Annotated in this window: 42 protein-coding genes and 1 pseudogene; 41 read left to right on the forward strand and 2 right to left on the reverse strand. The window is 37.7% G+C overall.

What is annotated here, in order from left to right; all coding sequences use genetic code 11:
* Positions 1 to 70: 70 nt before the first annotated feature.
* The 15 genes and pseudogenes from BW929_RS15655 to BW929_RS11820 form a co-directional block, all read left to right on the forward strand.
* Positions 71 to 191, forward strand: a pseudogene (locus BW929_RS15655) (transposase); the annotation flags it as partial.
* A gap of 470 nt (positions 192 to 661) precedes the next feature.
* Positions 662 to 1,723, forward strand: coding sequence for a UDP-3-O-(3-hydroxymyristoyl)glucosamine N-acyltransferase (gene lpxD / locus BW929_RS11755; protein ID WP_076545685.1), 1,062 nt, complete (start codon positions 662 to 664; stop codon positions 1,721 to 1,723).
* A 60-nt stretch (positions 1,724 to 1,783) separates the two neighbouring features.
* A complete protein-coding gene (gene lpxC / locus BW929_RS11760) occupies positions 1,784 to 2,650 on the forward strand; it encodes a UDP-3-O-acyl-N-acetylglucosamine deacetylase (RefSeq protein ID WP_076545686.1) in 867 nt (288 codons plus the stop codon).
* A gap of 1 nt (position 2,651) precedes the next feature.
* Positions 2,652 to 3,101, forward strand: a complete 450-nt coding sequence (fabZ, locus tag BW929_RS11765; protein WP_076545687.1) for a 3-hydroxyacyl-ACP dehydratase FabZ — start codon at positions 2,652 to 2,654, stop codon at positions 3,099 to 3,101.
* Positions 3,102 to 3,122: 21 nt separating this feature from the next.
* Complete coding sequence (gene lpxA / locus BW929_RS11770; RefSeq protein WP_076545688.1) at positions 3,123 to 3,941, forward strand: acyl-ACP--UDP-N-acetylglucosamine O-acyltransferase; 819 nt, start codon at positions 3,123 to 3,125, stop codon at positions 3,939 to 3,941.
* Between the two features lie 9 nt (positions 3,942 to 3,950).
* Entirely contained in the window at positions 3,951 to 4,787 is an 837-nt protein-coding gene (locus BW929_RS11775) for an LpxI family protein (protein WP_076545689.1), read from the forward strand.
* Positions 4,775 to 5,920 (forward strand): lipid-A-disaccharide synthase, encoded by a 1,146-nt coding sequence (lpxB, locus tag BW929_RS11780; RefSeq protein ID WP_076545690.1) that lies wholly within the window; start codon positions 4,775 to 4,777, stop codon positions 5,918 to 5,920. The genes BW929_RS11775 and lpxB overlap by 13 nt, the downstream gene beginning before the upstream one ends.
* Positions 5,913 to 6,485, forward strand: a complete 573-nt coding sequence (gene lptC, locus BW929_RS11785) for an LPS export ABC transporter periplasmic protein LptC (RefSeq protein ID WP_076545691.1) — start codon at positions 5,913 to 5,915, stop codon at positions 6,483 to 6,485. The genes lpxB and lptC overlap by 8 nt, the downstream gene beginning before the upstream one ends.
* 42 nt (positions 6,486 to 6,527) lie before the next feature.
* Positions 6,528 to 7,172 (forward strand): LptA/OstA family protein, encoded by a 645-nt coding sequence (locus BW929_RS11790; RefSeq protein WP_076545692.1) that lies wholly within the window; start codon positions 6,528 to 6,530, stop codon positions 7,170 to 7,172.
* A gap of 4 nt (positions 7,173 to 7,176) precedes the next feature.
* Positions 7,177 to 7,896 carry an LPS export ABC transporter ATP-binding protein gene (gene lptB / locus BW929_RS11795; protein WP_076545693.1) on the forward strand — a complete coding sequence of 240 codons (720 nt, stop codon included), beginning with the start codon at positions 7,177 to 7,179 and terminating at the stop codon, positions 7,894 to 7,896.
* A gap of 15 nt (positions 7,897 to 7,911) precedes the next feature.
* Positions 7,912 to 9,012, forward strand: coding sequence for an LptF/LptG family permease (locus BW929_RS11800; RefSeq protein WP_076545694.1), 1,101 nt, complete (start codon positions 7,912 to 7,914; stop codon positions 9,010 to 9,012).
* A gap of 8 nt (positions 9,013 to 9,020) precedes the next feature.
* Positions 9,021 to 10,334: a DUF3084 domain-containing protein gene (locus tag BW929_RS11805; RefSeq protein WP_076545695.1), complete on the forward strand. Its 1,314-nt coding sequence runs from the start codon at positions 9,021 to 9,023 to the stop codon at positions 10,332 to 10,334.
* Positions 10,327 to 10,740, forward strand: coding sequence for a Holliday junction resolvase RuvX (gene ruvX, locus BW929_RS11810; RefSeq protein ID WP_076545696.1), 414 nt, complete (start codon positions 10,327 to 10,329; stop codon positions 10,738 to 10,740). The genes BW929_RS11805 and ruvX overlap by 8 nt, the downstream gene beginning before the upstream one ends.
* A 368-nt stretch (positions 10,741 to 11,108) precedes the next feature.
* Positions 11,109 to 12,881: an S-layer homology domain-containing protein gene (locus BW929_RS11815; protein WP_327077776.1), complete on the forward strand. Its 1,773-nt coding sequence runs from the start codon at positions 11,109 to 11,111 to the stop codon at positions 12,879 to 12,881.
* A 106-nt stretch (positions 12,882 to 12,987) separates the two neighbouring features.
* Entirely contained in the window at positions 12,988 to 13,722 is a 735-nt protein-coding gene (locus BW929_RS11820) for an outer membrane protein (protein ID WP_076545698.1), read from the forward strand.
* Between the two features lie 186 nt (positions 13,723 to 13,908).
* Here the strand turns inward: BW929_RS11820 and BW929_RS11825 are convergent, their stop codons facing one another.
* Entirely contained in the window at positions 13,909 to 14,601 is a 693-nt protein-coding gene (locus BW929_RS11825; RefSeq protein ID WP_076545699.1) for a cytochrome c biogenesis CcdA family protein, read from the reverse strand.
* Positions 14,602 to 14,764: 163 nt separating this feature from the next.
* Here BW929_RS11825 and BW929_RS11830 point away from each other — a divergent pair, with 163 nt between their 5' ends.
* The 7 genes from BW929_RS11830 to galU all read left to right on the forward strand — a co-directional run bounded on the left by BW929_RS11830 (position 14,765) and on the right by galU (position 24,186).
* A complete protein-coding gene (locus tag BW929_RS11830; protein ID WP_076545700.1) occupies positions 14,765 to 15,757 on the forward strand; it encodes a hypothetical protein in 993 nt (330 codons plus the stop codon).
* A 15-nt stretch (positions 15,758 to 15,772) separates the two neighbouring features.
* Positions 15,773 to 16,705 (forward strand): hypothetical protein, encoded by a 933-nt coding sequence (locus BW929_RS11835; protein WP_076545701.1) that lies wholly within the window; start codon positions 15,773 to 15,775, stop codon positions 16,703 to 16,705.
* Positions 16,706 to 16,783: 78 nt separating this feature from the next.
* A complete protein-coding gene (locus BW929_RS11840) occupies positions 16,784 to 18,559 on the forward strand; it encodes an LPS-assembly protein LptD (RefSeq protein WP_076545702.1) in 1,776 nt (591 codons plus the stop codon).
* A gap of 118 nt (positions 18,560 to 18,677) precedes the next feature.
* Positions 18,678 to 19,379 carry a hypothetical protein gene (locus BW929_RS11845; RefSeq protein ID WP_076545703.1) on the forward strand — a complete coding sequence of 234 codons (702 nt, stop codon included), beginning with the start codon at positions 18,678 to 18,680 and terminating at the stop codon, positions 19,377 to 19,379.
* Between the two features lie 110 nt (positions 19,380 to 19,489).
* Positions 19,490 to 21,235, forward strand: coding sequence for a phospho-sugar mutase (locus BW929_RS11850; RefSeq protein ID WP_084566200.1), 1,746 nt, complete (start codon positions 19,490 to 19,492; stop codon positions 21,233 to 21,235).
* Between the two features lie 117 nt (positions 21,236 to 21,352).
* A complete protein-coding gene (locus tag BW929_RS11855; RefSeq protein WP_076545704.1) occupies positions 21,353 to 23,227 on the forward strand; it encodes a patatin-like phospholipase family protein in 1,875 nt (624 codons plus the stop codon).
* Between the two features lie 89 nt (positions 23,228 to 23,316).
* Positions 23,317 to 24,186: a UTP--glucose-1-phosphate uridylyltransferase GalU gene (gene galU / locus BW929_RS11860; RefSeq protein WP_076545705.1), complete on the forward strand. Its 870-nt coding sequence runs from the start codon at positions 23,317 to 23,319 to the stop codon at positions 24,184 to 24,186.
* Between the two features lie 7 nt (positions 24,187 to 24,193).
* Here the strand turns inward: galU and BW929_RS11865 are convergent, their stop codons facing one another.
* Positions 24,194 to 25,831, reverse strand: coding sequence for a radical SAM protein (locus BW929_RS11865; RefSeq protein WP_076545706.1), 1,638 nt, complete (start codon positions 25,829 to 25,831; stop codon positions 24,194 to 24,196).
* Positions 25,832 to 26,124: 293 nt separating this feature from the next.
* Between BW929_RS11865 and BW929_RS11870 the strand changes: the two genes are divergently transcribed.
* The 19 genes from BW929_RS11870 to BW929_RS11960 all read left to right on the forward strand — a co-directional run bounded on the left by BW929_RS11870 (position 26,125) and on the right by BW929_RS11960 (position 47,779).
* Positions 26,125 to 28,293, forward strand: coding sequence for a phosphodiester glycosidase family protein (locus BW929_RS11870; RefSeq protein ID WP_076545726.1), 2,169 nt, complete (start codon positions 26,125 to 26,127; stop codon positions 28,291 to 28,293).
* A 90-nt stretch (positions 28,294 to 28,383) separates the two neighbouring features.
* Positions 28,384 to 28,911 carry a hypothetical protein gene (locus tag BW929_RS11875; protein WP_076545707.1) on the forward strand — a complete coding sequence of 176 codons (528 nt, stop codon included), beginning with the start codon at positions 28,384 to 28,386 and terminating at the stop codon, positions 28,909 to 28,911.
* 9 nt (positions 28,912 to 28,920) lie between these two features.
* Positions 28,921 to 29,931 (forward strand): bifunctional heptose 7-phosphate kinase/heptose 1-phosphate adenyltransferase, encoded by a 1,011-nt coding sequence (locus tag BW929_RS11880; protein ID WP_076545708.1) that lies wholly within the window; start codon positions 28,921 to 28,923, stop codon positions 29,929 to 29,931.
* Complete coding sequence (gene rfaE2, locus BW929_RS11885; protein WP_076545709.1) at positions 29,921 to 30,406, forward strand: D-glycero-beta-D-manno-heptose 1-phosphate adenylyltransferase; 486 nt, start codon at positions 29,921 to 29,923, stop codon at positions 30,404 to 30,406. The genes BW929_RS11880 and rfaE2 overlap by 11 nt, the downstream gene beginning before the upstream one ends.
* Positions 30,407 to 30,532: 126 nt before the next feature.
* Positions 30,533 to 31,159 (forward strand): RNA polymerase sporulation sigma factor SigH, encoded by a 627-nt coding sequence (gene sigH / locus BW929_RS11890; protein WP_076545710.1) that lies wholly within the window; start codon positions 30,533 to 30,535, stop codon positions 31,157 to 31,159.
* 2 nt (positions 31,160 to 31,161) lie between these two features.
* Positions 31,162 to 31,908: a ComF family protein gene (locus tag BW929_RS11895; protein WP_076545711.1), complete on the forward strand. Its 747-nt coding sequence runs from the start codon at positions 31,162 to 31,164 to the stop codon at positions 31,906 to 31,908.
* A 177-nt stretch (positions 31,909 to 32,085) separates the two neighbouring features.
* Positions 32,086 to 32,670 (forward strand): ribosome hibernation-promoting factor, HPF/YfiA family, encoded by a 585-nt coding sequence (gene hpf / locus BW929_RS11900; protein ID WP_076545712.1) that lies wholly within the window; start codon positions 32,086 to 32,088, stop codon positions 32,668 to 32,670.
* A gap of 281 nt (positions 32,671 to 32,951) precedes the next feature.
* Positions 32,952 to 35,519, forward strand: a complete 2,568-nt coding sequence (secA, locus tag BW929_RS11905) for a preprotein translocase subunit SecA (RefSeq protein WP_076545713.1) — start codon at positions 32,952 to 32,954, stop codon at positions 35,517 to 35,519.
* Between the two features lie 5 nt (positions 35,520 to 35,524).
* Positions 35,525 to 36,623 (forward strand): peptide chain release factor 2 gene (prfB, locus tag BW929_RS11910; protein WP_200805245.1). Its coding sequence is split into 2 segments (ribosomal slippage): positions 35,525 to 35,593 and positions 35,595 to 36,623, totalling 1,098 coding nucleotides; the frame shifts between segments, so codons are not numbered across the junction.
* Positions 36,624 to 36,713: 90 nt separating this feature from the next.
* On the forward strand, positions 36,714 to 38,666 hold the full coding sequence (locus BW929_RS11915; RefSeq protein WP_076545715.1) for a DUF5693 family protein: 1,953 nt from the start codon (positions 36,714 to 36,716) through the stop codon (positions 38,664 to 38,666).
* A complete protein-coding gene (gene csaB / locus BW929_RS11920; RefSeq protein ID WP_076545716.1) occupies positions 38,666 to 39,736 on the forward strand; it encodes a polysaccharide pyruvyl transferase CsaB in 1,071 nt (356 codons plus the stop codon). Before BW929_RS11915 ends, csaB begins: the two co-directional genes overlap by 1 nt.
* Positions 39,724 to 40,464, forward strand: a complete 741-nt coding sequence (locus BW929_RS11925) for a WecB/TagA/CpsF family glycosyltransferase (RefSeq protein WP_076545717.1) — start codon at positions 39,724 to 39,726, stop codon at positions 40,462 to 40,464. Before csaB ends, BW929_RS11925 begins: the two co-directional genes overlap by 13 nt.
* Positions 40,465 to 40,517: 53 nt before the next feature.
* A complete protein-coding gene (locus BW929_RS11930) occupies positions 40,518 to 41,360 on the forward strand; it encodes a YitT family protein (RefSeq protein WP_076545718.1) in 843 nt (280 codons plus the stop codon).
* Positions 41,361 to 41,417: 57 nt separating this feature from the next.
* Positions 41,418 to 42,650, forward strand: a complete 1,233-nt coding sequence (locus BW929_RS11935) for a S41 family peptidase (protein ID WP_076545719.1) — start codon at positions 41,418 to 41,420, stop codon at positions 42,648 to 42,650.
* A gap of 42 nt (positions 42,651 to 42,692) precedes the next feature.
* Positions 42,693 to 43,355 carry an L-serine ammonia-lyase, iron-sulfur-dependent subunit beta gene (gene sdaAB / locus BW929_RS11940; RefSeq protein ID WP_084566201.1) on the forward strand — a complete coding sequence of 221 codons (663 nt, stop codon included), beginning with the start codon at positions 42,693 to 42,695 and terminating at the stop codon, positions 43,353 to 43,355.
* Between the two features lie 10 nt (positions 43,356 to 43,365).
* Positions 43,366 to 44,241, forward strand: coding sequence for an L-serine ammonia-lyase, iron-sulfur-dependent, subunit alpha (sdaAA, locus tag BW929_RS11945; RefSeq protein ID WP_076545721.1), 876 nt, complete (start codon positions 43,366 to 43,368; stop codon positions 44,239 to 44,241).
* Between the two features lie 273 nt (positions 44,242 to 44,514).
* Positions 44,515 to 44,892, forward strand: coding sequence for a RidA family protein (locus tag BW929_RS11950; protein WP_076545722.1), 378 nt, complete (start codon positions 44,515 to 44,517; stop codon positions 44,890 to 44,892).
* Positions 44,893 to 44,958: 66 nt separating this feature from the next.
* The gene (locus BW929_RS11955; protein WP_076545723.1) at positions 44,959 to 46,347 is read left to right on the forward strand and encodes a tryptophanase; all 1,389 of its coding nucleotides are present in this window, start codon (positions 44,959 to 44,961) and stop codon (positions 46,345 to 46,347) included.
* A gap of 115 nt (positions 46,348 to 46,462) precedes the next feature.
* On the forward strand, positions 46,463 to 47,779 hold the full coding sequence (locus BW929_RS11960) for a sodium-dependent transporter (RefSeq protein WP_076545724.1): 1,317 nt from the start codon (positions 46,463 to 46,465) through the stop codon (positions 47,777 to 47,779).
* Positions 47,780 to 48,052 lie beyond the last annotated feature (273 nt).

The raw sequence follows: 48,052 nt of genomic DNA on the forward strand, positions 1-48,052 counted from the left end.
CAGAGAGAATCCTGGCAGTACAGTTAAATTAATTACAAACGACTTTAAACATTCTGCTGTATTAATCAGCAGATACTACAGAGATCGCTGGCAGATAGAGATTTTCTTTAAGTGGATCAAGCAGCATCTGCATGTTAAAGTCTTTTATGGACACAGTGAAAATGCTGTTAAATCACAGATATTTACTGCTTTAATCAGCTTTGTATTGCTAACTCTTTTAAAAAGAGAAGCCAATACAGATAAGAGCTTATTTAAAGTACTAAAGTATTTTAGAGCCTGTAAGTTTGAAAGTCTAAAAGCTTTTATCAGAAAGATAAATCGACCACCATCACGCACTTCTAAAGGTCGAAGAGTGATAGATTACGAAAAAATCTATCAGCTAACCGAAAGGCAGGTGATGGCAGGAGAAACAGAGTTTTTATATTCAACAGAATTAAATCCAGTGATTCTGTAAAAAGAATAAATATATTATGGTAAAATGTGGATGAAGACTATCTATTAGTACTCCATTATCTCTTTTTCTTAAAAATGGATAAGGTTGTGACTGAATATTCTGTAGATAGTATACTTTATCTATAACTTAAATTTGACAATGCTTAAATATTTTTATGCAATGCTAGTGAAATAAATTATTGTTAATCTTAAGGGGGATAATATAAAATTGACAGCAGCCAAGAAAAATAGTTATCAAGTTGAAGAATTAGCAGTGATTACAGATTCAGAAATTAAGGGAAATAAAAAGTTAGAGGTTGATAATGCAAGGGGGATAGAAGAAAGTTTAGCTAATTCTGTTACCTTTGCTGATCAAAAAGAATATTTAATTCAGGCTTTAAAATCAGAGGCTGCGGTAATTGTCAGCAGTTATCAGATTTGCGAAGAGCTTGATTTAGAAATAAAAGCTGAGAAAACATTTTTGCTGACAGATAATCCCAGAAGAGTTTATGCTCAGATTGCTGATCTGCTGACACCAAGACCATATGCCAGTGGAGAAATTTCCGAGAAAGCAGTGATCGATGATTCGGTTAAGCTGTCAGAAAATCTTTCTATTCATCCCGGCGTGGTAATTGCAGAGAATGTAGAGATTGCTGAGAATACTATTCTTGCACCAGGAGTGATTATAGGACCGGATGTCAAAATTGGCAGCAACTGTCTTTTGCATCCAGGAGTGATTATCGAAAGAGGAACAATAATTGAGGATGAAGTTATAATTCAATCCGGTGCTGTAATTGGTTCTGATGGTTTTGGTTTTGCTACAGACGAAAGTGGACACCATAAGATTCCCCAGCAGGGTAATGTGATTATTGAGTCTGAGGTGGAGATTGGTGCTAATGTTACTATTGATAGAGGAGCAAGTGGACCGACAATTATTAGAAAAGGCAGTAAGCTGGATAATCTAATTCAGATTGGTCATAATGTTGAAGTAGGTGAAGAATCTCTGCTGGTAGCTCATACCGGTGTAGCTGGAAGTACAAAGTTGGGGCGGCGGGTAACTCTGGGAGGACAGTCGGGAGTTGTTGGCCATATCAAACTGGCAGATAATACAACTGCAGCTGCCAGAGCAATGGTTACTTCTCCTACCAATAAAGGCGATTTTATTTCTGGTGCCCCGGCCCAATCACACAGAGAAGCTCTTAAGGAACAGGCTTATTTACGTCGCCTGCCTAAATATATAGATAAAATAAAGAAATTGGAAAAGAAACTGGAGGAACTGGAAAATAAATAATCCTTGAATTATAAAGTCAATAAATATATAATAAACTATTGAAAGGCTTTTAATGAAAGGATGACAGTTTTGTATATAGAAAAAGGACAACAAAAGACACTAAATGAAGAGATTGAAATTAAAGGGATTGCCCTGCATTCGGGCAAAGATGCTGAAATTAAATTAAAACCAGCTCCGGTTAATACGGGAATAGTTTTTTTTCGTTCTGATTTAGATTATCAATTAAAATTGAAGGCAGAGCCGGGGGCGGTAGTTAATCTGGTAAGAAATACTACAATTGGTAGTAGAGAAATTAAAGAAGCTAAAGTTAGTACAATTGAACATTTAATGGCGGCAATCTGGGGCAGTGGAATTGACAATTTAAAAATCGAAGTTTCCGGCCCCGAGGTTCCAGTTATTGATGGAAGTGCCTATCCTTATTACCAGCAGATTCTGGCGGCTGGACTGAAAGATCAGCAGGAACAGAGAAAGATTTTTAAAGTTGAGTCTCCGATTTATGCTCGTGAGGAAGAATCTTATATCACCATTCTCCCTTATGAAGGTTTTAAGGTTTCCTATACTCTGGATTATCAGCATCCAGTAATTGGAAGTAGTTATTTTGAATTCGATACTGATAAAATTAGTTTTGGAGAAGAAATCGCCAGAGCCAGAACTTTTGGCTTTGCTGCCGAAGTGGAAAAGCTGCATGAACAGGGGCTGGCGCTGGGCGGAAGTTTGCAAAATGCTGTTTTAATCGAAGAGAAGAAAACAGTAAATCCACTCAGATTTGAAAATGAGTTTGTAAGACATAAAATTCTCGATGTTATTGGAGATATGTTTTTAAATGGCAGAATTATGGGCCATATAATAGCCGTAAAATCAGGTCACAGACTTCATGTCAGGCTGGCGGAGAAGATTAGAGAAAAAATGCTTGAGGAGGAAAATTAATTTGAGTGAGATAAATGAAATTATTGATATTGGTGTAATCAGGTCAATTTTACCCCATCGCTATCCTTTGTTATTAGTAGATAGAATCGAAGAAGTGCATAAAAAGGAATCTATTGTTGGGATTAAAAATGTAACAATTAATGAAGAGTTTTTCCTGGGACACTATCCTGATCACCCAATAATGCCCGGAGTGTTGATAGTCGAGGCGATGGCTCAGGTAGCAGGAATTTTAATTTATTATAGTTTTGAAGATATGGAAGATAAGCTTCCTATTTTTACGAGTATTGATAAGGCTAAGTTTAGAACACCTGTTAAGCCTGGAGATCAATTAAGAATCAAGGTGGAAATAGTGAGATTGCGCAAAAGAGTATCTAAGGTTCGAGGAGAGGCTTATGTGGGCGATAATCTTGCTGCAGAAGCAGAAATGATGTTTACTTTTGAGGAGAAATAGAGATAAAATTCTGGAAGGGGAATGATAGTCTTGGCAGCTGAAAAAAAAGGAAAAGTGCTTCACATGAGCAATATTCATGAGACAGCAATTGTTGCTCCTGGAGCCAAAATTGGGAAAAATGTTGAAATTGGCCCCTATGCTATTATTGGCGAAAATGTCGAAATCGGTGAGGGAACTGTGATTGGACCTCACGTCGTGGTTAAGGGCTGGACACAAATTGGTAAAAATAATGAAATATTCCATGGGGCTTCTATAGGCTTTGAGCCCCAGGATTTAAAATTTGATGGAGAAAAAAGTTATCTTTTTATTGGAGATAACAATACCATTAGAGAAAATGTTACTATTCACCGGGGGACCGCTGATGGCGGCGGGGAGACAAGAATTGGAAATGATAACTTACTAATGGCTTACTGTCATGTAGCACATGACTGTCAGTTGGGCAGCAATATTGTAATGTCTAATGCTACCAATCTGGCCGGCCATGTAGTAATTGAAGACCATGCTGTAATTGCTGGTATGGTTGGAGTGCATCAGTTTGTACGTATCGGAAAGATGAGTATGGTTGGTGCTCACTCTAAAGTAGTAAAGGATGTTCCACCCTACATTTTAGTTGACGGACATCCAGCAGGAGTCAATGGGATTAATGTTATTGGGTTAAGACGCAATGGGGTCAGTCCTGATATGCGAGGAGAGATTAAAAGAGCTTATAAAACTCTTTATCGTTCCAAGCTAAATATTGATGAAGCAATTGAAAAAATGGATCAGGAGCTGGATGCCAGTGAGGAAATTGAGCATTTTCTGCGCTTTTTACGTAATGCAAGCCGCGGAATCTGCCGGTAGGTGTCATCGATGACTAAAAAAGCTCTGATTGCAGGTTGGGGTGATCTGCCGCGGCTCTGGGCTGAGAAGGCTCAGGCTGCCGGAGAAAATTTTATTGTTATAAAAATAGCTGAAGAAATCACAGCTGAATTCTCTGATTTAGACTGTGCAGAATATACGGTTAATTTAACCCGACTGGAGGAAATTTTGCAGCTTTTAGAGAAAGAAAAAATTGAAGAGGCTATCTGGCTGGGCAAGATTAAGAAAACACATCTTTTTGCTGATTTTAATCCAGATCAGAAGCTGAAGCAGCTTTTGGTACAGCTGCCTGATTTAAATGATGACACAATTTTAGGAGCTCTGGCACTGGAATTTATAAATTCGGGAGTCAAGATTCTACCTCAGACTTATCTTTTAGAAGATCAGCTGGCAGAGGCAGGAGTTCTGGCCGGTCAAGTGGAAGCTGATTTAAAAAAAGATCTAATCTTTGCTTTTGAGACTGCTTTTAATCTCGGTCGTTTTGATATCGGCCAGACAGCTTTAATTAAAGATGGAGCTGTAATGGCCCTGGAGGCAATTGAAGGAACAGATGAGGCCATAAAACGGGCGGCAAAATTTGGTGGCCCGGGAGTAGTTATGGCTAAATGCAGTAAAAAAAGTCAGGATCTTCGCTTTGACCTACCAACAGTTGGTTTAAAGACGCTGGATAATTTAATTGCAGCTGAGGCAGCTGCTTTAATTATCGAAGCAGAAAAAACTTTTGTTTTAAATAAAGAGGAATTTTGCCGCAGAGCAGCTGCCAACGGAATTGTAATTGCTGCCGCGGAATATAAAGAAGGGGAGTTAATTCTACCTTGGCAAAAATAATGGTTTCTGCAGGCGAGATATCGGGAGATATGCACGCTGCTGCAGTCCTAAAAAAAGTAAAAGAAGTAAATGATAGTATTCAAATTTTTGGTATGGGCTCAACTGCGCTTAAAGAAATAGGAGCGGAGATTTTAATTGACCCTACTAAAATTAGTACTATTGGCTATATAGAGGCCTTAAAAAATCTAAAAACTCATTTTAAGCATCTCAGACAAATGAAAAAGCTGCTCAGAGAACGAAAACCGGATCTTGTTTTTCTGGTCGATTATTCAGCTTTTAACATGAAGCTAGCTAAAGCCTGCAGTCAGGAAGGGATTAAGGCAGTCAATTATTTCCCGCCATCTGCCTGGGTTTATAATAAGCGGCGAGCCAGCAAGATGGCTTCTTATGGTACTCATATTGCAGCTGTTTTCCCAATGGAGAGAGATGTTTATCGCCAGGCAGGAGCAGAAGTCACTTTTGTCGGTCATCCCCTGGTGGATATTGTAGAAGTGGAAAAATCTGAGGCTGAAATTAAAAAAGATTTAAAAATTGATCATCAAAAACCGATAATTACTCTTTTTCCGGGCAGCCGTCGGGGAGAAATTGAATCTCTGCTGCCGGAAATGCTAAAAGCAGTCCGGAAAATAAAAGCTAAAAAGCCGGAGCTTGAATTTCTGCTTTCTGCTGCAGACGGGATTGAACTGGAGTATTTAAATTCTTTTATTAATAAATTTGATCTTGAGCTAAAGATTATTCAAAAAAACAATTATCAGTTAATGCAGATTTCAGAATTTATAATTTCGGCATCGGGAACCACAACTCTGGAGGCTTCCATATTAAATACACCTCAGATAATCTGTTATCAGGCAGCTCTAACTACTTATCTGCTTGCTAAATATCTTTTTAAAGTTCAATTTGTCGGCCTGCCTAATATTATTGCCGGAGCAGAAGTAGTGCCGGAGCTGCTGCAGAATGATTTTGAGGCAGAAAAAATTGCTGAACTTTCGTTGAACTGGCTGAATAATAAAGAAGAATTAAAAAAAATAAAAAAGGAACTGCAGACGGTACGCCACAAGCTTGGTGGTGGAGGTGCAGTGAAAAAAACAGCAGATTTACTGCTTAGAGAAGGAGGGCTAAAAAATCGTGGATAGAAAGAGTATTTTTTTAGCGCTCTTTATTTTTATTATTATTATTTTTTCTCTTTATTTTAGTCTGGAAAAAAATCCAATTATTCCACCTGAACCGCCTGCCGAAAATCAGGCGCTGCCCGAGGAGGAACTGGAAGAGGTAAATTTTAGTATTTTTAATAACCAGCAGCAGCACGAGCTAAAGTTAGAGAGTGAAAATCTTAAAAATTATAAAGAGAATCAGCGAATGGAGTTAAAACCGGTTGAGGCAGAAGTCTATTCTCTCAATGATGACCAACTGTTATATACTCTCAAAGGGGATTTTGCTATTTATTACAGCAGTAAAAATTATCTTGAGATTCGCGGTAATGTAGTTATCGAGAGTGATCGTTATTATATTGAAGCTGAGGAACTTGATTATTATTTAGATCGCAATTTTTTGGAAGGGCGAGGTTCGGTTGAGATTAAAGGCAGTGAATTTCAATCTACCGCCAGCAGTTTTAGCTCAGATCTTAATTTAAAAGATTTAAAACTCAGAGGAGATAATAAACAGGCTGCAGTTGATTTTTCAGATCTGACAGCGGAGTAGTGGGATTAATTTAATGATTATTTTAATTGAGGAGCAATTATGATGCAGAAAAAAATTTTATTCTTTTTATTAATATTTATACTGGCCCTTACTGCTAATGCAGCTGCAGTCAGGGAATTAAATGGTGATAATCTTAATCTGGAACAGACTGCTCAGGGCCAGATTTTTAAGGCTACCGGTAATGTAGAATTTGTCTACGATGAGCTGCGCATTACAGCTGAGGATGAAGGTATATACCGTCGTTATAATGGAGAAGTTGAATTCAGAAAAAATGTTCAACTTTTTTATCAGGAATTTGAGGCTGAAGCAGTTGAGCTAACTGGAAATCTGTCTGACCAGATTTTTCATTTAACTAAAGAAGCTGAAGTAAGAGGCGAAAATTCTCTGCTGCAGGCAGATCAAATTGATATTTATCGAGCTGAAGATAGAATTGAAGTTCTGGGTAATGCCTATCTGGAATATAATAATTTTTGGGCTGAGGCCGACCAAATAATTTATTATCTTGATCGAGAGTTAATTTCTTTAAAAGGTAATGTTAAAGGTGAGCGGAACGGAGAATCCTTTAATTCTCAGGCAGCAGAAGTTAATCAAAAGACCGATGAGGTAAAACTTACAGGTCAGGCTACTCTGCGCTTTAGTGAAGAAAATTCTGCTGCAGGCAGCGGCAGTGAGACAGCGGGGGAGTAATTAGATGACTATCAAAGCTCAGGGTTTAATTAAAGAATACAATAAAGAAAGAGTAGTCAATGAGGTTGACCTTAAGGTGGATCGCGGCCAGATTGTTGGGCTTTTGGGCCCTAATGGGGCTGGTAAAACAACTACTTTTTATATGATTTTAGGTTTGATTAATCCGGATGGTGGCCAGATATTTTTTGATGAACATAATATTTCTAATCTGCCTGTTTACAAACGTGCCCGGCTCGGGATAGGTTATTTACCCCAGGAGGCTTCCATTTTTCGTAAATTGACAGTGGGTGAGAATTTAAAGGCAATTCTGGAATATCGAGATTTAGATAAAAAAGAGATTGAAAAAAATATTAAAGAGCTGCTGCAGGAGTTTCATATTGAAGGTTTAAGAAATCGTAAGGGATTTCAGCTTTCCGGTGGCGAAAGACGCCGGGTGGAAATAGCCAGAGCCCTGGCGGCAGATCCTGCTTTTATTCTTCTAGATGAGCCTTTTGCAGGAGTAGATCCGATTGCAGTTAATGATATTCAGGAAATAATCCGCTATCTCAAAAAACGAGGTCTTGGTGTTTTAATTACTGATCACAGTGTGCGAGAGACTCTTTCGATTACAGATCGCGCCTATATTATGCACGAAGGCAAAATCTTGCTTTCTGGAACTTCAGAAGAAATAGCCCAAAATGAGCAGGCTCGCAAATTCTATCTTGGCGACAAATTTAAAATTTAGAGAGGTGCATCTTTTTTGAAGACAATTAATAAATACATTTATAAAGAATTGATTGCACCTTTTTTCTTTGGTGTGGCAGCTTTTACAGGTATTTTTATCGGAACTGATTTAATTTTTGATCTGACAGAGTTTTATACTCAGTGGGGAGTGGATGTTTTTACTTTAATCAGACTTTTCTTTTTGAGTCTGCCGGAGATTATAGTTTTAACCTTTCCCATGGCTTCTCTACTGGGAACAATTATGGCTTACAACCGACTTTCGGGTGATAGTGAGATTACAGCCATGAGAGCCGGAGGGGTGAGTATCCTTTCTCTAGTTTTACCGGCCCTCATTATGGGACTGGTAACCAGTGGGGTTACAGTTGCCATTACCGAGTTTCTGGTTCCTAATGCCAATTACCAGGCAGAGCAGATAATGTATCAGGCTCGTCATGGTGAGCAGAGACCGAAAACTCAGTATGATTTATTTTTGACTCCTATGGACAGCAGTACCCGCAGACCGGATTATATACTCTATGCACACAGTTTTAATGGCGAAAGTGGTATGATGGAAGATGTGGTTGTTCAGAGTTTTGAGGATGGCAGTCCGGACAGTGTTCTGGAAGCAGAGCGTGCAGAATGGCTGAGTGATGGCTGGCATTTTTATAATGGCACAGTATATTTTCTGGATCGAAATAATCGGCAGCCGGCGCTGGAGTTCAGTACCTATCGTTCCCGGGAGGAGATTCATTCTCCAACACAGGCTGGAAAACTCGGCAAGAGTATAGACGAGATGAATATTAGGGAATTAAGTGAGCATATTGCACTTAAGGAGGAGCAGGGTAGGACCGCCTACGAAGAGCGGGTAGCTCTGCACCATCGATTTTCAATTCCGCTGGCAAGCTTTATTTTTGCTCTACTGGCAGCGCCACTGGGGATCAAACCACAACGTTCTGCCGGTTCGGCAACTGGTTTTGGAATCAGTATAATAATTATTTTTATTTATTATATTTTAATGACAGTTGGAGATGCTCTTGGTAGTCAGGGGAGTATTCAGCCCTGGTTGGGTGCCTGGCTGCAGAATATAGTGATATTTATTGTTGGTGTTGGACTGCTGATTAAGACGACGAGACAGTAATTAAGGAGGTGGAGATCATTAACGCATTTGTTATAATAGCAGCGGTAGTAATTTTAAGTGGTTTAATAGCCTATATTGGTGATCGAATTGGTATGAAAATGGGTAAAAAGCGGGTATCTTTGTTTGGTCTCCGCCCCAGATATTCTTCGATTATTATAACTATAGTAACAGGTATTTTAATCGCCGTTCTTTCTGTTACTATTTTGCTGGCAGTTTATTCCGAGTTGAGACAGGCTTTATTCAATATTAATGATGTGCTGACAAGACTGGAATACTTGAATGAAGAACTTCAAAATAAAGATCAGGAACTGGCAGCTAAAGATAAGAAGCTTAATAAAAAGGACCAGGAACTTTCCGGTTTGCAGCAGGAAATCGAAACAAAAGAACAGCAGATAACGGAAAAAGAGGCTGAAATTGCGGCTCGCGAAAAAGAAATTGCAAAACGCGATCAGGAGATAGCGGCCGTGGAAAAGGAACTGGACGAATTGAGTCAGAATAGAAATGAACTGCAGAACCGGGTTAACGAATTAAGTTCTCAACGAGACGAGCTGGAAACTCAGGTGTCCGATCTGCAGCAACAAATATCGGAACTGGAAGCTGACTATGATAAATTGCGGGAAGTTGCCAATCAGCTGCAGGCCGGTGTGATTTACTATATGGGAGAAGATATGGTCTACCAGAAAGGTGATGTAGTTTACACTGATACTCTTGAGGGAGGACGCAGTGAGCAGGAGACAATTTCTGCTTTAAATAAATACCTGCAGGCAGCTAATAAGGTGGCACTTCAAAAAGAGATTGAAGTTAATCAGGATACTGGAATGGCACTTCGTCTGCAGACAGAGGATATCTTAAATGCTGCCCGCATTATTTATAATATGGAGCCTGGCAGTAGAGTTATTGTTTCTCTAATTGCAAGAGTAAATGTTCCTAAAAATGACTGGTTATATGCTAATTTCCAGCTTTATGAGGATTTTAAAGTCTTTGAGCAGGGCCAGTTAATTAGCAGCAGAGAAATTAGTGCTGAACAGAGCAGTAAGGAAATTGAAACTGAATTAGAAGCACTGCTGCAGGATATAAATGAAAAAGCAATTAGTCAGGGGCTTTTACCGGATAATTCCGGTCAGGTAGGCAGTATCAACTTTAGTCAGTTTTATGATCTGGTCAACAGAGTTCGTGCTGCAAGTGGCAAAGTTCGGATCAGTATTTATGCTGATGCTGATATCTGGCGTCAGGATCGACTAAATGATAATCTGAAATTTGATCTAGAAGAGCTGAATCCTGAGTCTGAGAATACTGGCAGAAAGGCGGATAATAATGAGTGAATTATTAGCACTGGATCCCGGTCGTGATAAGATAGGAGCAGCAGTTCTCTCTTTTGCTGGAAGTGAGAAAGAAAAAACAATAATAAAAAAAAATGTGTTATTAGATCATCTAAATGAGATTTTTAATCACTATCAGATTAAAGAAATTGTAATTGGTAATGGAACCGGAGCTGAAGAGTTGAGAGAAATAGTGACTGGTGCCTATCCTAAAATTAAAATCAGTCTGATTGAGGAAAAATATACAACCGAAGAAGCTCAGGCTCGATATCTGGCAGAAAAACCAATGTCTAATTACGAAAAACTGCTGCGAAAAATAGTCAGCTGGAAGATAAAAAAACCTCTGGATGACTATGCAGCCTTAATTATTGGTGAAAAATATCTCGAAAAACTTGACAAAAATAAGTAATTGCTTTACAATAATGTTTGAGGATTAATAATAAATTAAATTTGACAGGTAGATTAGTTTACTGTTATAATTTAATTTGTAAATTGATAATTTAATATGCTTATAAACTCGACGCTAAAATGCGGCGGAAAGGAGGTGCCCCCCAGAGCTGCGGAGTTGTAGAGTTATAAGAGTTCTAAGATGCTTATTTAAAAATCTTTTGGACAGATGAAGAGGAAACTAGGTAACTCGCTCGGATGTCCTCTATGATTGCATAAGTTATTAGAACTTATATATCGAAAGAAAAAGAAAGATAACAATCAAGGGGGATTTTAATAATGAAAAAACTTACAATTACAATTGCTTTACTGTTAGTTGTAGCATTTGCTATGCCTACCTTTGCACAGTCATTCTCTGACGTGCCAAGTGATCACTGGGCATATGATGCAATCAACAAGCTGGTTGCTGCTGGTATCGTTGAAGGTTATCCTGATGGCGAATACAAAGGTGACCAGAACATGACTCGTTACGAAATGGCTGTTATGGTTAGCCGTGCTCTAGACAACATTGTTGCTGAGCAAGAAGCTATGGCTGAAGAAATGGACGCTATGGGTGAAGGTCTAACTACAGGTCAGGCTGAAGACGTAACTGCTATCGTTAAGTCCTTAATGGAAAAGAACACTCAGGACAGCTTAACTGATGCTCAGGCTGAAGAAGTAGCAGATATCGTTGATGCTTTAACATTTGAATTAAAAGCTGAACTTAAAGTATTAGGCGCAGACGTTGACGCTTTAGGTAAAGATATGGCTGAATTAGAAGCTAAAGTAGACGCTATGGACGTTCCACAGGATAACATTGAGTTTGGTGGAGAGTTCAAGACTATTTTTGAAGTAGCTAATTATGGTGATGCTTCTGAAGAAGCAGCTACAGTTGCTTTATGGGACGATGGAGATGCTTTAGATGGTCCTGATCCAGATGAATTTCCTGCTGAAAAACGTTTCTGGCAAGAAATTGGAATTAATATGAATGGTAATCTAAATGATGCTAAATTCAATTTAGATATTGATACAATTAATAACGTGTTTGCTAATGAAGATTCACTCAACAATTATGGTGTAGCTCCTTTAGCTCAAGGTGAACAAGATTTACAGTTGGATAGTGCTTTGTTGACAGTTAACTATGCTGATGCAGTTATCACATTAGGTGACCATGCTGATTACAGTGTTGCAAGATACTTTGTTGATGAAGAAGATGTTGAAGGTGTTTCAGCTTCACTTAACTATCTAGATACAGATTGGACATTTGTTGCAGGTGGATTTGGTACAGATTCAGAATCTGACATTTATGGTGTTACAGCTGAAAAAGATATGGAATTTGGTAATGTAACTGGAAGACTATATCAAGCTAGAAAATATTATGCAGATGCTGATGATGATGGCGTAGATGAATTGTATAATGCCAATGTTACAGCTTTAGGCTTAGCTGTATCTGATGTAGCTCTAACTGATGTTGTAACTATGGGTGGAGAGTTCGCAGTATCAAATGTTGATTCAGATATTGACCCATTTGTTAGTGAAGACTCTGACTATTTATTCAATGTTAATGCTGAATTTGCTGCAACTGAAGAACTTACTCTAACAGGTAAAGCAGAAACTGTAGGAGAAAACTTTGTAGCATATGCTGGTGATTTAGAAGAGTCTAATAACTATAATATGTTCAATGTTGGTGCTGAGTATGTATTAAATGAAAATAATACAATTACTGGTGGCTATACATTTGTTGACCATGATCAGCCTGAAGATAAGAGTACTGTGGAAGTTGCTTTAGATAACGTATATGGTGACTTTACAAACAATGCTTCATTATCTTACACAATGAATGATACCTATACAGATGGTTACAATACTACAGTTATCGAATTAGGTACTGAGTATGCTTGGAACGAAACAACTACTCTAGGTGCTGCTTTAGTTAACAAAAATGAAGATAACGATGGTACTAATGTAATCAAATATAATTATCTAAAAGGTACTTTAGATAAGGAATTAGCTGATAACATGACATGGAATACTGAAGCTAAGTATATCATGGGTGAAGTTAACGCTGCTGAAACAGAAGGTGTAGGTAATGCACTTACTACTTCTTTAACAGTAAGCTTCTAAATATAGCTTATAGCTAAAAGAAACAAAAACAACCCGGGGGATTTATTCCCTCGGGTTTTCTATGTTTATAGGAAAAAAATAACAATCTATAGGAGGAATTTAAAAAGTGAAGAATAAAATTATAATATTAATGATGGCCTTAATGATAGTAGGGTTGTTAGCAGGAAGTGCAGCTGCATCTGATTGGGAAGCTGTTGGAGGATTATCAATTACAACTGTAACTTTAGATCAATGGAATGCTAAAGTAGATTCAGTTAATGAAGTATTAAGTGCTGAAGGTAGTCCTTTATTAATTGATTCAACTAATAAAGAAGAAATGGATAACATTGATAAGGTTCCTATGTTCTTTATTGGTGCAGAAAAAGAGATAAATGATAAATGGTCAACAGAATTCCGTTATGAGTATATCTTTGGTACTGTTGAAGGGTCTGCTGATGTAACCTATGATCTTACAGCAGTAGGAGGATCAGCAGGCACCTCTAAGCATGAAGCTGAACTTGATGTAAAAATGCATGGATTAGCAGCTTTAGCAAAATATCAAATAAACAATAATTGGTCTACTAGAGGTGGAATTGGATTTTATAACGGTACTAAAACAAAAAAAGTTAGTGGTCCAGTTTTTGTAGCAAAAGGAGTAGCTGATGATAATGAATATGACTTGGATGCAATAAGTTATCGCTTAGGAGTAGGTTATGAGCGTTCTTTTGCTCAAAATTGGTCTTTTAATGGAAATATTGATTATTTATATATGGAAATTGAAGATGAGGACCCAGGTGAGGTAGATCCTAATATCTACAGTAACGGATTTTCATATGCAGCTGGTTTAACATATAGTTTCTAAAAGATAAATTAATAAACAAGAAAAAGCCCCCGGGGCAGCGACTATAATTCTGCCTTGAGGGCTTTTTTACTCTTTTAAACAATAATTTAATTAGTCAAAAATAAATCTCTATATTTTTTTATTACTGCTTCATCAAATTTATTTGAATCATAGTTTAATTCATTTCCAGCGGTGGGATCTGGAAATTTAAAGCAGCATTCTATTTAAAACTTCCAGATAACCACTGATCATCAAAAATCCAAAAATAATTAGTAATATTCCTGTTATTTTGTTTACTAATGGTAGATACTTATTAAAAGCTTTTAACTTTGGCAGGAGATAGTCCATGAAAATTGCTGATAAGAAAAAAGGAACTGATAGGCCAATGGAATAAAATAAAAGGAGCAATCCTCCTCCCATGATGTTGGACCTTGTGCTGGCAGCGATCAGAATTGAACTTAAAATAGGTCCTATACAGGGAGTCCAACCGAGGGCCAGAATTAATCCCATTACAAAGGAACGTAAATTACCCTGCAGATAATCCGGTAACTCAAATTTCTTTTCTCGATAGAAATAGCTTATTTCAAGAATTCCTGTTAAATGAAGACCAAAAATAATAATAATAATGCCGCCAATGTTTGTCAGGATATTCTGATTTCTAATTAAAAATTTGCCTAAAAATGTGGCTGATAGGCCCAGCAAAATAAATATAATAGTAAAACCAGCAATAAAGCTGAGAGAAGAGATTACAATTGAAATATTCTTATTTTTTTCTTTTGCTTTTGCATAATCACCGACCAGATAAGATAGGTAGGTCGGTATTAATGGTAAAATACAGGGAGAAAAGAAAGATAACAGTCCTGCCGAAAGAGCTGCAATCAAACCTATATCTGCTGACATATGATCACCTCAAATATATTTTTATTAATTAGATTATATAATACTATATCGAAATAGACAAATATAATAAATTGGAAAATAAAAGGTTTTCTTATCTGGATTATTCAGGCCAGATCTGTTATAATTAAAGTGTGTAATTATAAAAGAAAGGAGGCAGGGAAAGATGAAGAGGGTATTGATATTTACTGCCATTATTTTGTTAATTTTTACTTTCAATATTTCGGCTAAGGAAGCAGATCAGACCAATACTGATCCTGAAACAGAAAATCTTAAAAGTCTGGACCTGTCTCAGGAAAAGTCGTTTTCCGATTCTGCCAGGGAAGAACTGCTGGGTATTGCTTCTCAGTTTGAAAGTACAACCAACATCGAAGATATTGAAATAGACAACAGCAGCTTTAATCTTACTGGTAATGGAAGCCAGCAGAATACAGGTTTACAGCTTTTATCTGATCTTAATTTTAATACGGATTATAGTCAGCAGATTATTGATGATGAAGTCATTAGTGAAACCCAGCTGCAGCTTGAATATGCCATTAACTCGCGAGCTCTGATTAGAGCAGGTTACAGTCTTGCTAACCGAGAATGGTGGGAGGTGCAGAGTGTAAATTCTTCCACGGTTGATTCGGAAGCCAATCCGAATCTTACTATTAACAGTGAGGAAAACCTATTAACACCTGCCAGTTCTGAGAGAGTTTTTAGAGAAGAAAATGAAAGTCGGCGCAGTCTGGGACTTGCCTATCAAACCAGTGATCGGCTTACAGTTTCTGCTGATTTTATAGAAAATAATGATTTAAATACATTTAATGATGATTATGACTTAAATGCTGATACTACAGTTTTTGGATTGCAGTATAATGACCCAATGGGAACAATTAGAGCCAGCTATCAGATTGATTTAAATGACGAACTGACTCAGAGAATAACTGGTGTTGAGCTTGATTTTAATAATTTGGCAACTTTTAGTGCTTCCTATAAACTGCTGAACCCAGAGGACCTGGAGTCAACTTTAAAATCTCAGACAGCCTGGGATTTAGGTCTGGGAGTAACTTTTGATGAAAATTATGGTTTGAATCTTGGTTATGAATTAATCGAAAATGACGAAAATAAGGATGATAGCGAAAGAAATATTAGTGCTTCTTTCGAAATAAACTTTTAAGGATGGTGCAGTATTTTGTCAATAAATATAAAAAAAATTACAGTACTGATTTTAGTATTTTCAATTATTATGACACCTATTTTGCCTTATTCCCAGCTGCAGGCTGCGGGAATTATCCCGCTCGATGGTCTGGCAGATGCGGAAAGGCTTTTATATGGTTCTGTGTCGGATAAGCCGATTTTAGAACGGGTTAGTGATGTTGAACAGAGTTTATATCAAAAAAAACAGCCGGGATCCATTGTCGAAAGAACAGAAAAAATAATTTCAGATCTTTTTGAAACAACAGAAAAGTCTCCTTCTCTTGTTTTTCTCTTTAATACAGTTGAGTGGGCAATAAGTGGAGAAATCGGGAGATCTAATCTGCTTGAACGGATCAGTAATTTAGAGAAGATGGTAAGTGGTCAAGTTACTGAAGGCCCACTTAAAGAAAGGATTAAGGAGCTTTATCAGCTAACAATCAGCGGGCGGGAAATGCCAATTCAGCTTGTAAAAAGCAGAGAGGATCAGCTAATCAGGATCGAATTACTGGAAGAAATTGATTCTAAAACTGCCAGCCGGGGTAAGAAAGTTCCCTATCAGGTGATAGAAGATATTAAAATTGGGGATGTTTTAATCATACCTGCAGGTACTACAGGAGAGCTGGAAGTTACAGAAATTAAAGAAGCCGGGAAAATGGGTCAGGATGGAGACATTAAAATTGGTTTTCCTCAACTGACTGCTATTGATGGTAGTTCACTGGATGTTGCAATTGAAGATGAGGCCCGAGAAGAGAACGAATCACAGAAACTGGCTATTGGTGCCAGTGTGCTGGGAACGGCCCTTCTTGGTTTGCCGGGAGTAGTTGTCGGTTATTTTGTTGAAGGTGAAGATGAGACAATTCCTGCTGGTTCAGAGTTATATATCCAGCTGATTGAAGAAAAAGAAATTAGGGGTATAGTTTTAAAATAGATCTAACCTGCCAGAAAGGCGGGTTTTTTCATATTATTTTAGATGAGCAGAAAACTGATTTGAAAAGGAGTTAGAATCTTGCAGAAAAATAATTATAGACATTGTCAGTTAAATCAAATTGGAGGATTTTTGCTGCTTGTTTTTGCCTTTCTTTTTTTACTTTCGTTTTCAGTATCTGCAGCAGATTATGTTGTTCAAGGAGAAGAAATTACTTTTATTGAGCAAACAGGTCTGGTAGTTTTTGAAGGTTCACCTGTTTTCAAATCAGCTGATTTTACTGTTAGAGCAGATAAATTTGAACTTGATACCGAAAATAAAAAGTTAAAAGCTTATAAAAATGTTTTAATTGAATCTGATAAAGATGATCTGCGGGGTGACAGCCTGGAGTATAATTATCAACTGGAAACGGGAAGTCTTTACGATGCGAAAGGAAGTGTTGGCCAGATATATTTTTCTGGTTCGGAGCTAAATATACTTTCGGCTTCACCAGTAGAAGGTGTCATGCAGTCAGCAGAATTTACTCCCTGCAGTCGTCCGGAAGCGCACTATCATTTTAAGGCTAAAGAGGTCAGAATTAATCCTGATAATACGATTACTATTCATCATATAGTTCCTTACATAGCCAATATACCTGTTTTTTACTTTCCATATTATTCTGTTACCTATGATCCTGACGGAAAAGAGGGAGAAGAACTTAGAAACACCTTTCCCCTGCCCAGATTCGGCTATGATGCTGAAAAAGGAGTTACAGTTGAGTTGTCCTATCCCTACCAGATTGGAGATTCTAACAGCGGCCGAATTTATTACTGGCGGGAAGGGTCCGGAGAGGAAAGAGATGAACGCAGAGAGTATCTTAATATCCAGCGATTTACTGAGAATTTAAGTTTCAAAAATCGTTATTATTATCTTTATGATTATGATTTTGAGGATGAGGTTTTAGACGAAGAAGAAAAAGAATTTAGAAGTTCACTGCTTTATACTCCTGGCAATTTAAGTTTGGAAGCAGGACTTTTGCGAGATTTACTGCCTGCAGAGCCGGTCAATCGATATTTTGTTGAGGCAAATTACCAATTTGAAAGTGGTTTGAAAACTGGTCTTTTTAAGAAATACGATCCGGAACAGAAAGAAATAATTGAAACAGTTTATACAGCTGACTATCGCTTTGGGACAGGGGTCAATGCATCTTTGAGAAGAGAATATAATAGCGAAGAACTGATTAAAGAAAATTACAGTTTAAGCCATAATCAGACAGCTGTTAACTGGAATCTTAAATATGTGGCAGGAGAAGACTACAATTACTATCCTTATCTTGAACTTTCATTTCCTGCTTTTTATTCTTTTAAAACTTCCCTGGGGACAGGACGGGTCGAAAATGGAGGAGTAGAGTTAAATAAATCCAGATTAAATTTAAACTACAACAATAGCTGGCAGCTTCCAGCTGGTTTCTCCTACCACTTAACTCATAATTATCGACTTGATCATTATCAGAGCGGCTATGATCAGAATTATCACTTTTCGGTTTTAAATACCGGTCTTCGCTATCGAAATCAATTAAATAAAAAGTTGCTTTTTAAATCTGCCCTTTTTTATCGGCAGGATAGAGTGATGGGCAGTACCCCATTAGTCGATGATCGGGAAGAAGAGGAAAGATTGCTTAAACCTTCAATTTCTCTAGATATCAGAGGTGATTATCCAGATTCAGCCTGGGCACTTGAGGCTGATGGCAGTTTTGATTTATCTAGCGAAGAATGGGACGAAATAAACCTTCGACTTAGAAAAAAAGAAGACTGTTTTGATTTTTTTATTGGCTATGAATTTGTTGATAAAAGTATTAATTTTGGTCTTTCTATTTAAATCTAATCTAATTTATTAAAACCCTGTCTGATTAAAGGACAGGGTTTTGAATATTTTTTCACAAAATTGCAGGAATTTTCCTTTTAATCGTGAAAAATAAAGAAAAAGGGTGATTTTTGTGAAAAAGAACACAATAACTTTTCTGATAGTTTCTATTCTTTTAATTTTCTCTGCTTTGACTTTAACTGGTTTTTATGCAGCCCCGGTGGCAGCTAAGGACTATAGGCCGGAAATTAGTGGCAGTTTTGAGAGTGGAGATAGGCTTTATACTGATCCGGGAGACCTGGAAGAAAATGAAGATAACATTGTTGATTATTATCAGTATAACAAACAGTGGCTGCGATATAAACAGAAGCTGGCTGTAGGTGAATATTATTATTTGAAAGCTCAACGGCAGCAGCGCATTTATGAACAGAGTCAGACCTATGATAATTTGAATTTAGAAGTTGAGGGTAATTATACCTTTTATTTAACTGAGAAACTGCGCAATCGATTTAAACTTTTGCTGCGAGATAAGGATTATCTGGAGGCGGAAACAAAAGACTATCAGCTGGCCCGAGTGCAGTACACACTGCAGTATGATTTAAATGAAAAACACGATTATGAAATTTTATTTCAAAGACAGTGGACTGAATATAAGATCAGTCCGGAAGATGACTATCGATTGAATCGAGTTTCCTTAAAGTGGGGCTGGAAATTTAGCGAAAATCTTGATCTGGACACAAAGCTGCAGTTTGACCAGCAGATAAATACGAAAAATTCCGGTCGAACTGATAAGAGTGGCCGCAAAATTTCTTTGAAATTTAAATATAAACTCTAATTTTTCTTAATTCTTTAAAAACTTTATAAAAAAAATTATTTGTGATATAATATTTTCAATGAGTAGCATAAATACTTTAGATCGTTTATCAACAAAGGAGTTGATCAATTTTGAGTTATATGTCCAGATATCGCGATTGGCTTTTAAGTGACTATTTTGATAAGGAGACAAAAGAAGAGCTGGAAGCCATCCAGGATGATGAAGCAGAAATTGAAGATCGCTTTTATAAAAATATTGATTTTGGTACAGGTGGTATGAGAGGAAAAATGGGGGCCGGAACTAATAGAATTAATAAATATGTGATCCGGAAAGCCACTCAGGGTCTGGCCAATTATATAATTAATTACAGTGATGATGGTCAGGAAAAAGGTGTTGTAATTGCCTACGATTCAAGACATAATTCGCCGGAATTTTCGCTGGAAGCAGCACTTGTGCTGGCTGCAAATGGCATCAAAACATATTTATTTACCGGAATGAGAGCAACTCCGGAGCTTTCTTATGCAGTTAGAGAATTAGATGCAATCGGTGGCATAGTAGTTACCGCCAGTCATAATCCACCGGAATATAATGGCTATAAGGTCTACTGGGAAGATGGGGGACAGGTAGTACCTGAGCAGGCTCGAGATATTATTGCTGAAATTGAAGAAATAGATGATTTTTCTATTGTTAAAACTATGGATGAGATGGAGGCAGTTGATAAGGGATTATTAAATTACATTGGTGCCGAAGTTGATGATAGTTATCAAAAAACTTTAATAGATATTTTACCAGATACAGATCTAGCAGCAGAGAAGGGCAGCAATTTATCAGTGGTTTATACTCCACTACATGGAACAGGCAGTACAGTAATCCCAAAACTTCTCAGTGATTTAGGTTTTTCTAACCTGCATCTTGTGGAAGAACAATCAGATGGAGATTCAGAATTTTCTACCGTAGAAAGTCCAAACCCTGAAGACAGAGAGGCTTTTGATCTAGCATTAAAGCTGGCTGAGGAAGAAGAAGCTGATCTGGTTATTGCAACTGATCCTGACTGTGATCGGATGGCACCTGCAGTTAGAGATGCGGAGGGGAACTATCAGTTTTTAAATGGGAATGAGACAGGTGTTTTATTTGCTGATTTTCTTTTAAAAGAAGCAAAGGCAGCAGGTAAGCTACCTGATAATGGAGTTATTGTTAAGTCAATTGTTTCTACAGATATGGTTTTAGATATTGCTGCTGAGTACGGGGTGGAAGTACTCGATGTACTGACAGGATTTAAATTTATTGGAGAAAAAATTACAGAGTTTGAAGCATCAGGGGAAAAAGAATTTATTCTGGGTTTTGAAGAAAGCCTCGGATATTTAATTGGTAAACATGCGCGCGATAAAGATGCTGCGGTTGCCGCTGGTCTGGCAGCAATTATGGCTCTAAAATATAAAGAAGAAGGAACAAATCTGCTGGAGCGTCTGGCAGAATTGCGAGAAGAATTTGGTTATTATCTGGAAGATTTAGAGTCGATTCGCCTGGAAGGAAAGGAAGGTCAGGAAGTAATAACTAAAACAATAGCCAGACTGAGAGAAGAGAGTCCCGAAAAAATAGCAGGCCGCAGGGTTAAGGTGGTTAAGGATTATAAATTATCTACAATTAATTATTTAGATGAAAATCAGGAAGAAGAAATAAAGCTGCCTAAATCAAATGTGCTTCAATATTTACTGGAAGGTGATGCTAAACTCACTATTAGGCCCTCCGGAACTGAACCCAAACTTAAATTTTATTTTGCAGTTCGCGAAAAAGATCAGGCAACAGCAGAAAAAGTGCTGGCCGGATTTAAGGAGAATTTAATGTCTGAAGTTGAGGAGATAATGAACAGCTTCTAAGTATTTGGCATGCAAGAAGAGTAATAGAAAAATAAGAGGCAGAATTAAAAAAATAAAAGGGAGGCTCTGCCTCCCTTTGCTGTTTTATTCAGCTTTTCCCGAACAGAGGTGTTTATTATGAAAAAAATAATTTTCATTTTTATTCTAGTTATTATTTTCACTACTTTATTTTCCGGGCTTCTTTTTGCTGAATCAGAGCCCGAAAGATCTGCAGCAGAAAATAGTCTGCAGGAAATAGAATTTGATGGCGAGAGCTATCTGGTGGAAAATTATCAGCATTTTAAAAACAGGATTGGAGCAAAAAGTGAGCCGGCCGTGGGGCTGGCACTTTCTGGTGGAGGAGCCAGAGCAATTGCAAATCTGGGGGTCATAAAAGCTCTGGTAGAAAATAACATTCCCATTGATTTAATGACTGGAACCAGTATGGGTTCAATTATTGCTACTCTCTATGGTAGTGGTCTGTCGGTGGATCAGATCGAAGAAATTGTAACAGATACTCCTTTTGCCAGACTTTTTAATTTCGGTCGGGGAGCTCTTTTGAATAGTAAAAAAGTAAATATTTTTATGGAATCAGTTGCACCGCAAAAAAAATTGGAAGATTTTCTGATTCCGACAGCTCAGCTTAGTTTTGATCTGGCAGAAGGAAAAAAATATTTAACAACAGAGGGTAAAATCTCAGAGGTGCTGCAGGCGGCCTATTCAATTCCCGGTTATTTTCCAATCCATTCTCAGAATGAGCATTATTTTATTGATGCAGGGGTACTGGAATCATCTCCTGCAAAATCAGCTGCTCTGCTGGGAGCTGATTATGTTATTGCCACTCACACACCTGAAGATGAGAAAAGATATGATTATGGAAGTCCTTTTCAATCAGCAAACCGTTTTTTAGAAATTATTCAGGATGAGTATTCCGGCCAGATACTGGACAGATATGCTGATTTTATTATTACTGCCGATGTTGAAAACTATACGTTTATGGATTTTAATTATGCCAGCAGACTGGTAGAAATAGGTTACCTGGAAACTTTAAAGAAAATTCCACAGTTAAAAGCTGAATTAAAAAAAGCAGGTATACCTCTCCGACAACCAGTTCCTCGTCAAAATTATAGTTTGGACAGCATACTGCGAGATCTTGAATTCGACCGGCTGATTGTAGAAGAAAGGGGAATAAGTCCTCTGATTTATTATGGAAGAGATTTTTCGCCTTTCAGCCAGGAATTATTTCGTACACCGCTGGATCAATTTCAGGTAGGTGCTGAGATCTATTATAACAGGGCCAGGCTTGCTCTATTGGGAGAGGATAGCTGGGAGGATGCTTACTCAGCTGCTCTAAGAATAAAAAAAATTACGGATAGTCTTGATCTATATTTAAAATATAGAAATGATTATGATTCTGCTACTAAAAATGATTATGAAGCAGAACTTAAATATTTTGGTAGAAGATTTAATTTATCTGCCGGTTATGGCAGGAGACAGGGAACTGAATATTTGCTTTTTGGAAATGATTTTCGCTATCTTGGTGATGACTTTCAGTGGCAGTCCGAAAATGATCTTTTTTTAAATTATCAGCAGGGTGATGTTGATATTTTGAGTTCACACCTTATTAATTATGACTTTACTGAGGCCTGGAGTATTGGGACCGAAGTTATTTATAATAGCAGTGATTATGTGGAATCTCCACTTATCTATAGGGGTCAAAAACTGGACAGTAATACCAATCTGCAGGCTTCTTTAAATTTCAATTATAATTATAATTTGCAGCTGCCGATGGAACTTCTAAATTTCTTGCAGTTAACTGATATTGGAGGTTACCTATTTGTTGACTATTACAGTGATCAGCAGTGGTCAGAGGAGGGACTGGCAGTTGGGCCTGCTTTTAATTCGAGATTATATTTATTAGGTTTAAAACCAATAGAAGTTGATTTATTTGTGGCCCATGATTTTGAAATTAAAGATCAGCGCTATGGACTTCAGTTTTCCTACAGTTTTTAACATCTATCTGATTTAATGTTATAATATTAATAAGAGAAATTTTGATTAATTTGACTTAGACTTAGCGAAAATTATTTGGGAGTGATATAATGAAGATTAAAAAAGCAGTAATTCCAGCAGCCGGCTGGGGAACCAGACTATTACCGGCAACCAAGGCTCAACCCAAAGAGATGCTGCCGATTGTTGACAAACCTTCTATTCAGTATATAGTTGAGGAGGCAGTTGCAGCAGGAATTGAGGATATTTTAATCATTACCTCTAAAGATAAACAGAGCATTGAAGATCATTTTGATAAATCTCAGGCCCTGGAAGCAGCTTTAAAAAGACAGGGTAAAACAGAGCTTTTAAATATGGTTGAAGATATTTCGGAGATGATTACTATTCATTCAGTCAGGCAAAAGGAGCAGAAAGGTCTGGGCCATGCTATTTATTGTGCCAAAACATTTGTGGGTAATGATCCTTTTGCAGTCCTGCTTGGGGATGATATAATCCATTCTAAAAAGCCAGTTATTCAGCAGATGATGGAGATTTATGAAGAAAAAGAGACTGCTGTTCTGGGCTGTAAAACTGTTGCTGAAAAAGACGTAAATAAATATGGAATAGTTGATTATAGCCGCAAAGATGGTGATGTTTATCGGGTCGAAGATATGGTAGAAAAACCATCACTGGAAGAGGCGCCTTCCAATCTTGCAATTTTAGGACGTTACATTATTACTCCTGATATTTTTAATATTTTAGAAAACACGCCTCCAGGCAAAGGAGGAGAGATCCAGCTAACTGATGCTTTAAAGACTCTGCTTGATAAGCGAGTAGTTTATGGTTATGATTTCGAAGGAAAACGTTATGATGTTGGAAATAAAATGGGTTTTTTAAAAACCACAGTTGAGCTGGCTCTGGCAAGAGAAGATTTGGGGCCTGAATTTAAAAAATACTTAAAGGAACTGACAGCAGATTTTTAATCAGTATTTAGAATTGAAAAAAATGGGAAAGAGTTTTCTGATCAAAATCTGGCCCCAGTAGAGCAGATAATTCTTTAATATCTGCTGGTTTTTCCAGTATTAGTCGGGAAGCTCTTTTGCTTCCGATTCCCGGGATAGCTTCCAATTCTTTTTTACTATAATCATTAAATTTTTTGGGCCATTTGAGAGCTGTAATTGAGCGATAACCGTGATCAACAACTTTTACTTTTTGAAAAAAATTGTCATTTTGATCGATGACTGCTGTTAGTATCGGGTAGGTACCCAGCTGTCTGCAGTAGTTGAGACTGCCCTTTTTCTTTTCGGAATAGAGGTCAGTTAAAACAACACCTGCCGGAAATACTTTTTTTAGCATTTGCTGATTAATTTCTTTATTTATTTTTTGTTTGTATTTTTTGAATTCACCCTGGGAGTACTTAACTTCAGGATAACTGCCCAGGCGGACAACCTGTCTGATATTAATTCTTCTGAGCATTAAATTATCAGTCAGTAATTTTTTTAAGAACTGATAATTATAATTAAGAGTTTTTCGGCTTTCTCCAATCAGGCCGTGGAGAAAATTGAGACCTGGAAGCAGTTTGGGGATGCCGTTTTCTCTTCTGCCGCCAATTTCATTCATTAGTTTAATGGCAAAATAATTATCCTTACTGCTGCTGTCTATATTATTTTTCTTTAAGACTTCTGGGTCGGCTGATTCCAGCCCAAAGGCTGCTGTATCACCGGGAGTGTTATATTTAGCAATGGTTTCTATAATTTGAGCTGATTTTTCTGGATTGCGGGCAATTTCAGCCGGGTTCATATTATCCATATGCAGCACTTTGAGATCAGGATCCGCTCTGCGAATGCCCTGATAGAGTTCCTTGATCTGATCAGGGTTTAAAATAAAATTTTCATTTTTCAGCTGAGCCCCATAGAGCAGTAGATCTGTCTGGCTTCCAAGGCGGTAGTGATGAATACCTACTTCAGCCAGAGCCTTAACTTCTGCGGCAATATTTTCCGGGCTGCGGCTGTAAGTTAAATTCTTTAGGCGTTCACTGCAGAAAGCACAGTGGCTGCTCCGGGGACAGCCTCGAAAAGTTTCCAGTTCGGCAATTATTTTTGGATAATTGGGGTGTCTTTTGAGTAAATGACTGCCGCTTAAGGCAAATTTGTTTATATACTTGTCAATTTCAGCTGGTAAAATTTCTGTTTCTGTCAGTCTTTTAAAAATATCTACTGCAGCGATTTCCGCTGCTATAATATCAAAATTATCTTTAAATTTTTCTTTCATGTTTTCAATTAAGGTGATTGGCCCCCCCAGAACTTTGGTGGGATAAAAAACTTTTTTGCCTATTTCTTTAATTTCTGCCGCTGTAGCTGGCTGTCCCCCGAGATAATGTCCGGGAACTGTGGTTCCGGCAATCATAATTACTATGTCTGCGGTTTCCATTTTTTTTAGTTCTAAATCTTTATTTTCTCTTAGGCTGTCAATGGTCAGGTAGTTAAGATTATCGTCTCGCACCCCTGCTTCCAGGAGAGCACCCCAGAGATAGCGGATATGAGGAGAAATATAAGGTGGAACTCCGAGGCAGGAGGGTTCATCTAAATATCCATCTATTACTGTGATTTTTAACTGGTTATTTTTCATGGTTAGGTCCTTTCTCACTATTAATTTGCTGTTTTAAGCTCTTAAAAAGAGTTTAAAAGAGCTTTTTAATGTCTCAACTTTAGTTTTATGTAATCTTGATAAGTGATTTTTAACAGTTTCTTTGACTTTATTATAACATAAAGCTTAACCCGAGGAAAAATACCTGAATAAATCAAAAATCCAGGCAGGATTTGCGGCTTTGAGATTAAATATATATAAGTAGGGAAAAAAGATCTCTCGGAAAAGTTTTGGATTTATACGGATTATTGGAAATCGGATAATAATAAATGGAGATGAAAATTGTGATTAAATTAAATTCATTTGTTTTAAAAATTTTTGGTTTTGCTCTAATTATATTGCTTTTGCTGGCGTTTCCTGTTTCTGCAGAGTATTATCAATCCGGATTAATTGATTTTATCCAGTCCAACCATCAGATAACAGTACCTATTTTTTCTCCAACAGCTGAGATCAGCCTGCTGGCTGAAAAAGACACAGTTCTAATAGCAGCAGGAGCTGAAAATCTGAAGTTGGAAGCTGGCAAAGAGTATTACATAACTCAGGGAGAGATCAACCTGCAGCAGCCTGAATTAAAAAGTGGCTGGGGAGTTCAGATAATGGCCAGTTCTACCGCCGAAAATGCCAGTCAGTTTAAAAACCAGGTAGAAATAGATTTTGAGGAACAGATAATTGTAAAAGAAGAAGAGGGGCTTTTTAAAGTTCTGGCCGGAGCCTTTAACGAGCGCGGACAGGCAGAAGCATTCCAGCAAGAATTGCAGCAAGCCGGCTATAATGGCTGGATAAGAGAGATTAAGATTAAGAATCAGGATTCTGATCCTCAGCAAAAAGCAGAAAATCAGCAGGTTCAGCCCTACAATCAGGAAGTTGGAGAAGGGCTTAATTTCTATAATGATGCTGGTGAGAAAATAAGAGCGGCTCATGTTTTTAAAATTAGGGGTCAGTTTAAGGTTGAGGATAGAAAAATGCAGGGAGAGTTTCAATTTGGACCGATTGGAAATTCAGTCTTATTTAGCTATAAAACTAATCTGGAGGAGATGACAGCTTATCTGCTGCAGAGTTCTTTTAATGCAGGTGCTCCGGTGGAGGCACTAAAGGCCCAGTCTATTCTTTATAGGACTTCACTGCTCTATCAGTTGGAAGTTCAGGGTGCACGCCTGGAAAACTTTAATAAGCTAGCCTTTGGTCGTTTGAGTCCGGTGTTTAAAGAAGCTGTAGCAGCGACTTCAGGCCAGGTACTTACCAGGGATAAGGAGTTTTATTATAATAGTGATTTTTCTTTAAAAGAAATTAACAGTCCCAGAGCTGGTATTGTTCCCCTGGCTCAGGCAGATTATAATTTTCAGGAGATTATAGAATATTATTATGATCGAGCGGAAATTGCGGAACTGACAGAACTTATAGATAGTGAGCTTAAATTTACTGCTCGTATTAACCGGGGACTTAATTTTAAGGAAATCAGGCAAAAGAGCTGGGCCGGACCCCGAGTAATTACGGTTGTTGACTATGACCTCTCAGTTGATGAACTTAATTTAAAGCCAGTGCTGGCTCAGGGAGTTGTACCGGGAAGGGAAGATCTTGGTGATATCATTCGTGATCATTCTGCTCTGGCTGGTGTTAATGGAGGCTATTTTCATTACAGCGGCAGACCGCTGGGGCTGCTTTATCTTGATGGAACTCTGGTCAGTGAACCGCTTTATCAACGAACTGCACTTTTAATTGCTCAGGACAAAGAACTTTCTTTTGCTCAGGTAGACTGGGAGGGAGAACTGTTAATAACTGATCTTTCCAGAAGTTTTAAAATAAATGGTGTTAACAGGTCAGTTCATGCCGATGAAGCAGTTGTTTTTAACAGTTATTATGGGGCTCGAATGCCGGCCTTAAGTAAGGGCTATTATGATCTTGTTATTCGTTCGGGAAAAATTTTGGGTACAGAAACTGAGCCTGGAGCTGAAACTCCAATTCCCCCGGATGGATTTGTGGTTCGGGTTGGTTCCGAAAGAAGAGATTTAATATATTTAACACCCGAATTAAAGAACCAGAGGGTAAAGATTAATAACAAGTTTTCGCCTGATTTAGAAGAGAAGAATATTATTTATGCTGTCGGTGGTGGCCCGCGTCTATTGAAAAATGGAGAAATAAAAATTACAGGTAAGCAAGAAAAATTTCAACCTGACATTTTAAATGGTAGAGCGCCGAGAACAGCACTTGGATTAACAGCGGATAATCATCTTTTGATGCTGACTATTGATGGTAGACAGGAAAAATTGAGCATTGGAATGAGTTTAGAAGAAACAGCTGAAATTTTAAGAGAGCTGGGTGCTGTTGAAGCTATGAATCTTGATGGTGGTGCCTCAGCCAGAATGGTGATCAGAGGTTTTACAATGAATCGTCCCAGTGCAGATCGTTTGATTTCGAATGGAGTCATAGTTAATCGCGAAGATTAAAGCTCTGCATTGGAAAGTAACTTTTGCAGAAATAATTTTAAATATAGCTTTATCTAATATATAATAAAATTACACTAGAGGAGAGATAAAATGACTAAAAAAATAATGATATTAATGATTACAGTAAGCTTAATTTTTACAGTTTTTACAGCAGTTAATGCAGCTGAACTGAAAGAGGTAAATTACCTTATTTCAGGTGATTCAATGGAGATTGACACTCTGCAGTTAGAGCCAAAGTTTATTCTTAATGGTGGCCATCAGGGGAAGCTGAACCTCGCTTTTGATGGAGACGATTTTCATATTGGTGCAGATATTGGTTTGAATATGATTTCCCAGCCTGAGTTTAAAATGGATCTGCATCTGATGCTGACAGACAAAGTTGATGCTCAAGACTTTGGTAAAGGGGTAGGAATTTCGGCTGCAACTTTAAATAAGGATCTAAACTTTTTCTGGCAGACCTATTACTTTGTTGATGAGGACTTAACTGATCACAGTTATTACAGAGGTGGTGCCAGATATAATATTGGTCCCCGCAGTGATTTGGAGATAAGTATTGGTAATCAGTACTGGGATCTCAGCAATCGAGTTATAAATTTTGGTCTGACCTATAAAATGTAGGGGGCTGAGATGGGAAACTATAGTTCAGAGGAATTAATAAAATATATAAATAAATTTAGCGAAAAAAGAATAATGGTTCTGGGAGATTTAATAGCTGATAAATTTATTATCGCTGATCCAGAAAGGCTTTCTCGCGAGGCACCGGTTCTGATTTTAAAACATCAGCAGGAGAAAATCCTGCCTGGTGGTGGAGCCAATGCAGCTGCCAATATTGCCAGCCTGGGAGCAGAGGTTGATCTGCTTGGTGTTGTAGGAGAGGATCTGGCAGCAGAAGCTCTGATTGAAGAGCTTGAAGAACGGCAGATTTTAACTGCAGGAGTCTTTAAGGACAGAAGCAGGCCGACTGCTGAGAAAACAAGGATTCTGGCCGGTGGTGAGCAGATTGTTCGCCAGCAGGTGGTAAGGGTTGATAAAGTTAAGAGTTTTGATATCAGTACTCAGCTTCAGCAGAAATTAAATTCTTACCTTAAGGAAAATATCGCCAGCAGTGATGCGATTCTTTTTTCGGATTACGGAAACGGAATTTTTAATCAGAATAGTACGGCTCAGTTTGTAGAAGCTGCCGCTGCTGCCGGAAAAGAGTCAGCTGTAGACAGCCGTTATCAGTTAAATCAGTTTAAGGGAGCTGTAATTGCAACTCCTAATTTAGAAGAAGCCTCTGCTATTTATGGCAGGGAACTGAGATCTCAGGCTGAAGTAGAAAAAGCTGGTCTAGAAATGAGGAAAAAGCTGGAATTAAAATATCTGCTTATAACTCAGGGTGGAGATGGAATGACTCTTTTTGCACCCGGAGATAAAATAGAGCATATTGCCGCTGCTAATTTTAGTGAAGTTTTTGATGTAACAGGTGCTGGAGATACCGTGGTTGGTACACTGGTTCTGGCCCTGGCGGCAGGTGCACCGGCAGAGATTGCGATTAGAATTGCCAATTATGCTGCCGGGATTGTTGTCCGCAAAAGTGGGGTTGCTTCAGTTACAGGCGCCGAATTAATCAGGGAAGTGAATAAAAATGACAGCTAAAATTATGGACCTCGATGCTTTGAAAAAAGAAATTGATGCCCGAAAAGAGGCAGGAGAATTAATTGTTTTTACAAATGGTTGCTTTGATATCCTGCATGTTGGTCATATTCGCTATTTGAAAAAAGCTGCTTCTCTGGGTGATAAGCTGGTGCTGGCTGTAAATAGTGACAGTTCAGTTAGAAAGCTGAAAGGGAAAACACGTCCTCTGATGCCGGAGGCTGACAGACTCGAAATGCTGGCTGCTCTGGAAATGGTCGATTATCTAATACTCTTTTCGGAAGCTGATGCCACTAACTTACTGGAGCAGATTAAACCACAGGTTTATGTTAAAGGTGGAGATTACAGAATTGAAGATCTACCTGAGGCGGAGACAGTTTACAGTTATGGTGGAAAAATAGTTTTAATTACCGAGGTTAAGGGAAAATCAACAACAAATTTAATTAAAAAGATAAGGCAGATTAAAGATGAAAAATAGTCAACTACAAATTCTTATTCTGCTGACCCTCTTACTTTTAGGAGTGACAATGCTGGAATTGGGTATTTCATTTCAGGATTTGATGAGTTTTTGAGGGAAAACTGAGACCAGGATGGGGGGATATTCTTGTTTAAAGAGAAGGAAGAAGAAGAGATTATAGAGATGGCCCAGGCTGGAAATGACTTTGCAATAGAATATCTAATAGATCAAAATATGGATATAGTCTATGCTAAGGCCAGATTCTTTTTTATCAAGGGTCTGGATCGGGATGATGTTATTCAGGAGGGACGAGTTGGACTGTACAAAGCAATCCGGGATTTTAAAGAAGATAAAGGAGCTTCTTTTCGAGGTTTTTCTCAGCTTTGTGTACACAGACAGCTGGTTTCTGCTATAAAAAAGGCAAATCGCCAGAAACACATGCCTTTAAATACCTCTGCTTCTCTTGATAAAAGCCTGGACTATGGCAATGAAACGGGAAGAACTTTTAATGAAATTTTACCAGATGAAGGAGAAAATCTAGAAAAGAAATTTATCTGTCAGGAAACTTTAACTACAATTATTGACGAACTCTCGGAAGAATTAACAGATCTTGAATGGAATGTGTTTATGCTTTATCTGGATAGTAAATCCTATCAGGAAATATCCGAAGATCTTGATATTAATGTCAAAACGGTTGACAATGCTCTGCAGAGGGCCAGAAAGAAAATTGATGATCTGCGTGAACATTACAACCTCAAAGGAGTTGTTAATTAAAATTGAAAGTACTGGATATTTTAAAAGATTTGGTTTATCCTGAAAAACCTGTCTGTCTTGCCTGTGGTCGCAGATATGATCATTCCGAAATAGAAGGGGTTTGTGACCGCTGTCTGGCCCGTTTTTCTTTTATTACAGATGCCTGCCCGGTCTGTGGAAGAGAGGTTGTTCCGGCAACCTTAATTGAAGGGCAGCCCTGTCCGGAATGTAAGGAAGAAAGACCGCCTTACAATTATGCCCGCAGTGTTTTCACTTATTCAGGTTATGCCAGAGAAGTACTTTTGGAATATAAATATGGTCATCGGCCAGATCTGGCTGAGCCATTTTCGCAGATGTTATTTCTCTATTATGATGAATATTTTAAAGATCGGGATATAGATTTTTTAATTCCAGTACCAATGCATGGTGACCGCAAAACATATCGCGGTTATAATCAGGCTGCCAGACTGGCAAAAGAGCTTTCCAAAAAAATAAAAGTCGAATATAAGGATGTGCTTTTTCGAGTTAAAAATTCACTCCCACTTTATACTTTGACCAAGAAGGCAAGAAAACTGGAGCTGGAGGGAGCTTTTGAGTTAAAAGATAAGATTGATCCCGCTATTTTTGAGGACAAAAACATTTTGATTATTGACGATATAATTACAACAGGTACCACTTCTTCTGAGATTTCGCATTTTGTTTTAAAAGAGATGGGTGCTAAAAATGTTTATGTGCTGACAGCAGCTTCAGTACCGGTTAAGTTAGACTAGTTTTTGAATTACGCTTCTTTCTGAACTTAAATTAAAACTATTTAGATTAAAATTAAATTAAGATTTTTAATAATTATTTTTTAAGGCAGGAATTATTTTCACTTTGTAGAATAATATAATATACAGAGAAAAGCAAAATATAATAATAATAATAGTTGTATGAGAGGAGTGAGCTTCATGAAAATTATGACCTATGGTAAAAACATTGATGTTACCCCGGCTCTAAAGAAGCACGCAGAGGAGAAGGTAGAGAAGCTGGAGAAGTATTTCAATGGAGAACCGATGGAAGTTCAGATCTCCATGGAAGTAGAAAAAGAAAGACATATTGTCGAAGTTACAGCCTTTGTTAAGGGTCTTATCCTTAGAGGTGAGGAAGCTTCCGGTGATATGTATGCTTCTATCGATGGTGTAATGGATAAACTTGAACGCCAGGTTAGAAAATATAAAACTAAGATTCACGATAGATACATTGAGAAGAAACAGGAATACAAAGAAGAATATAAGGAGAAGCGCAAAGAACAGGTCTTAAATCATCAGTTAGGTAATGAGGAAGAAAATATTGATACTGATGTATTTGAGCCGCAGGTTGTGAGGACCAAGCGTTTTCCAATGAAGCCGATGAATGTAGAAGAGGCCTGTATGCAGATGGACCTCTTAGATCATGACTTCTTTGTTTTCCATAATGCTGATACAGAAGAAACCAATGTGGTTTATAAGCGAAACGATGGAAATTATGGCTTGATTGAGCCGACATTTGGTTAAGATAATAATAGTATTAGATAAGATTGAATTAAGAGGGATGCCCTGGCGGGCTCCCTTTTTTTATACCATTATGAGAAATCATTCACTATAAATAAGAAAATAGATCTTTTGGTACCGGGAATTAACCAATAATCTAATCTGCCTTTAATTGTGTTTTAGGGTTTAAGATGATATAATTACTTTGATTGAGATAGCAGGAATGCATTAGATTTACAAATGGAATTATATTATTATAATACGATTGAAAATTTTTTAATCGTCAAATTTAGGGAGGAAGATAAATGTTTGAGTTCCTCAAGAACTTATTTAAAGATCCAAACGAAAAAGAACTGGAAAAATTGGAACCGATTGTAGAAAAAATTAATGCTCTTGAACCTGAAATGCAGGCATTGAGCGATCAGAATTTAAAGGCGAAGACTGCAGAGTTTAAAAATAGATATCAGGAGGGAGAAAGTCTGGATGAGCTTTTACCGGAGGCTTTTGCTGTTGTAAGAGAAGCTTCTCAGAGAGCAACCGAAGCTGGTTTTCGTCACTATGATGTTCAGCTGATTGGAGGAATTGTTCTTCATCAGGGAAAAATAGCAGAGATGAAGACCGGGGAAGGAAAAACGCTGGCTGCAACTCTACCTGTTTATCTTAATGCTCTGAGTGGACAGGGGGTACATGTAGTAACAGTTAATGACTATCTGGCCGAAAGAGATAGTGAGTGGATGGGCCAGATTTATCGCTTTTTAGGGATGTCTGTGGGAGTAATTTTAAGTGGAATGTCTCCTGCTGAGAGGAGAGAAGCTTATAACTGTGATATTACTTATGGTACCAACAATGAGTTTGGCTTTGATTATCTAAGGGATAATATGGCCTATAAGGAAGAGGACCTGGTTCAGCGAGAGCATCATTATGCAATTTTAGATGAGGTCGACAGTATACTAATTGATGAAGCCCGGACACCGCTTATTATTTCGGGGCCGGTTCAGGAAAAAAGTTCGGATTACCGTAAATTTAATCGAGTTATTCCAGCTTTAAAACGTGAGGAAGACTTTGAAATAGATGAGAAAAACAAACTGGTAACTCTGACTGAATCAGGGGTAAAAAAGGCTGAAAGCAAGTTAAATGTGGACAACCTTTACTCAGAAGAAAATTTCAAACTCAATCATCAATTAAATCAGGCCTTAAAAGCTCATACTTTAATGAAAAAGGATAGAGACTATATAGTTAAAGATGGTGCCGTAAAAATTGTGGACGAATTTACCGGTCGAGTAATGGAAGGCCGACGCTACAGTGAAGGGCTGCATCAGGCTATTGAGGCTAAAGAAGGAGTAGAGGTCCAGAAAGGAAGTCAGACCTTTGCCAAAATTACTTTGCAAAACTTTTTTAGAATGTATAATAAACTGGCTGGAATGACAGGTACTGCTGAGACTGAAGAGGAAGAATTTATAAAAATTTATGATATGCCCGTAGTAGTTGTGCCTACAAATGAGCCGATGATCAGAGATGATATGCCGGATTTAGTTTTTACCAATAAAGAGGCCAAGTATAAGGCAGTTATTAATGAAATTAAAGATTTATATAAGACCGGTCAGCCGGTGCTGGTTGGTACAGCAGATATTGAAAATTCGGAGATGTTAAGCCGCCAGTTAAAAAGAGAAAATGTACCGCATGAGGTTTTAAATGCAAAAAACCATGAACGAGAAGCAGATATAATTAAAGATGCCGGACAGAAAAAAAGTGTAACAATTGCAACCAATATGGCCGGTCGTGGTACAGATATTGTTTTAGGAGAAGGTGTCAAAGAGCTTGGTGGTCTGCATGTGCTGGGTACAGAACGCCATGAGAGCCGTCGGATAGACAATCAGCTTCGCGGCCGTTCTGGACGTCAGGGAGATCCAGGTTCTTCCCAATTTTATGTTTCACTGGAAGATGATCTTTTAAGGCTTTTTGGTTCTGATAAGATCAACGGTATTCTCGATAAATTGGGTGTTGATGAGGACCAGCCAGTTGAACACAAAATGATTTCTAACTCAATTGAGCGTGCCCAACAGAAAGTGGAGAGCCGCAATTTTGATATCAGAAAAGCAATTCTGGAATATGATGATATCTTAAATAAGCAGCGGGAGGTTATTTACGATCAGCGCCGTACGCTTTTAACTACAGCCGAATTGGAAGAAAAAATAGCTGGAATGATGGAACAGCTTTTGGATGATGTAATCGAGATGTTTATGTCTGAAGATCTCCATCCAGATGAGTGGGATTTAGCTGGAATGTTTGAATATCTGCATGGAATTGGACTGGCCAGTGAGCTAGAAGCAGCAGATTTAGACAGTCTGGAGAGAAATGAAATTAAAGAGAAAATAACTTTAAGTTCGCTGGGAGCTTATCAGCAGAAACGAGAAAAAATAGACTCAGAGAGATTTAATAAAATAATTAAATTTTTAGCTTTAAGAGTAATTGACCGCAAGTGGATGACTCACCTGGATAATATGGATGAGCTTCGCCAGGGAATAGGTTTAAGAGCTTATGGTCAGAAAGACCCTCTAACAGAATATAAATTCGAATCCTTTGATATGTTTAATGAGCTAACTGCTTCTATCCGGGAAGATATAGTTGAGACTGCCTTTAAAGTTGAAGTTGAAGAAAGAGAAAATATTCCGAGACAGGAAATTAATCAGCGTCAGTTAAACTATTCTTCACCTCAGTCAGCTTTAGAGGGAAAATCAAAGGGAAATGATAGATCAACAGCTGGTGATGGCAGTGTTGGTCAGGCAACTGTTGTAAAAGAAGAAGAACCAGGCCGTAATGATCCCTGCCCCTGTGGTAGTGGTAAAAAATATAAAAAATGTTGTGGGAGATGATTTAAATGAACAATAGTTTTAAGGACAAATTTTCAGAATTAAAACAGAGATTTAAGGAATTGAGTGATTTACTTTGACCGGGAAAAATTACTGCAGGATAAAAAAGATATAGAATCTGAGATGTCAGCAGGTGGATTCTGGGATGATAAAGAAAACGCTCGTAAAAAATCGCAGAAACTGGACTGGATTAAAAAACGTCTTAAAGTGATCAAGAGCCTGGAAGAAAAATTTGAAGAGGCTGAAGTTTATCTTGAACTTGCTGCTGAAGAAGACGAAAGTTTGGAGAGTGAACTTAAAGTAACTCTCACTGAACTGGAAAAGGAACTTGAAAAACTTGAGTTGAAACTGAGATTAAATGAGCCTTATGATGATCACAATGCTATTTTATCTATTCATCCGGGTGCAGGTGGAACTGAATCTCAGGACTGGGCTCAGATGCTGCTTAGAATGTACAGCCGCTGGGCAGAAGCAAATGGTTATCAGCTTCAAACTCTAGATTTTAACCCGGGTGATGAAGCCGGAATTAAGAGTGTGACGCTGATGATTGAAGGAGATTATGCATTTGGTTATTTAAAGGGTGAACGAGGAGTACATCGTCTGGTCAGAATTTCTCCTTTTGATTCCTCTGGCCGCAGGCATACTTCTTTTGCTTCGGTTGATGTAATGCCGGAGATTGATGATGATATTGAGGTTGATATTGACGAAAGTGATTTGAAGATTGATACTTATCGGGCCAGTGGAGCTGGCGGGCAGCATGTCAATAAAACTGATTCTGCTGTAAGAATTACCCATCAGCCTACAGGTGTGGTAGTCCAGTGCCAGAACGAAAGATCACAGCATAAAAACAAGGAAACAGCAATGAAGATTTTAACTGCCAAACTGCTGGAATTAAAAGAAGAGGCTCAGGCAGAAAAAATTGATGAATTAAGTGGTGAACATAAGGAGATTGCCTGGGGAAGCCAGATCAGATCCTATGTTTTTCATCCTTATAACATGATTAAAGATCACCGAACTGATTTTGAAGAAGGTAATGTAGACAAAGTAATGGACGGTTATCTTGATGAATTTATAGAGGCTTATTTAAAATATCAGAGCGCTCAATAAATTTTAGAACAATAAAAGCTGTGGGAATAAATAGGAGCTCCTTTTTATGAGTTCTTTAATTAATTATTTTAGAGGAAAAGGTGAATTTTGTTGAAAAAAATATTGATTGGGGTTATTTTAATAACTTTTATTGCAGCTGCCTGGACACTGACTGCAAGAATTAACAAAGTCGATCAAAATCCAGGTATAGAAGTAATAATGGATGGAGAAGCTTATACAGAATTAAAGTCTCTGGAACCAGAACTTGATCTTCAGCAGTTAAAAGAAAGTGGGGTTACAGGTCTGGCGATTTATCAACAGAGGCTGGAAGACTTTGTTGAGAGAGGGGCTTTAAAAAGAATTGAAGCACTGGATATTATTCTGGGTGGTGAGCAATTAAAAGCTGAACTGGCCGCCGGCCGGATTGAAATTTCAGAACTTGAAAATTCAGCTCTTTTTGCTGTTTTTAGTGACTCACTGTGGCAGCAGATCAATAAACTGGCACCAGAATTAAAGGCAGATTATGCAGCCAGGACTATTAAAACTGGTACTTACAATTTCCTTTATTTTCCCAGCTGGCACAAGAATCTCGAAGATATTAATCTTGGTTATAACGAAAGCCAGTTTAAGGAGGCAAAAGCAAATGATTTAAAAATTGCTTTTAGAAGTAATAATAAATTAAATGCGCTATCTGCCCTGAAAAATAACCTTGAGTTATTAAAAGCAGATTATTTGATTTTTGATGGAGAAGAGGTTACCGGTTATCCTGACAGGCTTGATCAAACGGCTGCTTTAATGCAGGAGCACAATCTGATTTTTGGTAATGTTGAAGCTTTTATTGCTGCTCAGGCTGGAGCTGAAAAACTGGCTAAGTTAAATGATTTTCAGCTGCTGCGGACTCATAGTATGCAGCAGGAAGAAGTTGAAAAGGCAGATAATCAGGAAATTATAAATCGTTATTTGCTTTCAGTCAGAGAAAGAAATGTAAAGATTCTTTATCACAAACCTTATCTTAAAGGTGATCAACTGAAAGAAAAAAACCTGACACTACTTGGAGAGTTGACTTCCAGCCTCAAAAAAGAAGGTTATCTACCGGGGAGTGCAGAAACAGCCCCTTATTTTAGTAATTCAGGCTGGGATGTACTGTTGATATTGCTTGGAGTAACGGCTGCCGGAATTTTGCTCCTCAATTATTTTACTGCTTTTAAATACGAAAAACTAATGATTCTCCTGCTGCCGACAGCTGCTGTTGCTGGATTTCTATTCTTAAGTTCAGGTAGGGAAATTTTATTGCGCCAAATAACTGCACTGGGTTCGGCTGTGATTTTTCCTTCGCTGGCAGTGATCGTTTTTCTGCTGGAAAAAAAGCAGGGAGGAGAAAATCTGGAAGGTGGTTTAAAACTGGCCTTTCTATTCTTTAATTTTACTGCTGCTGTTTTGACAGCACTGGTTGGAGGAATATTAGTTAGCGCTGTTTTAAATAGCAGTGAATTTATCTTTAAAATCAATGATTTTAGAGGTGTAAAAGTTGCTTTTTTAATGCCTCTGATTATAATATCACTTTATTATCTTTTCCAGCCTGGCTCAAAGGATTTACGGCATAAAATACCTCAGCTTCTGGAAAGTGTAATTAAAGTTAAACATATCATTCTGGCAGGAGGTCTGGCTTTAATTGCAGTTATTTACATTGGTAGAACAGGTAATTTTCCTCTGCTGCCTGTGCCAGCCTGGGAATTAACTATTCGCAGTCTGCTGGAGAAAATTCTTTATGTGAGACCTCGTTTTAAAGAGTTTTTAATAGGTCATCCTTTATTTATTTTCTCACTGTATTTGAGTGTTCAAAAAAGAAAAGAGCTTTATTTTTATCCGCTGTTAATGCTGGCTTCAGTAGGTGTTATAACTATAGTCAATACTTTTTCACACCTGCATACACCAGTGCTGATCTCACTGCTTAGAACTTTTCATGCTTACTGGTTGAGTTTTGCAGTTGCTGCAGTTTTTATTCTTATCTATAAGTTCTTTACTAACTTATATAAAAAATACTATCTGGTTGGGGTTAAATAATGAAGAAAATTGTGATTTCGGGCTATTATGGTTTTAATAATCTTGGTGATGAAGCTGTACTGGCTGGAATAACTTCACTTTTAAAAGCAAAAAACGAAGAGCTGAAAATTACTGTTCTTTCAGCAGAACCTGCAAAAACTTCTGAGCGGTACAAACTTAATGCTGTAAGTCGAAACTCGATTATCCAGATTCTGGCTGTTCTGGCTGAAGCGGATCTTTTTATTAGTGGTGGGGGCAGTCTGCTGCAGGATGTGACTGGGAATTTTTCGGTTCCTTATTATCTGGGGCTTTGCTGGCTGGCCAGAATCCAGGGAGTAAAAACAGTTTATTATGCTCAGGGTGCAGGTCCACTTGATAAAAAGTGGAGTCAGTATTTAACTGCTCTGACGTTAAATAGATTTGAACTGCTTGGCGTCAGGGATCAGACTTCTAAAAAGCTGCTGAGAGAGATTGGAGTTAAAAATGAGATTGAATTAACAGTTGACCCGGTATTTGCACTTTTTGATCCTATAAACAATCTGAGACAGCAGATTAAAGGACAAATCGAAGTTGGAATTTCGGTGCGCCCCTGGTCAGTTGATTATATATCTGAACTTGCTGATGCTTTAAATCAATTTGCCCGGGGGAAGAGGGTAAAATTTAATATTTTTCCAATGCACCAGGGTTCAGATGAAAAAATTTCACTTCAGCTTAAAAAGAAGCTGGAGGCTGAAACAGAAATTAAGGAGCTTTCTCCGATTCCGGAAAAAGCTTTAAAATCTTTTTCTCAGCTTGATTTATTTGTTGGAGTTCGTCTCCACAGTTTGATTTTTGCGCTTTTAAATCAGATTCCGGTGCTGGCTTTAAGTTATGACCCCAAAATTGAGGGACTAATGACGCAGCTAGATTACCTGCCATTAATGAAACTAGAAAACTTAGAGTCCACTCAGGCATTGGAGAAGCTGGAATCTATTTTTGCTGAACGTTACAGTCTGCGCAAAAAAATCAAAGAGTTTTTGAAGCTCAAAAAAGCAGAGGCAGAAGAATTTGCCGAACTGGTTCTAAAGGAGGTTGACTCTTGCGAGAGCTGATTAAAATACTGGATATAAATATAGATAAGCTCAATATGCGGCAGGCAGTTGAGAGGGTAAAAGAATTAACTTTTGATCACAGCAGCCCTTCTTTAGTAGTAACTCCAAATTCGGAGATGCTGGCCCTGGCCGTTGAAGATCAAAAGCTGGCCGAAATTTTAAATTCAGCTGATCTGGCAACTGCCGATGGGATTGGGGTTGTTATTGCTTCCAAAATTTTAGGTGATCCTCTGGAAGAGAGAGTGGCCGGTTTTGATCTGATAAGTTTATTATTTAAAGAACTGGCTGAAGAGGATATTAACTTTTATTTTTTGGGTGGTAAGCCAGGAATTGTTGACCGGGCGACAGCAAATTTAAAAAGAGATTTTCCTGATTTAAATATTAGCGGTTACCACCACGGCTATTTAAATCGAGAAAATCAGCAGCAGGTGATTGCAGAAATAAATGAAAAAAATGTCGATCTGCTGCTGGTCGGGATGGGTGTTCCTCTGCAGGAAAAATTTTTAGCTAATAATTTGGAGAATTTAAATATAGGAACTGCCATTACAGTTGGCGGCAGTTTTGATGTGTTGGCCGGTGAGGTTGAAAGGGCTCCGCTCTGGATGCAGAAGGCTGCCCTGGAGTGGTTTTATCGATTGCTGCAGGAGCCATCTCGATTTGGAAGAATGCTGTCTCTGCCGCGATTTATTTATCTTGTAATTAAATCTAAATACTTTAAACTGGACTAATTAAATAAAAAATAAATTTGCACAGGGAGCTAAGTAGAAGAGGGGGAGATAGTTTGAAAAAAAGAATTTTTATCGATTATCTTGGAATTACAGCCGGTTCATTTTTGATTGCACTGGCTTTAACAGTTTTTCTGGTTCCCAACAAAATTGCTGCCGGAGGGGTCAGTGGACTGGCAACTGTCATTTATTATCTGACGTCTTTTCCGATTGGTATAACCATGCTGGTTATTAATATCCCACTTTTTCTGGCTGGCATTAAGATTATGGGGATGAGTTTTGGGATTAGGACTATTTATGGGATTGTTTCGCTTTCTGTTTTTACTGATCTGCTGCAGCCTCATATGACGGCTCTGACTGATGATCTTTTGCTGGCTTCAATTTATGGTGGGGTAGTTGGAGGAGTAGGTCTGGGAATAGTTTTTAGATCTCGCGGTACTACAGGAGGTACTGATCTAATAGCCTCACTGATCAATTATTTTACGGGGATTACAGTTGGAGAAGGACTTTTAATTGCAGATGGGGTTGTAGTTGCTCTGGCCGGAGTCTTTTTTAATCTTGAAGTTGCCCTCTATGCAGCTGTTACTATTTTTATTACTTCTCAAACTATTGATGTTGTGCAGGAGGGTTTAAACTTTAAAAAAGGTGTGTTGATTATCTCCGATAAAGCTGAAAAGATTAATCAGATGGTTGTTAATGATTTAAACAGAGGGATAACTGAATTTGAGGCTAAGGGTGGTTATACAGGTGATCGCAAGCGGGTTCTGCTCTGTATAATTTCACGTTCCGAGGTTTCAGAGCTAAAAAAGGCAGTGTCCGAAATTGATCAGGAAGCTTTTGTTATTATTAGTAATGTTCATGAAGTTCTGGGCGAAGGTTTTACTGAAATAGTTCATTAGCTGATTTAGTATATCATATTTTAATTTATTAATTTAAGAAAGCGGGTGGCGAATTTAATGAAAATACTTAGAGATAAATTTAAAAATCAAGTCTGGCTGATAGCCATAACATTTTTATTATTATTTACTTTTGCAGTTTCTGCACAGGATAGTGCAGTAGACAAACAGCTTCCACAGGAGCCTCAGCAGGATGAAAATTACACCAAGGCTGATGCTTTTCAGGATGTAATGTTTCTGCTGCAGAATTATTATGTTGAGGATGTAAAATTTGAAACACTGATTGAAGGTGCCATTGATGGAATGCTAAATAAGGTTGACCGATATTCTTATTTTATGTCTCCTTCGGAATATGAGGAAATGCAGCAGGAATATGAGGGTCATTATGGTGGAATTGGAATTGTAATTACAATGAGAGATAATAAATTAACAATAGTTTCTCCGATAAAAAATACTCCCGGAGAGAGAGCAGGTCTGAGATCTGGAGATATTATTACTGCAATTGATGGTCAGGAGACAGCTGAGATGTCACAGATGAAGGCAGTAGATTTGATGCGCGGAGAAGAAGGCACAGATGTTACTCTGACTATTGATCGAGGAGATGAAGATCCATTTGAGGTTGAAATTACTCGCGAAGATATAGAAGTGCCCTATGTTGAAACTGAAATGAAAACCAATGAGATTGGCTATATTAGTCTGGCCCAGTTTATTGAGAATGTAGGTACAAAAGTAGAAACTGCTGTGGCTGATTTAAAAGAACAGGGAGCTCGAGGTATTATTCTTGATTTAAGAAATAATCCCGGGGGTCTGCTGAATGAGGCTGTAAATGTTTCTTCAGTATTTTTAGAAGAAGGAGTTGTAGTTTCTGTCAGGCAGAAGGATGAGACAGAAAGAATATTGAAAGTAAATCAGGATATTAATGCGAATACTGAAATTCCGTTAATTATTTTAATTAATAAAGGTTCTGCCAGTGCCTCCGAAATTGTTTCAGGGGCTATCAAAGATTATGATCGCGGTAAGTTAATTGGAACAACAACTTTTGGTAAAGGAGTTGTACAATCAGTTGTACCGCTTAAGGATGGTTCTGCAGTCAGTTTAACTACTGCTCGCTATTATACTCCTGATGGCAATTATATTCATGAAAAAGGAATTAAGCCTGACGTAAAAGTAGAGCTGGATATTGAGGCAGCTCAGGAAGATGGTAGTGATAATCAGCTGGAGCGGGCAATAGATGAGATGGAAAATATGATCTTTGTGCGTGAATTTCAGGATAAAAAGGCTGCAGGAGAGTAAAAACGATCGGGATAAATTATTGATATTTAGGAGCTGAAAAAAATGAGTATTTTTGAGATTATGGGACCGGCTATGATCGGTCCCTCCAGCTCTCATACTGCTGGAGCCGCCAGAATTGGTAGAATGGCCAGACTTTTATTTGCAGATAAAATTGACCGGGCAGTGGTTAAGCTGCACGGTTCTTTTGCAGATACTGCAGTCGGTCACGGAACTGATCGGGCAATAATTGGTGGGTTACTTGGATTTTTGCCTGATGACGAGCGGCTGCGTGGTTCTTTTGAGCTGGCGGATAAGCAGGGGATGGAATTTTCTCTGGAAGAAGTTAAGCTGCGAGAGGTGCATCCCAATACTGCAAAGATTGAGTTATATAATAAAGAAAATAATAAGAAGCTGGAAATTGTAGCTTCTTCCATTGGTGGAGGCCGAATTAAAGTTACAGAAATAAACGGCAGTCCTGTTGAATTAACCGGCAGAATGCCTACTCTCTGGATTCTACACCATGATCGGCCGGGAGAAGTTGGAATTATTACTTCAATTTTAGGCAGTTATAAGATTAATATTGCCTTTATGCAGGTTTATAGAAATCGAAAGGGTGATATTGGCTCCTGTATTATTGAAATGGACCATAAGCCAAATGAATATGTAATCAAACATCTAGAAAATAGTGAAGACATAATTCAGGTGCGATATTTACCGCGGATATGAGGTGGAGTTAATGGAATATGCGACAATAGAAGAACTTGTTTCCCTGGCTGAAGCTGCTGAAACTTCTATTTCGGAGATTGTGCTCCAGGTTGAAGTTGAAGAGGAAGAAATTACTGAAGCAGAGATCAAAAAATCAATGCTGGCTAATTTAAAAGTAATGAAAGATGCTGTTGCTTATGGCCGTCAGAATAATATTCAGACTGGTGGTGGTCTGGTGGGTGATGAGGCCCTAAAACTGGGACAATATTTGACTGTGGCCGCAGAGGCTGAAAAAGATAATATATACAATAAAATTATTACTTTTGCTCTGGCAACTGCAGAAGTAAATGCTGGTATGGGTAAAATTGTTGCTGGACCAACTGCAGGGGCAAGTGGAATAGTTCCCGCTGTTATCTTAGCAATTGGAGAAGAAAATAATTTAAATGATCAGTCAATGTCTGAAGCACTTTTTACTGCTGCCGGACTGGGATATGTTGTTTCCAAAAAAGCAACTCTGGCCGGTGCTGCAGGTGGCTGTCAGGCTGAATGTGGAGTTGGAGCTGCGATGGCAGCCGGTGCGGCTGTGGAACTTAGAGGTGGTACTCCCAGAATGGCAGCTGCTGCTTTTGCCATGGCTTTAAAAAATATGCTGGGGCTTGTCTGTGATCCTGTGGCCGGGTTGGTTGAGGTCCCCTGTGTAAAGAGAAATGCTTTTGCTGCCGCTCATGCCTACACGGCTTCGACAATGGCTCTGGCTGGAATTAGAAGTGTAATTCCCGCTGATGAAGTAATTATGGCTATGACAGAAATTGGAGATCAGATGCCTACCTGTCTTAAAGAAACTTCCCGTGGGGGGCTGGCAGTTACCCCAACAGCTCTTAAAATTAAAGAAGAACTCAGGGATTAAATTAATTTTTAATATAATATAGCAGAGATCAGGACTTCGGAGATTTAAAAATCTTTGAAGTCCTTTTTTTATGATAATTTTTAGGTTTAAGAGAAATTCAATTATAGCAGGGGTTAATAGCTGTAAAATATAATTTGAATGAAAATAATTTTCAAAATTTTATAAAAAGCTATTGACATAGTTATAATAAATTGTTATTATAATAATAAGTTATTATCATAATAAAAATTAATCATCACTTATCAAAATTATTAATCAACAGGAGGGTTTCAAATGAAAGAACAAATTGTAAGTAAGGAAGCACCTGCTGCAATAGGTGCTTATTCTCAGGCAATTAAAAAAGGAGATATGATCTTCACATCAGGACAGATACCAATTGATCCGGAAACTTCAGAGATGGTAGAAAAAGACATAGAAAAACAAACAGTTCAGGTAATGGAAAATCTAAAATATGTATTAAAAGAAGCGGGTTCAAGTTTTGATAAGGTTATTAAAGCTACAATATTTTTAAGTGACCTTAATAATTTTTCTAAAGTAAATGATATTTATAAAGAGTATTTCTCCAATATTCCACCAGCAAGAGCCTGTGTTGAAGTTAGTAAACTTCCCAAAGATTCTCTTGTAGAAATTGAGGTTATTGCTTTCGAATAGTAATTTTATTAAACCAAAAGGATTATCTTTTAATTAATTTAGAATCAAAAATAGGAGGAGTTTAAATTGAGTAAAAAATATGTTGCTGAACCTTTTAGAATTAAGATGGTTGAACCAATCAAAATGTTAACAAGAGAAGAAAGAGAAAAAAAAATAAAAGAAGCAGATTATAACTTATTTAATCTTAAGAGTGAGGATGTTTACATAGATTTACTGACTGACAGCGGCACCAATGCTATGAGTCAGGAACAGTGGGCAGGTGTGATGAAAGGTGATGAGGCTTATGCAGGTGGTTCCAGTTATTTTAAATTATTAGATACAGCAAAAGAAATTTTTGATTATAAGTATATTCAGCCTGTTCATCAGGGAAGAGCAGCGGAAAAAGTATTATTTCCAGTTTTGCTTGGTGAAGGAAAATATTCAATTTCAAATATGCACTTTGATACCACCAGAGCTCATGTTGAGTTGTCAGGTGCTCGTGCAATTGATTGTGTCGTACCAGAAGCAGGAGATCCGGCAAAAAGAGTTCCTTTTAAAGGTAATATGGATCTTGAAAAATTAGAAAAATTAATTGAAAAACATGGTTCTGAAAAAATTGGTGTAATTGTAATGACAATTACAAATAATTCTGCTGGTGGTCAGCCTGTATCAATGCAGAACATTAAAAAAACTGCTGAAATTTGTAATAAATATGATATTCCGCTCAATATTGATGCTGCTCGTTATGCAGAAAATGCTTATTTTATCAAACAGCGAGAAAAAGGATTTGAAGATAAGAGTATAAAAGAGATTGTTAAAGAAATGTTTAGTTATGCTGACTCTTTTACCATGAGTGCTAAAAAAGATACTATTGTTAATATGGGAGGTCTGCTTGGAATAAAAAATAATGAAGAATTATTCCAAAAACTAAAAGCAAGAACAATTTCATATGAGGGATTTTTAACTTATGGAGGTTTATCAGGAAGAGATTTAGAAAGTCTTGCAATCGGATTGCGGGAAGGATTAAATGAAGATTATCTGGAATATCGAATTGGCCAGATTCAGTATCTTGCCGGCAGACTGGATGAAGCAGGAATTACTTATCAAGCACCAGCTGGAGGTCATGGTATCTTTGTGGATGCTAAAGATATGCTTCCTCATATTCCATATTATGAATATCCAGGTCAGGCCCTGGCTGTGGAATTATATAAAGAGGCAGGGATTAGAACCTGTGATATTGGCTCCTATATGTTGGGTAATGATCCAGATACAGGTGAACAGTTAGAGGCAGATTTTGAATTTACCCGCCTGGCTATTCCAAGAAGAGTATATACTCAGGCACACATAGATATTATGGCTGATGCACTGATTGCAATTAAAGAAAAGGCACAAAAAGTTGGAGGATATGAGATAACCTGGGAACCAGAAATACTAAGGCATTTTCAGGCGAGTTTAAAGCCTATTGATGGGGAATAAGTAGGTTGAAATTAACCAGCAAAGGTCTGTTTACTTTGCTGGTTAATGAAAAACTAAAATAATCTGAATAAAAATAAAATTATCATTTTTCCACTAATTAAATGAGGTGAAAATAATGGCAGAACGAGAAAAATGGAATAGTAAATTTGGTTTTGTTTTGGCCTGTGTAGGAGCGGCAATTGGTTTAGGTAATATTTGGATGTTTCCCTGGCGTTTAGGTGCTTATGGAGGAGCTGCGTTTCTTGTTCCCTATTTATTGTTTGTATTTACTTTGGGTTGGACTGGACTAATGGAAGAATTTGCTTTTGGTCGTGACCAGCAGACAGGTGCAATTAGTGCTTATGAAAATGTCTTTAAAGAAAAAGGAATGAATTTTGGTAGTAAATTAGGAATTATTCCGGTTTTAGGAGTAACAGGTGTTTTTACATTTTATTCTATAGTAGTTGGCTGGATTCTAAAATATTTTACTTTGTCAGCGACAAATTCATTTGCAGAAATTGAAAATATTCCTGCATTTTTTGGAAACTTTGCCGGAAATACAGGTTCAATTTTCTGGCATGCTTTAGCTATTATTTTAACGCTATTAATTGTTAGAATGGGGGTAAAAGACGGTATAGAAAAAATGAATAAAATAATGATGCCTGGACTTTTTATACTGTTAATAATATTATTATTTAGATCTCTTACTCTCCCGGGAGCAAAAGAGGGGATTGCCTTTCTGCTAGTTCCGGATTGGTCTAAATTGAAAGAACCATTAACCTGGGTAATGGCACTGGGACAGTCTTTCTTTACTGTTTCTCTTGGTGGTGCAACTATGCTTGTGTATGGTAGTTATCTGGATAAAGATTCTGATATACCAACTGCTTCATTCCAAACCGCTTTTTTTAATACAATGTCTTCTTTATTAGCTGCATTTGTAATTATTCCTGCAGTATTTGCTTTTGGCTTAGATCCACAGGCAGGACCACCATTACTATTTATCACTATACCCAAAGTTTTTCAGCAGATGCCCGGTGGTTACATATTTAGTTCTCTGTTTTTCTTAAGTATAGTATTTGCCGGTCTGTCCTCTGCAATTAACTTAATGGAGGTACCTGTTGAAGCTTTAATTGATAGACTAAATATAACAAGAAGAAAAAGTGTGTTAATTGTAGGAATAGCTGCATTTGTTATTGGAATTCCACTTGATTTAAGCATGGAGTTGTTTGGTAAGTTTGCTGATACAGTTACTATTTATTTAATTCCTTTTGGAGCTGTGTTATCAGCAATAATCTTCTTCTGGGTTTATGGAATTAAAAGAGCTCGCAGAGCTATTAATGAAGGTTCAAAAAGACCCCTCGGAAAAATATGGGAGCCCTATGCAAAATATATTTTCAGTTCAGTTGCAATTCTGGTATTAGTGCTGGGAGTAATTTTTGGTGGAATTGGTTAAAAAATAATTTAAGTGTGAGGTGGAAACACCTCGCACTTTATTGAATTTTAAAATTATAATAATAATGAGTTTCCCCATTTTTTAAAATAGCAAAAACTATCCTTACTGTCATAATGGTAAAGAGAGTCTTAATATCTTTTGTGATCGTCGTTTTTTGTAATAACTCTTACAAAAAGACGCTATTCCAGTGTAAGATTTAGCCAGTATTTCTTTGATTCCATCTGCCAAAGCATAATATTCAAAGTTTGGTATGTCAAATATTCTTTCTGAAAC

The organism is Halanaerobium kushneri, assembly GCF_900156285.1.
Taxonomy (GTDB): Bacteria; Bacillota; Halanaerobiia; order Halanaerobiales; family Halanaerobiaceae; genus Halanaerobium; species Halanaerobium kushneri.

Bases quoted from the DNA above. Each gene is read 5' to 3' on its own strand.
- lpxC (WP_076545686.1), top strand. From the start codon at position 1,784: ATGACAGTTTTGTATATAGAAAAAGGACAACAAAAGACACTAAATGAA.
- lpxA (WP_076545688.1), top strand. From the start codon at position 3,123: ATGATAGTCTTGGCAGCTGAAAAAAAAGGAAAAGTGCTTCACATGAGC.
- BW929_RS11775 (WP_076545689.1), top strand. From the start codon at position 3,951: ATGACTAAAAAAGCTCTGATTGCAGGTTGGGGTGATCTGCCGCGGCTC.
- BW929_RS11790 (WP_076545692.1), top strand. From the start codon at position 6,528: ATGCAGAAAAAAATTTTATTCTTTTTATTAATATTTATACTGGCCCTT.
- lptB (WP_076545693.1), top strand. From the start codon at position 7,177: ATGACTATCAAAGCTCAGGGTTTAATTAAAGAATACAATAAAGAAAGA.
- ruvX (WP_076545696.1), top strand. From the start codon at position 10,327: ATGAGTGAATTATTAGCACTGGATCCCGGTCGTGATAAGATAGGAGCA.
- BW929_RS11815 (WP_327077776.1), top strand. From the start codon at position 11,109: ATGCCTACCTTTGCACAGTCATTCTCTGACGTGCCAAGTGATCACTGG.
- BW929_RS11825 (WP_076545699.1), bottom strand. From the start codon at position 14,601: ATGTCAGCAGATATAGGTTTGATTGCAGCTCTTTCGGCAGGACTGTTA.
- BW929_RS11830 (WP_076545700.1), top strand. From the start codon at position 14,765: ATGAAGAGGGTATTGATATTTACTGCCATTATTTTGTTAATTTTTACT.
- BW929_RS11855 (WP_076545704.1), top strand. From the start codon at position 21,353: ATGAAAAAAATAATTTTCATTTTTATTCTAGTTATTATTTTCACTACT.
- galU (WP_076545705.1), top strand. From the start codon at position 23,317: ATGAAGATTAAAAAAGCAGTAATTCCAGCAGCCGGCTGGGGAACCAGA.
- BW929_RS11865 (WP_076545706.1), bottom strand. From the start codon at position 25,831: ATGAAAAATAACCAGTTAAAAATCACAGTAATAGATGGATATTTAGAT.
- BW929_RS11870 (WP_076545726.1), top strand. From the start codon at position 26,125: ATGAAAATTGTGATTAAATTAAATTCATTTGTTTTAAAAATTTTTGGT.
- BW929_RS11875 (WP_076545707.1), top strand. From the start codon at position 28,384: ATGACTAAAAAAATAATGATATTAATGATTACAGTAAGCTTAATTTTT.
- BW929_RS11880 (WP_076545708.1), top strand. From the start codon at position 28,921: ATGGGAAACTATAGTTCAGAGGAATTAATAAAATATATAAATAAATTT.
- rfaE2 (WP_076545709.1), top strand. From the start codon at position 29,921: ATGACAGCTAAAATTATGGACCTCGATGCTTTGAAAAAAGAAATTGAT.
- hpf (WP_076545712.1), top strand. From the start codon at position 32,086: ATGAAAATTATGACCTATGGTAAAAACATTGATGTTACCCCGGCTCTA.
- secA (WP_076545713.1), top strand. From the start codon at position 32,952: ATGTTTGAGTTCCTCAAGAACTTATTTAAAGATCCAAACGAAAAAGAA.
- csaB (WP_076545716.1), top strand. From the start codon at position 38,666: ATGAAGAAAATTGTGATTTCGGGCTATTATGGTTTTAATAATCTTGGT.
- BW929_RS11935 (WP_076545719.1), top strand. From the start codon at position 41,418: ATGAAAATACTTAGAGATAAATTTAAAAATCAAGTCTGGCTGATAGCC.
- sdaAB (WP_084566201.1), top strand. From the start codon at position 42,693: ATGAGTATTTTTGAGATTATGGGACCGGCTATGATCGGTCCCTCCAGC.
- sdaAA (WP_076545721.1), top strand. From the start codon at position 43,366: ATGGAATATGCGACAATAGAAGAACTTGTTTCCCTGGCTGAAGCTGCT.
- BW929_RS11950 (WP_076545722.1), top strand. From the start codon at position 44,515: ATGAAAGAACAAATTGTAAGTAAGGAAGCACCTGCTGCAATAGGTGCT.
- BW929_RS11960 (WP_076545724.1), top strand. From the start codon at position 46,463: ATGGCAGAACGAGAAAAATGGAATAGTAAATTTGGTTTTGTTTTGGCC.